Genomic DNA, 57,671 nt, shown 5'->3' with positions numbered 1-57,671 from the left:
TACGGCTGGAGGAGACCGGTCAGCAGCGGGCCACCGATCTCGCCGTCTATTTCGGCGTCGGCAAGGCGACGATGAGCCGTCAGCTGCACGCGCTGGAAGCACTCGGACTGGTCACACGCGAGCCCGATCCCGCCGACGGGCGCGCCTCGCTGGTCCGGCTCACCGGCGAAGGGGTCGCGCGCTTCCGCATGGTGCGGGACGCACGGCGCGAGCGGTACGTGCGCAAGCTCGCGGACTGGGACCGGTCGGAGGTCGCCGAACTGGCGCGGCTGCTGCACCACTTGAACGCCCGCGCGGAGAGCTGAGCGAGCCCGCCGCCACCTGCGGGGAGGGGCCGGGCCGCGGGCACGACGCCCCCTACGGCTCCACGTAGACGACCGTCGCGTCGTCGTACGCCTTGCCCCGGCGGAAGGCCACCCCGTCCGGGTCCGCGGACTCCGCCGCCCTTACGCGGTCGATCAGTTCCTGCGGGCCGCTCTTCCTGACGAGCGTCAGGCAGTCCGCCCAGTCGCCCTCCCGGAACACCTCGACCCAGCGCGCCGCGCCGTCCGTGAGGCCCACGACGGCCCGTACCTCCGAGGCGGGCGTCCGCCCCGCCACGGCCCTCGACGCCACGTCAGGGTCGACGGCCGCCGTGAAGAAGCCGCCCTCCGCGTTGCGCAGCGCGTCCGTCGCGGAGGCCCGGCGGCGGACCTCGCGCGGGACCCGGTCCAGCCGGTCGTCCACGACGGCCCGCACCTCGCCGTCCGGCGACTCCAGCAGGAGGGTGGAGTCCGAGAGGACGAGATGCTCGATCGTGTCCGCGTCCCACCGCACCATGACGACGGTCGCCTGGGGCGTACGCGGGTGAGAAAGGTCACACGTGGAGCGGTGGGCGTCGGCGGTCCGCCGGATCGACTCCGCGAGGGCGTCGGTGAGGGTCATCTCCCGCCGTGAAGCGGACAGTTCGGTCAGCGCCCCGCCCAGTCGCGCGACGAACCACGGCACTCCGTGCACACAACCGTCACCGTCCGGCGGAGGCGTCACACCGTCCAGCACGACGAGCGTGCCGCCGCTGCCCGCGGAAGGCGCGGCAACGGCGGTCCAGTCCTCGTTCGGGCGGGGGTGACTGCCGGGGGCGGTGGCGATGTCGATGCGCATGAGGCCCAGTCTGCCCGAGGGGCCGCCCGATTCCCGTCCGGTGCCTTCACGGTGCCCGCACACCTCGATCACGCCTCGGCCATATCTCAGGCATGCTTCGGTACGCCTTCGCGCATCCGTCGGCCCGCCTCCACGCACCGCGGCGTACTCGGCGTAGCCTCCTGCTCGCGGTGCGTCGGCGCCGCGCCCCCGGATGGCGGGAATGACCCGTTCCGCGAGGGTGCGGCCGGGCATCCTGCCAAAGCTCACGCCCAAGTTCCAACCGCCCCACCGCGCACATCCGTGACGTGCGCCCGCGCGAGTTGTTCGTCAACTCCTCCTTGATGTTCACTCGTTCAGGTGGCGGAGCGGCCGATACGGGCCCCCTCCGAAAAACGCTGGAATGGTCGGAAGCCGTGCCAGGGGTGGAGGGGTTATCCGGGTGTGACCGGACGTCATCTCCGCTCCATGGGCGGACGAGTCGAGAATGCGAGCACCGGTGCAGAAGAAGCGGCCTCGGGGCAAGGGCGGCACGCGCGGCGGGTCCCAGAGTTCGGCGGAGCCCCGTAAGGCGGGTAAGGCCCGTCCCGCGGCCGATTCCGCCGATGTGGCGGCGGCTCCCGCCGGGAAGCCCGTACGCGTACGCAGCCGGCTGGTCGTCGCGGTCGCCGTCGTCGGCGCCACCGTCGTGGCGGCGGGCATGCCCGCGGTCCTGGGCGCCTCGGCAGAACTGACCGACGCCCAGCGCCTGGTCACCCTCGCCGAGCTCAACCGGCAGACGGCAGTCCTCGCCCACTCCCTGGCCGACGAGCGGGACGAAGTCGTCGTCCACATCGCCCGGGGCCGCGAGGAGCCCGAGAGCGACGAGGCGTCCGAGGACGAGGGCGGTACCCCCGCCACCCGCGTCGACCGGCAGATCGAGGAGATCGAGCCCGCCGCCTCCCCCGGACTGCGCAGGGACCTCTCCACCGTCCCGTCCATCCGCCGCACGGCCCTCACCGGCAAGGGCACCGCCCTCGAGGCGTACCACGCGTACACGGACGTCATCGCCAAACTGCACGCCGTCGGCGACGAGGTCGCCGACAAGACGCCCCCGGACGCCGCCGACGGCACCCGCGCCCCCGCCGCGCTCGGCCGCGCCGTCGAGCAGGCGTCGGCCACCCGCGGCCTGCTGCTGGCCGCGCTCGCCGTTCCGGAGCCCGCGAAAACCGCACCGCGGTACGACCCCGCCACCGGCCTCCCCCTCCCGGCCACGGACGGCGCGAACGGCGACGCCGCCGAGAACGAACGCACCCGCGACGCGCTCAGCGCCGCCGCCCAGCAGTCCCGCGTCCAGGAACTCGCCTCCCTCACCGACTTCGACCAGTCCGCGGGCGCCGAGGCGCGGGACTCCCTCGCCACGACCGTCACGGGGCCCGAGGTCACCACGGCGGAGAAGTACCTGTCCCGCCTCGCCGACAGTCCCGAACTCTCCGACAGCGACCGCGACGCCGACCGGGAGAAGGTCGAGGCGTCGCTCTCCAGCCGTGTCGAGCAGATGCGCGGCCTCGAGTCCGGCATCGGCTCCGCCCAGCTCAAGCGGCTGGAGCAGCTGCGGGACGACGGAGTCACCTCGCTGGAGGTGAGCATCGCGCTCCTCGGCGGTCTGCTGATCGTCGCCGTCGGCGTGTCGACCGCCGTCGCGCGTACGCTCACCCGGCCGCTCGCCGTCGTCCGTATCGGCGCGGCCCGGCTCGCCTCCGAGCCCGCGACCGGGGAACCGGTCCGCTTCACCGGCCGCAACGACGAGTTCGGCCAGGTCGTACGGTCGATCAACACCCTGCACGGCAAGCTCGTCGAGGTGTCCGCGCGCGCCGAGAAGCTCAAGAGCGAGCGCACCGGACTGATCGGCGCCCGGCAGGCCATGGCCGACCGGCGCACCGAACTCCAGCAGCAGACGGCCGACATCACCGCGCAGCTGGAGGCGCTGCGGCACACCGTCCACCACGGCTTCGTCAATCTCTCGCTGCGCACGCTCGGCCTGGTGGAGCGCCAACTCGGCGTCATCGAGAGCCTGGAGGAGCGCGAGCAGGACCCCGACCGGCTCGGCGTCCTCTTCAAGATCGACCACCTGGCGACGGTCATGCGCCGGCACAGCGAGAACCTGCTGATGCTCGCCGGGCACGAGTACGGGGGGAGTTACCCGGGCCCCGTACCGCTCGTCGACGTCCTGCGCGCGGCCGTCAGCGAGATCGAGAAGTACGAGCGGATCACGATCCAGTCGCTGCCGCCGCACGCCCAGCTGGCCGGCTTCGCGGCGGACGACATCAGCCATCTCGTCGCCGAACTCCTGGAGAACGCCACGTCGTTCTCGCCGCCCGACGCCCAGGTCGAGCTGTCCGGCTGGCTGCTGGAGAGCGGTGACGTGATGCTCTCCGTGCAGGACAAGGGCATCGGTGTGCCGGAGGAGCGGATCGCGGAACTCAACGAGCGGCTCGCCGATCCGGAGGCGTACGAGCCGGAGCCGAACACGTCCGGGAAGCCGGTGAAGCAGGGGAAGACCGGCACGGACAGCGACGGGGACGGGCTGGGTCTGCGCGTCGTGTCGCTGCTCGCCACGCGCCACGGCGTCGAGGTCACGCTGCGCGAACACCAGCACGGCGGGCTCGCCGCCGTCGTCGTACTGCCGCAGGCCCTGCTGCCGGCCGTCCCGCCGTTCGCGGCCCCGCTCCGGACGACGGCGGTGGCGGGCGAGGCGCCGACGCCTCATCTGCCGGGGTCGGAGGCGGAGGCCAACTCCAATGTGCTGCAAGGCCGTTCGGAGCGGGACCCGGTGGCGGCGGACGAGGACGGGGCGCCCGCCGACGACCCGTACGCCATCGGCCCGGACGCGCACGAGCGCGCCGCGGACGACACGGACGACGTCGCGGACCCCACGGACGACGTCGCGTCCGCCGCCGACGGCAGCGCGGACGACGTCGCGGACGCCGCCGACGAGACGGGCGGTACGGAGCCTGCCACGGAGCCAGCCCCGGAGCCCGTCGCCGAGGCCTTCACCGACAAGGGACTGCCCAAGCGCACCCCCCAAGTCGTCAAGCCTGGCACCACGACGCCCGAACGGCCGGGTAGCGTCGACGCGGACGCGTTGCGCCGCAGGCTCGGTGGCTTTCACCGAGGGGCCAAGGACGGCAGACGCGACGCCGATGCCGAGCTCTTGGAGCAGACCGAAGTGCAGAAGCAGAACAGCAGTTCAGCGCAGAGCAGTTCAGTACCGCGGCAGCGGGACGCGGCGGAGGGGACCGACGCACGGACGGACGAGACGGGGGAGACTGTCGAGGAGGCACGCAGTTGACGGCGACCGGCACATTCGGACTCAGTAGCGAAGCGCGTAATCTCCACTGGCTGTTGACGAATCTCGTGGGGGAGGTGCGAGGAGCACGCTCCGTCGCGGTCGTCTCGTCCGACGGACTGCTGCTGCTCTCCTCGGACCCGGCGCAGCACGACGCCGCGGACAGCGCGGAAAGCGGCGAGAGCCCGCGCGGCTCCAGCGCCGACCTCGCCACCATCATCTCCGGCATCAGCAGCCTCACCCTCGGTGCGGCCGAACTGATGGACGGTGGGGGTGTGAAGCACACGATGGTCGCGATGGCGGAGGGCAGTGTCTTCGTCATGTCGATCAGCGACGGTTCACTGCTCGGTCTGCACGCCGGCCCCGACTGCGACATGCACGTCGTGGCGTACCACATGGCGATGTTCGTCGGCCGGGCCGGACACGTACTGACCCCCGAACTCCGCAGTGAGCTGCGCAAGTCGATGGAGAGCGCCCGATGACACCGGCTTCCGCGACCGGATCCGGCCGTGGAACGCCGGGCGGGGGCGGATCGCGTGCCCACGGCCTTCCCGCGCGCGGCCCCGTCCGCCGCGTCGCGCGTGTACGTCCGTACTCGCTGACCGGCGGCAGGACGCGCTTCGGCCATGTGCTGCTGGTCGAGACGTTCGTCGCCGCGCTGGAAGCCGGCGAGGAGCGCAAGGAACTGGTGAGCGGCGGCGGCAGCGCCGCGTCGCGCGTCATGCCGGAGATGCGCGCCATCGTCGAGCTGTGCCGACGGATGCGGACCGTCGCCGAGATCTCGGCGCTCCTCAAAATACCGCTGGGAGTCGTCCGGGTGCTGCTCAGCGACCTGGCCGACCAGGGGAAGATCCGCGTCTACGGGACCGGCCACGACAGCGGCCACCCGGACCGCGCGCTGCTGGAGAGGGTGTTGGGTGGACTCCGCCGGCTCTGAGGTGTCGGACGACGCCGAAGAAGGTCTGCGCGACTGGCAGTTGGACCGCACGAGGGCGCCCATAGCGACCAAGATAGTGGTCGCGGGCGGCTTCGGGGTCGGCAAGACGACCTTCGTCGGATCGGTCTCCGAGGTCAGGCCGCTGCGCACCGAGGCGGTGATGACGTGGGCCAGCGAGGGCACCGACGATCTCGCGGCCACCCCCGAGAAGACCAGCACCACCGTCGTGATGGACTTCGGCCGCCTGACGCTCGACGACGATCTGGTGCTGTACATCTTCGGCACCCCCGGCCAGCAGCGCTTCTGGTTCATGTGGGACGACCTGGTGCGTGGCGCGATCGGCGCCGTCGTCCTGGTCGACACCCGACGGCTCCCCGACTGCTTCCCGGCGCTCGACTACTTCGAGAGCTGCGGCGTCCCGTACGTCGTGGCCGTCAACCACTTCGAGGGCACCGAGTCGTTCGAGGTCCAGGACATACGGGAGGCGCTGACCGTACCGCCCCACATACCCGTGATGATCATGGACGCGCGCAGCCGGATCACCGTTGTCGAATCGCTGCTGGCCCTGGTGGGCCACGCCCTCGAAGCGGCACCCGGTCGGCCTCCCATAGCCTGACAGCAGGCAAGCAGGCAGCAACAAACGGAGAACCCGCCATGCGGAAGATACTCGTCGTCGGTGCCGGACAGTCCGGTCTTCAGCTCGCCCTCGGACTCCAGTCGTACGGGTACGAGGTCACCCTGCTGTCCAACCGCACGGCCGACGAGATCCGCTCCGGCCGCGTCATGTCCACCCAGTGCATGTTCCACACCGCGCTCCAGCACGAGCGCGATCTCCAGCTCAACTTCTGGGAGTCCCAGGCCCCGCGCGTCGAGGGCCTTGGCGTCTCCGTCGCCGCGCCCGACTCCTCCCGCGCCGTCGACTGGGTGGGCAGACTGGACGGCATCGCCCAGTCCGTGGACCAGCGGGTCAAGATGGCGGGCTGGATGGAGACGTTCGCCCAGCGGGGCGGTCAACTCGTCATCCACGGTGCAGCCGTGTCCGACCTCGACTACTTCTCGCGCGCGTACGACCTCGTCCTCGTCTCGGCCGGCAAGGGCGAACTGGTCGCGATGTTCGGCAGGGACGCGACCCGCTCGCCGTACGTCGCGCCGCAGCGGGCGCTCTCCGTCGTGTACGTCCACGGGCTGGGCCCGCGCCCCGAGCACCCCGATTTCGACGCCGTCCGCTGCAACCTGGTGCCCGGCGTGGGCGAGTTCTTCGTGATGCCGACGCTGACCGTCACCGGCCGCGCGGACATCCTCTTCTGGGAGGGCGTGCCGGGCGGGCCGCTCGACGTCTTCCAGGGCGTCAGGGAACCGGCCGACCATCTCTCGCTGACGCTGGAGCTGATGGAGCGCTACACGCCCTGGGAGTACGCCCGCGCCATGAAGGTCGAGCTGACCGACGCGAACGCCACACTGGTCGGCCGCTACACGCCCACCGTCCGCCACCCGGTCGGACGGCTGCCGGGCGGCGGACTCGTCCTCGGTGTCGCCGACGTCGTCGTGGCGAACGACCCCATCACCGGCCAGGGCTCCAACTCGGCCTCCAAGTGCGCCGCTTCGTATCTGGACTCGATCCTGTCGCACGGCGACCGGGAGTTCGACGAGGCGTGGATGCGGGCGACGTTCGACCGGCACTGGGAGAGCGCGCGGCACACCACCAGGTGGACGAACGCGATGCTCGCCCCGCCGCCGGAGCACGTGATGGACATGTTCGGCGCCGGGGGCCGACTCCAGCCGGTCGCCGACCGGTTCGCGAACGGCTTCGACGACCCGTCGGACTTCGAGGACTTCTTCTACGACCAGCACAAGACGCGGGCGTATCTCGCGGCCGTCGCCGAGGGCGCGCCCCGCTGACCGCCGTGGCCGCAGGAGGCGTCAATCCCCCTGTCCGGTCTGCGCGTTGTAGCCGGTGTCGGCGCCGTCGGTGGCCCCCGGCGGCAGCCGCGGCGGCACGTACGACTCCACGTCGAGCGGCTCGGAGTCAGGATCGGGCCGCACGGCGCCGAGCAGCGGATTCGACGCGAGGGGGGAGACCTTCACCCGCGCCCCCGGACGGGGTGCGTGGACCACCTGCCCGTCGCCGAGATACATCGCCACATGGGTGGCCTTCGGGAAGTACACCACCAGGTCACCGGGGCGCAGCTCGCTCAGCTTCACCCTCGGCAGCTCGGCCCACTGCTCCTGGCTGGTACGGGGCACGCTCACCCCGGCGCGCGTCCACGCCCGCGAGGTCAGCCCCGAGCAGTCGTACGACTCCGGCCCCTCCGCGCCCCACCGATACGGCTTGCCGATCTGCTCGACGGCGTACGCCAGCGCCTCGCCGCCCTTCGCCGACGGCGCCCGGAGGCTGCTGCCGAGGCCCGTCGTCCCGTCGGCGGCCTCGCCGAGCGCGCCGGAGGTGATCAGCTTCTTCTGGGCGTTGGCCGTGTCGGCGTCCTCGCGCTCGGCGATCGCCGCGATCTGCTCGGTACTGAGCGAGGCGAGCATCTTCTCGACGTCCGTCAGCTTCGTCCGGACCGTGTCGCGCTGCTTTTTCTGCTTCGCGGCGAGCGCCCTCTGCTCGGCGAGCGCCTTCTGGGACTGGGCGGCGAGGGCGTCGGCGCGCCTCTCGCCGTTGGTGAGCCGTGCGACGGTCGACAGCCGGTCGCTCTGCGCACGGTCCATCAGATGTTTCTGATCCAGGGCGTGTTGCGGGTCGTCGGAGAGCAACAACTGGACGTAGGCGGAGAGTTCGGAGGTGCCCTGGTACTGCTGACGGGCCAGCCGGCCGGCCTGGGCGCGGCTGCGGACCAGCGCCTTGCGGGCGTCGGTCAGACCAGCGCCGACTCTCTTCGCCTTGGCCTGCTGATCGGTGAGCTTGACCTCGGTGGCGTTGTAGGCCTCGGTGGCCTCCTCGGCCCGCTGGTACAACGTCCGCATCTCGGTGAGCAGGTCGGAGACGCCGCGCGTCCTGCCGTCCTCGCGAGGGGTGGGTTCGGCACCGGCCGGCGCCGCGCACGGTACGGCCACCAGGACGGCGAGTGCCGCCGTACAGACCGACCGCAGAAGTCTGCCTGACATGCCATCACCTCCGGTCGCGGGACGGGCTGTCCGACCCCAAGGTGATGATGCGGCGTCGAATGTCCGGCGCTCGTGTGCTTACCGCACAATTGGGCGACTTGGCGGCACGCCGTCACCCCGGCCGGGCCGATGTGACGGCGCCCGGCGTGGTGGCTTGCCGGGTGCGGTGCGTCGGCGGGTGCTCAGTCGACCGGCAGAGCGTAGAAGGTGCCCGCGCGCCGGATCACCACGGTCCTCCCGGCGATCAGCGGCTGATACGCGGGTGTGGGCACGGCCGCCCCGTCGGCGGAGGCGGAGGGGGAGGGCGCGGGCCCGCCGGCGTTCTGGAACTTCCAGAGCCGCTTGCCGTCCCTCGCCCCGAACGCCGTCACCTGGAGCCCGTCCGCCGACAGCACCGTCCGGCCGCTCGTGCTGATCGTGATCCGGGGGACCCCGGCCCAGGCCGGGCCCTCGGTCGTACCCTTCCAGCGCTGCACGCCGGACTCGGGGTCCACCGCGTGCACCTCCTGGAAGCGGTTGGCGATGTAGAGCGTGGAGCCGGCGAGTGTCCCGGTGCCGTAGGCGTACGAGTTCTCGTCCGGCACCCCGGCCGCGCCCGACCTGCGCCACAGCTGCTTGGCGTCGGCGGTGTCGTACGCGTACAACTGGTTCTCCGCCGCGGCGAACAGCCGGCCCTTCGCGTCGCCGACCGAGCCACCGGTGGGCGGCACCGCGCCGAACGACTTCGACCAGGTCCGCCTGCCGTCGACACGGCCGAAGCAGTGGTAGACCGACTTGCCCTTGCCCGCCTTCACCTGCGCGGGCGACAGCGACTTGGCGTCCTGGCGCACCACGATGTCCGCCTCCCGTACGGCGATCAGCTGGTACGCGGGGGTCAACGGCGCGCGGCCGTTGGAGATCGCGGAGCGCCACAGCTCCTTACGGGTCGTCAGATCGAAGGCGAAGAGGAAGGTGCGGACCGTTGCCGCCTTTCCCGTGCCGGTCGTGTGCGATCCGGTGAACCAGACCTGGCCGTCACCGCTCCCGGCGACCCCGCCGACCGTCAGGCCGGGCGCTTCCGCGATGCCGTCCGCGTACTCCACCCGGTGCCTGACCTCGCCGGACGCGGTCGAGATCCAGAGCAGCCCCGTCGTACCGGCGACGAACGTGAGTCCGCCCGGGGCGGGCAGCGGCTGGTGGAGGGCGGCGGCCTCGGCGTTTCGCCAGAGCCGCTTGCCGGTGCGTACGTCCACGCCGGTGGCGCCCGACTCCGCTGTCAGGACGAGGGTCCGGCCGCCGATGACGGCGGCGTTCAGGACCTCGTCGTCGGCCACCTTGTGCTCGTACGCCCACAGGGCCTCGGGCGGCAGTCCGGTCAGGCCCTTGGGGGCGTCGTTGCCCGGCTTGCTGTCGGTGTCGTCGGACGGCTCGTCGTCGGCCAGCGCGAGTACGCCCCCGCCGCCGACCACCAGACCGGCGGCGCCGGCGACGATCGCGGTGATGAGCGCACGCCGCCCGAGGGGCTGCCCGTGAGGCTGCCGGAGGGGTCGCCGGAGCGCGGCGAACCGGCCGGAGCCGGCGCCGGTGGGGGCGGCCTGCGCGGGCGCCGGGGCGGGCGGTCCGGGCGGTCCCGGTAGCGCGGGCGGCGCCGTCCCTCCCGGCGGGAGGGGCTGGGCCTGCTGCGGCACCGGGGCGGTGGCCGGGGGCAGGGGGAGAGCCGTCGGCTCGGGCCGGGCGCGGGGCAGCGACAGGGCGGCGGTCGGCCGGTCGACGACACCGCTCTCACCGCCGGACGCGGTCCGTGGCCGGCCGATACGAGTGGTACGGGTGTCGGGAGCGGACTCGGGAGCGGACTCGGGAGCGGGGCCGGGAACGGCGTCCTGCGGCTCCTCCGCCGCCCCCTCACGCGGAGCGTGGAGGGCGTCAACTCGGGCGGCCTGTTCGGCGATCGAGGCCGCCAGGGCGTCGGGCAGCCAGCCGTCGGGCACGGCGGCGGTCGCCCCGTCCGACGCGCGCTCCCAGGCCAGCTCCGCCGCCACGTCCCCGGCCGTCGGCCGCCCGCCCGCGTCCTTCGCCAGGCAGCGCGCGACGATCGGGCGCAACTCCTCCGGCACACCGTCGAGTTCGGCCGTCCCGTGCGCGATGCGCTCGGCCGCCGCGTCGGGCGGCCCTTCGGCGAGCGGCGTCGTACCGGTGGCCGCGTACGCGAGCAGCAGCCCCAGCACGAAGATGTCGGACGGCGGCCCCGGCATCTCGCCGTCGAGCTGCTCCGGGGTGAGATACCCGAGCCGTACGGACAGCCGCCCGCCCTCCGCGGCCTCGGCCGACGCCGCCGCGCCCAGCGCCCCGAAGGCGGTGAGGCGCGGCCCGTCGGCGGCGAGGGCCACGGTGTCGGGAGCGAGCCCGTGCAGGACGGCCCCGGTGGCGTGGACCCGCGCCAGCGTCCCGGCGAGCGCCGCGCCCAGGATGCGCACGGCGCGCGCGGGCAGCGGACCGGCGACGGCGATGGCCTCGCCGAGGGTGAGCGCGGGGACGTAGGCGCTCGCGGTCCAGAGCGTCCGGAGCGTGTCCTCCTCGGACACGTCCGTACGGGAGTCGAGCAGCGGCTGCACCCAGCCACCGGCCAGCTGCCCGGCGGTCCGCGCCTCGGCCCGGAAGCGCCGCTGGAAGGCGGGCAGCGCGGCGAGGGCGGGGCGGGCGACGGACACGACGGCGGTGGCGCCGTTCACGCCGTACGCCAGATACTGCACGGCGCTCGCAGACTCCCGGTACCGCGCCAGCACGGTGTAAGGGCCGACGAGCCGTGGGTCGTCGTGCCGCAGCGGTTCCATCACGCGTATGCCCCCTGGTGGCTCTGCCGGGAAGTCGTCTCCGGCCCGGTCGATCCTAGATCGTGTCGTCGGGATCCCGCCGGGCTCGCGGGCCCGGCACACGCGCTCGCCGCGTTGCCGCCGGTCGGCCCGATCCCTGAGACACCTCCTAGATGGTGCCCGACAAATCCCGCCCGCCGCACCATATGTGACCGTGTGTGGCCAGGGAGTTCGCGATGGGGACGTCTCCGGCGGCGCCCGGTCAGCCCCGGTCGGGTTTGGACCAGGGCCACTTGAGCGTCCGTCGCTCGCGGCCCTCGGGGACGTACTCGTACTTCCAGCCGCGCTGCAGCCCGAGCCGCTTGGTGTACCCGGCGGGCGCGCGCCGGTACGCGAACACGGTGGGCGGCCCGCCGGCGGCGTCCGGCACGGGGACCTCGTACCACTTCGGCGGCTGCCCGGTCGGGCCGGTCAGCACGGGCAGTACGCGACCGTCGAGCGGCCCGCCGACAAAGACGGTCTCTTCGCTTCTCACGCCGCCAGTGTCGCGCAGCGCCCCGCCGGCGCGGACGCGGGTCACCCCCGCGGCGTACGGACCCACTCCGCCGCTCCGCCCCCGCCCCACCCCCGCCACCAGCGGTTTAGCGCTCGGCGCTGAGCCGTTCGACGGAAGCCGGTGTCAACTCTCGGCGCGCCGCTTGACGGTGCGTCTGCCTTTTATGAAGGCCACGGCTCGGTCCCCGAGCGGGCGGCAGACGCCCGCACCGCGCCAAGAAGCGGAGATCCCCATCATGCGCGCTGCTCGCATCCTCGCAACCGCCGCCCTGTCCTCCCTGGCCCTGGCCCTGGGCGCGGGTGCGACGACGGCCCATGCCGCCGCCCAGCCGACCCTCACGGTCAGCCCGAGCCCGGCGCGGCCCGGCTCCCCGGTCACGATCACGCTCAACGGCGGCTGCGAAGCCAGCACGGTATCCGCCTCGTCCGGTGCCTTCACGGGCTCGGTCACGCTGACCGAAGGCTCGACGGACGACACCTTCCGGGGCACGGCCACCATCCGCCGCGACGCCCGTGCGGGCTCCCACAGGATCAACATCTCCTGCCCGAACGGCAGCCCGTCCACCTTCACCTTCACGGTCGGCTCGACGACTCCGTCGGGAGGCGCCCAGGGCGGGCTGGGCGGCAGCATCACGGACATGGACGCGACGAAGGTCGCGACCGGAGCGGTGCTGGTGACGCTGGCTGCGGCCGGGGGCACGTTCGCGGTGCGCCGCAGGGTGAAGAACTGACGCCGGGTACCGGGTCCCCTCAGGCCAGCAGCCCCGACGCCTTCCAGAGCCCCCGTCCCGTCCCCCGCAGCACCCCGATGTCGTCCAGGAAGTCAGTCAGGCGCTTGGCGCCCGACCGCATCACCTCTCGACGGTGCCCGCTCGCGCGGACCTGGGTGAGGGCTTCGCGGCGGTTCAGGCCCACGTTGTCGTACACCTGCGGGTTCACGAAGCAGACCGAGAAGACGCGTGCCGCCTCACCTGCGGTGAGGCGGGTCAACTCCCTCTCCCAGCGCACTTGCTGACCCGACGTCCAACAGCGTGTGAACCTCGCCTAGTCCGAGCCCGGCGCGAAGGTCTGCCGCAGGGTGAACGCGGGCGCCGTCGGGCCGTGCTCCCGCAGGCGCAGCAGCCGCAGTTCCGCGTCGCGCGGCGTCGGCCGGACGCCCGCCTCCACCCACCACAGCGCCGTCATCGCCTCCTCCACACGCTCGAACCAGTCGAAGCGGCGAGCCAGCAACTCGCGGTGCCGACCTTGGTACATGAAAGCCGTCAGCGCGTCCACGTCCCGCCACACCGTCAGATTCATGATCAGCCACTCGTCGCCGAAGACCGGGACGTCCGTGGCGTTGCCCGCGTCGCTCTGGAGCCGCCAGACGAAACCGTCGGACGCGTCCGCCACCGCGTTCACCGGATCCAGCGCGTCCACGAAGTCCTTCAACTCGACCGAGTCCAAGGGGTGTTTGAGGCGGGCGATGTTCACCTGGGCGAGTTCGTGACCGGGGCCGATGCCCCCGATGGGGCCGGGTGCGGGCGAGGGTGTCGTCATGGGCACACGATAGGCAGGGCCTCCTCCGCGGCACGCGCGATTCCGAGGAGCGAGACGTCCGCCCCGCGCCCCGCCACCAGTTGCAGTCCCACCGGGCAGCCGTCCGGCGTGAACCCCGCGGGCAGGCTCGCCGCCGGATGGCCGCTCAGGTTGAACGCCCAGGTCAGCGCCGTCGAGTAGACGTCGGGTCCCGGACCCTCGTGACCGTGCGGGCGGTTCGGCGTCACCGGGGTGAGCAGCAGCGGCGTACGCGCGAAATACGCGTCGAGCCGCCGGTCGTTCTCCGCCCGCACACTCGCCGCCGCTTCGGCGGGCCGGTCCCCGCCCCGTACCGCCAGCCACGCCTCGCACGGGTCGAGCAGCGAGAGACGCGCGTCGGCGGCCCCGTCGAGCCGTACGACCCCGGCCGCCGCCAGCCGGTCCACCGCCGCCCGCACCACCGCCTCCACCGCCGGATCGGTCCGCGCGAAACCGAGATCCGGCGAGTACGTGGCGGCCACCGGCACCCGCGCACCGGCCACCTCCTCGTGCCCGTCCAGCACGCACCGCAGATAGGCCTCCGCCTCCGCCACCCGGCGCGTGAGCACCCCCGCCGTCGCCAGCCCCGTGCGGTCCGGCGAGGGCAGCAGCCCGTTCGTCGTCTTCAGGCCGAACACTCCGCACCACGCCGCCGGGATCCGCACCGACCCCGCCCCGTCGCTGCCCGTCGCCAGCGGCACCATGCCGGCCGCGACCGCCACCGCCGAGCCCGCCGACGAACCACCGGGCGTGCGGTCGGCGCGGTAGGGATTGACCGTACGGCCGTGGGCACCCCGGCCCCAGGTCTGCCAGTACGTCCCCGGCCCCGGCACCGCCGTCGAGCCGACCGGCACCGCCCCCGCCGCGATCAGCCGCCGCGCCGCGTACGAGCGGATGCCCGTCGGTCCCTTCACCGCGAACGGCAGCCCCGCCAGGGGCAGCCGACCGTCCACCGCGCGTGACCGCGCCCGCGCCCGTGTGTGCCACACCTCGATGAACGCGCACAACTCCGGGTCGAGGCGGTCGATCCGCTCCAGCGCCTCGCCCACCGACCACCACGTTCCCACTGTCACTCCGATGCCTTTCTCCGGCTGCCTACTCCCGCAGCGCCGCCTCCATCACCGCCCGTGCGATCGGCGCCGCGTCCCCGCCCCCGCTGATGTCGTCCCGCACCGCCTCCGCGTCCTCCACCACCACGGCCACCGCCACCGCCGGCCGCCCCGCGCCCTTGGCCTGCGCCCAGGAGATGAACCAGGCATACGGCGTACCGGAGTTGCCCACCCCGTGCTGCGCCGTCCCCGTCTTGCCGCCGACCGTCGCACCGTCGATCCCGGCGCCCCTGCCCGTACCGGTGTCCACCACCTCCGCCATCAACTGCCGCAAACGGTAGGCGGTCGACGGGCTCATCGCGCGCTGGTACGAGTGCCCACCGGTGCGGGAGACGACATCACCGTCGGCGGCGAGCCTCCGCTCCACCAGATACGGGTACTTGAGATCCCCGCCGTTCGCGACGGCCGCCGAGACCATCGCCATCTGGAGCGGAGTGGCCGTCGTGTCGAACTGGCCGATCGAGGAGAGCGCGAGCTGGTCGTCGCTCATCCTCCGGTCGAAGTTGGACACCGCGACACCGGACGGGATCCTCAACCGCCGGTCGTTGAAGCCGAATCGGCCCACCGCGTCCACCATCCCCTCAAGCCCGACCCGCACGCCCAGACCGGCCATCACCGAGTTGCAGGACCACTTGATGGCGTACGCCAGCGACTCCTGGTCGCAGCCGCGCGCGTCGTTCGGGAGCGTGGTGCGCGTGCCCGGCAGGACGTACGGCTCGGGGACGCCCGTCGGCTCGTCGACGTCATCGACCACCCTCGCGTCCAGCGCGGCGGCCGCCGTCACGATCTTGAAGGCCGAACCGGGCGGATACGTCTGCCGGATGGCCCGGTTGAGCATCGGCTGGGTGTCCGTGCCGTTGTAGCTCCGCCACGCGTCTTCCACGTCGCCCCCGTTGCCCGACAGCGCTCCGGGGTCGTACGACGGGCTGCTGACCAGTGCGAGGATCCGGCCCGACGTCGGCTCGATCGCGGCGACCGCGCCGCGCCTGCCGTCGAGTCCGGTGTAAGCGGCCCGCTGCAACGCCGACTTGATGGTCGTGACGACCTTGCCGCCGGGCTGGTGGGCACGGGTGATGTCGTTCCAGAACGGCAGCGGGGCCAGCACCGGGTCGGTGCCGGACAGGATGCCGTCCTCGGCGTTCTCCAGGAGTGTGGTGCCGTACGTCTGGGAGGAGTACCCGGTCACCGGTGCGTACAACGGGCCCTGGCTGTAGGTGCGTTCGTAGCGCAGCTGCTGGCCGGTGTCCTTGGATCCGGTGACGGGCCTGCCGTCGACGAGGATCTGGCCGCGCGGCTGCTCGTAACGGTCAATGGTCTTACGGCGGTTGGCGGGGTTGTTGTCGAGGGAGTCGGCCTGGATGACCTGGATCCGGGCGGAGTTGACGAGCAGGGCGACGAGCAGCAGCAGGCAGAACGTGGCGGCGAGACGGATATGGCTGATCATCGCTCGCCACCCGTCGTCGCCCCCGCCTCCGGCGGTGGCACCGCCGCCACGGCCGGCGCGATCACGCCCGTCTCCACCGTCTCCGGACGCGGCCTGCGCGCCGAGTCGCTGAGCCGGATCAGCAGCGCCACCATGACCCAGTTCGTGACGACCGACGAACCGCCCTGCGCCAGGAACGGCATCGCCATGCCGGTGAGCGGGATCAGCCCCGTCACCCCGCCCGCGATCACGAACACCTGAAGCGCCACGATCGACGCCAGACCGACCGCGAGCAGCCGCCCGAACGGGTCGCGCAGAGCCAGCCCTGTGCGATAGCCGCGGGCGACGAGCAGCGCGTACAGCATGAAGACCGCCGTGAGCCCGATCAGGCCCAGCTCCTCACCCGCCGTGGCCAGGATGAAGTCGGACTTGGCGGCGAAGCCGATGAGGGCGGACCTGCCGAGCCCCAGCCCCGTACCGAACATGCCGCCTGCCGCGAACGCGAAGAGGGACTGGGCGAGTTGGCCGGGGCCGCGGCCGGCGTCGATGGAGGCGAACGGGTCGAGCCAGTCCTCGACCCGGCTGTGCACATGCGGTTCGAGCCAGCCGACGGCGAACGCGCCGACCCCGGCCAGCAGCAGCCCGACGGCGATCCAGCCGGTGCGGCCGGTCGCCACGTACAGCAGGATCACGAAGAGTCCGAAGAAGAGCAGCGAGGTGCCGAGGTCGCGTTCCAGGACCAGCACGAGGACGCTGAGCAGCCAGATCGCGACGATGGGGCCCAGAGCCCGGCCGGTGGGCAGCTGGAGCCGCCAGATCCGGCGGCCGGTGTACGCGAGGGCGCTGTGGTTGGCCGCGAGGTAGGCAGCGAAGAAGACGGCGAGCAGGATCTTCGCGAACTCGCCCGGCTGGAAGGAGAGTTCATCGATCCGGATCCAGATCCGGGCGCCGTTCACGGCGGGGAAGAAGATCGGCACGGTCATCAGCAGCAGCGCGGCGACCACCGACAGATACGCGTACCGCTGGAGCACCCGGTGGTCGCGCAGGAGCACGACGACGGCGATGAACAGCGCGACCCCGAGGGTGGACCAGATGAGCTGCGCGGGCGCGTCCCGCTCGCCGGGCGTCGACAGGTCAAGACGGTGGAGGAGCACCAGCCCGATGCCGTTGAGCAGGACCGCGATCGGGAGCAGCAGCGGGTCCGCGTACGGGGCGCGGAAGCGGACCGCGAGATGCGCGACGAGGGCGAGCAGACCCAGCCCGGCGCTGCGGGCGAGCGCGTCGGGCGGGGCGGCGTCGTCGCGGGCGAGGCCGACGGCGACGTAACCGAAGACGGAGATCAGGACGGCGCACACGAGGAGCGAGAGCTCGGCCCCGCGCCGCTTGCGGAGGCGTAGTTCGGGCGGGGGAGAGTCCGCCGTCGTTGCGGTCATGGAGCGCAACGTAGCAACCCGACATGCTTTATGTCCGCTTATGTAAAGACATAAGGCATGTCGAGACAGCTCGGTTCAGCGCCAGCGGGGCGTCCCCGCCTCGTCAGTGCTGGTACGGATTGCCGCCCTGGCTGAACGGGTTCCCGCCGCCCGGCTGGCCGCCCTGACCGCCCTGCGCGAACGGGTTGGCGCCGTGCTGCTGGCCGACCCCCTGCTGGGCCTGCGTCGCGCTCTGCGCGAGCAGCTGCTCCGCCTGCTCGTTCGGCACCTGGTGCTCCACGCCGCAGAACGTGCACTGCGTGTAGTGCTTCGTCGAGTACGGGAACAGCGGCACGAAGAACAGCGTGAACTTGGAGACGCGCTTGCGCAGCGTGTGGGCCGACGGATTGCCGCACTGGCCGCACACGAGCGTCAGTATCGCCAGCTGGTAGATGTAACCCTTGGTGCCGAAGATGATCATGCGTGGTTCCTTGTCTGCTCATGACGCTCATGACTGGCGTGTCTCCATGGTGCCTGCCGGTGGCGGCGGCTGTCAGGGCAGGCGTCCCGCCCGGTTGAGATTGATGAGCGGGCCGAGGAGATCCCCGTACCGTTCCAGCCGCCCCGCGATGTCGCCGACGCGGAAGACCAGTTCCTCCGGCTCCGCGCAGTTCTCCACCTCTTCCCAGGACACCGGGGTGGAGACGGTCGGTTCCGTGCGCGCGCGCACCGTGTACGGCGCCGCCGTCGTCTTCGCCGCCGAGTTCTGGCTGTGGTCGACGAAGACCTTGCCGGGGCGCAGCTTGCGGGCCATCCGGTGGACCACGAGACGGGGCAGCTCCGCCTGGGCCTCGACGGCGAGCGACTTGGCGTACGCGGAGACCTCGGGCGACGGTGTCGGCTCCAGCGGTACGAGCAGATGCAGGCCCTTCGAGCCGGACGTCTTGGCGTACGCGTTCAGCCCGTCGGCCGCCAGCCGTTCGCGCAGCCAGAGCGCCGCCTCGCAGCACTCCACCACGGTCGCGGGCTCACCGGGGTCCAGGTCGAAGACGATGCGGTCGGCGCGGGCCGGGCTGTCGACCTGCCACTGCGGGGTGTGGAACTCCACGACCAGGTTGGCCGCCCACATCAGCGTCGCGAGGTCCTCCACCAGCACCTGCTCGGCGATCTGGTCCGCCGAGCGCGGCACCCTCGCCGTACGCACCCAGGAGGGTGTGCCCGGCGGCGGATTCTTGGTGAAGAAGCGCTGGCCGGCGGGGCCGTCCGGGTAGCGGAGGAAGGAGACGGGGCGGCCCGCCAGATGGGCCAGCAGGGCGCCGGCGGACGTGGCGCAGTAGTGCAGCAGCTCGCCCTTGGTGGTGCCGGTGGCCGGGTAGAGGACCTTCTCCAGATTGCTCAGGGCGATCCTTCGCCCCTCCACCTCCGCGATTGGCGTCATACGATGAGAATCCCACGAATTCGGATGTAAGGGATTAACCGTGCGATCCATTTGGAACGGCGCAATCTCCTTCGGTCTGGTCAGCATCCCGATCAAGCTCGTGAACGCCACCGAGAGCCGCTCGATCTCCTTCCGGCAGATCCATTTGGCGGACGGCGGCCGAATTCGTTACCGGAAGGTCTGCGAGCTGGACGAGGAGGAGGTCACCTCCGCCGAGATCGGCAAGGCGTACGAGGACGCCGACGGCTCGATGATCCCGATCACGGACGACGATCTGGCCCAGCTCCCGCTGCCGACGGCGAAGACGATCGAGATCGTGGGGTTCGTGCCCGAGTCCTCGATCGACCCGCTCCAGGTGGGCTCGGCGTACTACATCGCGGCGAACGGCGTGCCCGCAGCCAAGCCCTACACGCTGCTGCGTGAGGCACTGAAGCGGAGCGAGAAGGTCGCGATCGCTAAATTCGCCCTCCGGGGGCGCGAGCGACTGGGCATGGTGCGGGTGCTCGGCGACGTCATCGCCCTGCACAGCCTGCTCTGGCCGGACGAGATCCGCCAGCCGGAGGGGGTGGCACCGGAGACCGAGGTCAGCATCCGGGACGCCGAACTGGACCTGGCCGACGCCCTGATGGACACGCTCGGCGAGGTCGAACTGGAGTCGCTGCACGACGACTACCGGGAAGCCGTCGAGGAGCTGATCGCCTCCAAGGCGGCCGGCGGCGAACTGAAGGTGCCCGAGGGGGCGGGGGAGCGGCGCGGGGGCAAGGTCCTGGACCTGATGGCGGCGCTGGAGAGCAGCGTGCGGGCGGCGAAGGAGTCGCGGGGCGAGGGCGAGGCGGAGCACGCCGAGGTGACGCGACTGCCGACCCGCAAGAAGCCGGCCGCCAAGAAGTCCACGGCGAAGAAGACCGCCGCGAAGGGCACGGAGAAAACGGCCGCCGCGAAGAAGACGACGGCGAGCAAGACCGCGGCGAAGAAGACCGCCGCCAAGAAGACGGCGGCCAAGAAGACAACGGCGAAAAAGGCTCCGGCGCGCAAGCGCACCGCGTCCTAGGGCCCGTTTGAAGACTCGCCATGACGGCCGGCGGCGTCCTGAGACGTGCCGATGCCGCGCATCGTATCCGCGCTATGGATTCTGTTGGATTCTGTGCGACAGACCCTGGCGGTTCCGGGGAATTCCGGTGGACAATCCGGGGCGCGGGCGCCCCTTCAGGCTCAGCCCTGTCCTCACCAACTCGCGCCCCGTGTTTGCCCGTTGAGCCCGGCTCCGAGTGAGAGGGACATGCGATGACGAACAGCAGACCGAGATCAGCGAATCGATGGCGTGCTGCCTGTGCGACCGCGCTGGCGGGGGTGCTCTGCCTGGGGACCCCGGCGGCGGCCGAGGGCGACGCGAGCGGCCCCCGGCCCGGCGGCTCCGACTGGACCGTGTCCCGTGGCGGGCCGACCGCCACCGTACGGCTCGACCCGGCCGACGGCTCCGTCACCTTCGCCGTACGCGACGGCAGCCGCACCCTCGTGGAACCCTCACCCGTCGGCATCGTCACCGAGGACGCCGACCTGACGCGCGGGCTGCGGCTGGTGGACCGTGAGGACCGCCGTGTCGCGGAGCGGTACACCACCGTCGTCGGCAAGGAGCGCCGGCGCACCGTCGACATGGCGGAGTCGCGCTTCACCCTGGAGGGCGCGGGCGGCGCACGGGTCGACCTGGTCGTACGCGCGGCCGACGACGGAGTCGCGTACCGCTACGTGCTCCCGGGCGGCGGCGACGGCGCCGTGCTGCGCGAGGCGTCCGGCTTCGTGCTGCCCGGCGACGCGCCCGCCCGGCTCAGCGACTACTCGGTCAACTACGAGCAGCCGTACGACGGTTCGACCGCCGCGGGTGCTCCGAGCGGCCAGTACGCGTACCCCGCGCTCTTCCAGGTGGGCGACGACCACGTACTGCTCTCCGAGGCGGACGTCGACGGCCGCTACCCCGCGAGCCGTCTCACGCACACGGCGGGCAGCGGACGCTACGACGTGACGCTGGCCGACCCCGCCGTGCCCGTACCCGCCGACGGGCCGCTCGCGACCCCCTGGCGGACCGTGATCGCGGGCGACCTGGCGACCGTGACCGAGTCCACGCTCGTGGACGACCTGGCCCCGCCCTCCCGCGTCGCGGACCCCTCCTGGATCCGCCCCGGCACCGTCGCGTGGTCCTGGCTCGCCGGATTCGGGGCGGCGCAGCGCAGCCTGGAGACCCAGCAGCGGTTCGTGGACTACGCGGGGGCGCACGGCTGGGAGTACTCCCTGGTCGACGACGGCTGGAACACCACCGACTGGATGCCGCAGCTCATGGAGTACGCGCAACGGCGCGGCGTGGGCGTCCTGTTGTGGATGCACTGGACCGATCTCGACACGGCCGCCGAGCGCACGGCCCAACTGGACAAGGTCAAGAAGTGGGGCGCCGCCGGGCTGAAGATCGACTTCATGGACTCCGACTCCCGCGAACGCATGGAGTGGTACGACGAGATCCTGGAGGCGACCGCCGAGCGCGAGCTGATGGTCAACTTCCACGGCTCGACGCTCCCGCACGGCATCCAGCGCACCTGGCCGCACGTCATGACGATGGAGGGCGTGCACGGCGCCGAGCAGGGCGACGTCCAGGCCGACGACATGGCGACGCTGCCCTACACCCGCAATGTGGTGGGCTCCATGGACTTCACCCCCATGGGCTTCCAGTTCGGGCAGCGCAACAACACGGAGGCCGCCGAGCTGGCGCTGTCCGTCGTGTACGAGTCCGGGTTCCAGAACTACGCGGGCAGCGTGGAGGCGTACCGCTCCCGGCCCGAAGTGGCCCGGTTCCTCGAACAGGTCCCGACCGTCTGGGACGAGAGCCGGCTCGTCGCGGGCACGCCCGGTGAGGGGGCGACCTTCGCGCGCAGGAACGGCGACCGGTGGTTCCTCGGCTCCGTCAGGGCGGGCGACGGCGGTACGGAACAGGTGCCGCTGACGTTCCTGGGATCCGGCTCGTGGCGGGTCGACGTCGTACGGGACGGGGCGGCCGGGCTGGTCCGGCAGAGTCAGGTGATGGACCGTCAAGACACGATCACGGTACCCGTGTTGGCGGACGGCGGCTTCGTCGCGCAGATCTGCCGCGCGGTGCCGGGCCGCGAGAGTTGCGACCGGCCGGTGGACGCCGTACCGGTCGGCACGCTGTCCGTCACCCCGGCGAGGGCCGACGCCCGGCCGGGCACGACGCTGGACGTCGACGCGAGCTTCGTGCTGGACGAGGCGGGCCCCGCCGAGGACGTGACACTCGCCGCCCGAACCCCCGAGGGCTGGACGGTCGACGGCGAGGGCGCGACGGCGGACGAACTGGCCGACGGCGCCGAACTGAAGGCGTCCTGGCGGGTCACGGTCCCCGCCGACCCCGCGTACGGGGCGACGGAGATCCCCGTCACGGTGACCTACCGCGACCCGGAGGCCCGGCGCGGCGCGCCGCCGCTGACGGTGGAGCGCACGGTACGTGTCTTCGTGGCGCGCGAAGGCGTCGTGTACGTCAGCTCGTTGCCGTTCGCCGCCGAGGAGAACGGCTGGGGCCCGGTCGAACGCGACACCTCCAACGGCGAGAACGGCGCGGGCGACGGCGGCCCGCTGCGGCTCGGCGACACGACGTACGACAAGGGGCTCGGGGTGCACGCGCGGTCCGAGGTGACCGTGGACCTGAACGGCGCGTACGACCGCTTCGCGGCCCTGGCCGGGATCGACGAGGAGAAGCCGGACAAGGGCTCGGTGCTCTTCGAGGTGATCGGCGACGGCGAGGTGCTGGCACGCAGCGGCGTACTGGGCCCGACGGACGCGGCGCACGCGTTCGACGTCGACGTCAGCGGCGTACGGCAGCTGACGCTGCGCGTCACGGACGGCGGCGACGGCATCGACTCGGACCACGCCGACTGGGCGGACGCGCGACTGCGGGAGACCGCGTAGCCGTGCCGTGACCGGTGCCGGTCGACCGGGTCCGTCCGCCGCGCGGTGTTCTCAACCGCCGGACGGGCCCGGTCGGCGCGGCCACGCCGTGGGTGCGGCGCGGTGATTCCGATGGCCGGCTTCGAGGACCGCGGTCAGATCCGCGACATGCCCGGTACCGGCCGGCAGGTCCAGCCGCCGCAGCAGTACGAGCGCGGCCCCGGGCTCCAAGTCGCCGTACACGTCGTGGTAACCGGCGAGAAGGGCGCGCAACAGCGCACCGTGCAACGCGGGGACCGTCGCCGCCGCCTCGTACACGCGGTGTTTCACCGGCCACGGCACCGGCCCCGACACACCCAGCACCCACTGGGCCCGCAACAGCAGGGGCCGCTCGCCACGGGGCAGCACGGCCGCGTCGTTCCCCAGCACCTCGGAGAAGGCCGTCCGCACCGTCGTACGGTCCTCGAACCAGTCGGCCCACAGGGCGTACGTGAGCGCCCTCGGCTCCTCGACGGACTCAAGGCGCCGACGGCAGCCCGCCCAGAACGCGTCGGCGGGGAGCGGGTCGTCGCTGTCGGCGAGGGCGAAGCCGATCTCGCAGAGCACCCAGTACTCGCCGAGGAGGTCCAGCAACCCGAAGCCGAGGCCCAGGCGTTGGGCGGCGTCGAGATCGGGGTCGGTGAGCGCGGCTCGCGTCCAGGTGTGGGCGATGTCGTTCGCGGACAGCACGGTGCCGGGCGCCCCGTCGCCCCCGGCCGGCGCCTCCTCGGTCCAGCCGGCCCCGTTGCCGGCTTCGGTCACTCCCCGCTCCGCCAGCCAGCGCCGGGCCCACGCCACGTCTTCCCCCTCACCCGTCGGCATCACCGGCGAAGTCCCGCCGCGCCGTCCTGGACGAAGACGCTCAGCCGGTACGTCGTCGGCAGCCGCGTCCGGCCGCAGAACGTGTCGAGCCGGAACATCGACGGGTCTTTCACCTCGTGTTCGGCGATACGGCGCCGCACCTCGGTCCGCCACCGCGCCTCGTCGGCGGTCTCGAACACCACGGTCCAGCGCCCCGGCCCCCACTCGGCCTCCGAGGAGCCCCGTCGCCGCTCCCGGCCCCGCTCGCGCTTCCGTTGTCCTGGCACGTGTCAAGGATCGCAATCCCGTGCACCGCCGACAATCGCGGGCCCATGCCACTCGAATAGGATTCCACCCCAGCGTCACCACCACCATCAGGACCATGAGCACCAACACCATCGACTGAGTGGAGAGCCAGGTATGCGTGGAGGCAGCGTCGCCGTCGTCGGCGGCAGCATCGCGGGGTGTGCCACAGCCCTGGCCGTGTCCCGCGGCGGAGCCGGGAAGGTCACCGTCTTCGAGCGGGCCGACGCCGAACTCCGCGACAGGGGAGTCGGGATCGCCCTCCACAACGACCGGTACACCGAGCTTGAGAGCGCCGGATACGTGGCCGCCGAGATGCCGTGGGCGCCGCTGACCCGGCGCGTGTGGACCGTGCGGGACGGCGAGGCGGAGCACGGACGGGCCGTCGGCGAGCAGCCGTTCCCGTTCCGCGCGTACAACTGGGGTTCGCTGTGGAGCGAGTTGCGGCGCCGGGTTCCCGAGGACGTCACCTACCGGTCCGGTGCGCTCGTGAGCGCCGTGGAGCCCGATTCCGACGGCGTCACCCTTCAACTCGGCGACGGGCGGCGCGAACGCTTCGACGCAGTCGTCGGTGCCGACGGCTACCGCTCCGTCGTGCGCGACGCCATGTTCCCCGGCCTCAGCGCGACGTACGCCGGCTACATCGGCTGGCGCGGCACCTCCGCCGACGTCGCCGACCTCCCCTCCGACGGCAACGACGCCCACAACGTGGTCTTCCCCGGCGGCCACTGCATGATCTACCGCATCCCGGACGGCTCCGGCGGCCACCGCCTGAACTGGGTGCTCTACACCGCCCCGCCCGAGGGCCTCCACGCGGACCTGAAGACGCCGACCTCGCTGCCGCCCGGCCGGCTCAACGAACAGCTCACCGCCTACCTCCGGGCCCTCGTCGCGGACAACTTCCCGCCCTACTGGGCCGCCAGGGTGCTGCGTACGCCCGCCGAGACCACGTTCATCCAGCCCATCTACGACCTTGAGGTGCCCCACTACACCTCCGAGCGCATGCTCCTCGTCGGTGACGCCGCCAGCGTCGCCCGGCCGCACATCGGCGGCGGCAGCGTGAAGGCGCTCCAGGACGCCACCGCCCTGGAGGCCGCCGCGGTGGCCGGGGGCAGCTGGAAGGAGATCACGGAGGCGTACGACACGAACCGCGGCGCCGTCGGCGCCTCGCTGGTCGCGCTGGCCCGCAGGATGGGCAGCGCCCAGGTCGAGAACACCCCGGACTGGAGTGCGATGCGTCAGCCGGAGTTCGACGCGTGGTGGCAGGACCAGAACAGTGGCTCCGACCGCAACAGCGGCTTCGGCGGGCACCAGTTGAAGCGTCCGTAGCCGCTTCGGGGCGAGTGGCGGGCCGCTCGGCGCCTGGGATTCAGCGCGCGGCGGCGGCCCGCACCGGAGCCAGCTCCAGTGCCTCGTGCAGCGCCGTCGGGTCGGTACGGGCGTCCGCGCCGTCCATCCGCAGCGTCATCCGGCCCGACGTGAGGACCGTGATCGTACGGGCACACTCGGCTGCCTGCGCCGGGCTCGGAGACACCAGCAGCACGGCGATTCCTTCCTGCGCCAGCGTGCCGACCAACTCGTAGATCTGCTTGGCCAGTCCGGGCGCCAGACCCTCCGTGGGCTCGTCCAGCAGCAGTACGCTCGGCGAGCCGAGCAGCGCGCGGGCCAGGGCGAGCATCTGCTGTTCGCCACCGGACAGGTCCGTGCCCCGGTTGCCCCGGCGCTCACCCAGCCGGGGCAGCAGCTCCAGGACCCGCGCGGGGGTCCACTCGCTGGGCCGGGTCGCGTCGCCGCGCCCCGGCGGACGGTGGGAGAGCCGCAGATGCTCCGCGACGGTCAGCCCGGCGAAGACCCGGCGGCCCTGCGGTACGAGACCGATCCCGGCGCGCGCCACCTTGTGGGCGGGCTGCCCGGTCATGTCCTGGCCGTTCAGCCGTACCGAGCCGGCGGAGGGACGGATGAACCCCGCCACGGTGTGGACGAGCGTGGTCTTGCCGGCCCCGTTGTGGCCCACGATCGCGTGGACGGAACCGGCGGGGACGGTCAGGTCGAGGTCGTGCAGGACGGTGCCGCCGTGGTAGCCCGCCGTCAGGCCGGTGATTTCCAGCATCGGTGCTCGGTCACCTTCTCGCGTCTGCGGTGTCACGTACGGCGTCGGCGGCGGCGTCGGTCTCGCTGCCGCTGGTGGCGCTGGTGCTGTTGGTGGCGTGGTAGGCGTCGCGGACCTCCGGATGAGCGAGCGCGTCCGCCGTGGGCCCGGTGATCAGGACCCGTCCGGCCGCCAACACGGTCACCGTTTCCGCGAGTTCGGCGACGACCTCGACATGGTGCTCCACCAGGATGATGGCCACGCTGTCCGGAAGGCCGCCCAGGATCGAGAGCAGGCGGCCGATGTCGCCGTCGGTCAGACCGGCCGCCGGCTCGTCGAGCAGCAGCAGGCGCGGGTCGCCCGCGAGCGCCGCCGCGAGGTCGAGCATGCGGCGCTGGCCGTGGGACAGGTCGGCGGCCGGCCGGTGGGCGGAGTCGGCGAGGCCCACGGCCTCCAGATGGCGGGCGGCGGACTCGGCGTGCTGCCGGTAGCGGGACGGCCGCCGCCAGGCGCCCCGGCGCAGCGGATGGTGCCGCCAGCCGGCCAGCACGATATTGTCCAGCACCGACAACTCGGCGATGACGGACGGTTGTTGGAAGCTGCGGGCGATACCGAGACGGCTGCGCTTGGCGGTGGCCGTACGGGTGATGTCGGCGCCGCCCAGGGTGATGGTGCCGTGGTCGGGGCGGTCGGTACCGGCGATCAGGTTCAGCAGGGTGGTCTTGCCCGCGCCGTTGGGCCCGATGACGGCGTGCCGTGCTCCGGCCGGGAGTTGGAGGCTGACGTCGTCGACGGCGGTCAGGCTCCCGTAACGGCGGGTGAGGTTCTTGAGGTCCAGTACAGCTGTCATGGGGTGACCTTCCCGGCCGGAACGCTGTCGTGGCCGGGCGGAGGTCCGCCGGCCTTCGAGGCTCCCCGCCCACCGGCACTGGAGCCACCGGAGTCGGACCCACCGGAACGGCTCCCGACGCGCAGCCCGGCCAGCCCGCGCGGGAGCAGATAGACGGCGGCGACGAACAGCACGCCGAGCAGCAGATGTCCATGACCGGGCCACGAACCGGCAAGCCAGTCACGGGTGCTGACGATGAGTCCGGCGCCGATCAGGGCACCGATCACCGAGGTGCTGCCGCCGATGACGGCCGCCAGCAGCGCGAACGCCGCGATCTCGAAACCGACGTCGGCGGGGGAGAGGTACTGCTGCACGGTGACCATCAGCGAACCGCCGACCCCGGCCAGCGCACCGGCGCCGATGTGCGCCATCAGCAGATAGCGCCCCACCGGGTGGCCGGACGCGCGCATCCGCGCCTCGGCGTTGCGGGTACCGGTCAGCAGCTTGCCCGCCGGCGAACGCAGCACGATCAGCGTCACGACGACGGCGACGACCGCCACGGCGAGCGCGTAGTTGTAGACCTCGCTCTCGTCGACCATCCCCTCCTCGCCCCACAGCGCCTGCGTGGGCGGGAAGCCGACGAGGCCGTCGGCACCGCCGGTGACGGACTTGAGCTGGTTGATGGCGGCGCTGGCCAACTCGCCGATGGCGAGCGTGATCATCAGCACCGTGGTGCCACGGGCCCGGATCACCGCCGGCCCCGTCACCAGGGAGAACAGCGCGGCGGCGATCGCCGAGAGGACGATCTGGACCGGGCCCACCGTCCACCCCGCGTCGGCGAGATTCGCGGTGGCGTACGCGCCGACGGCGAACGGCGCGGTCTGGCCCAGGGTCGGCAGCCCGGCGTAGCCGGTCAGGACGGTGACGCTGACCGCGAGCAGTCCGAGCGCCAGCGCGGAGCCGGCCAGCGAGATGGTGTATGCGTCGAGCAGCGCCGGCAGCGAGATGAGCACGACGAGCAGCACGAGCAGCGGAGCGGCCTGGCGTACCCGAGAGGCGAGGCCGTCGTCGGCGCCGCCCCCGCGGAGCAGCCACGGCAACGGCCCGCCGCTCCCGGACCGTACCGGCTGCTCCCGCTTCCCGGTCACAGCGCCGTCCGCCGCAGTGCCGTCCGCGACGCCGCCGTCCGCACCCGAAGGGGCCCCGGCGCCCGCGCCCTTGCCCCGCCCGACCGACGCGGAGAGCCGTCGACGCAGCCACTGAACCGGGTCCGAGCCGCCGTCACCGCCCCCGTGCCCCGCCGTCGCCGGCTCGGTGAACTGTGCCCGCAGGATCAGTACGGCGGCCATGGCCGCGAACAGCAGGTACGGCGCCCAGTCAGGCGCCAGCGAGACACCGAGCGTCTGCACCTCGCCGACGGCGATCGCCGCGAAGAACGTTGTCCACAGCGACCGCAGCCCGCCGAGCACGACCACCACGAGGGACAGCATCAGCACCGTGTCGGCGGTGCCGGCCCCCGGCCCGATGATGGGCGCGCCGAGCACTCCGGCGGCCCCGGCCAGCGCACCGGCGGCGACCAGCACACCGGTGTGCACGGCGCGCGGGCTGTGCCCGGTGGTGGCCAGCATCTGCGGGTCGTCGGCGGAGGCCCGTACCGCCGCTCCCACGCGGGTGCGGGTGAGCACCCACGTACCGAACGCCGCGAGCAGCACGGCCATCAGGATGAAGCAGAGCCGGTACGCGGGGTACCGGTGGCCCAGCAGCGTCACCGAGGAGTCCAGCGCCTCGGGTACGCGTACCGGTAGCTCGTCGGCCCCGAAGAACTCGATGAGCAGATTGCCACCGATCAGGGCCAGTCCGAACGTCAGCAGTGCTTGTGAGAGATGCCCACGACGGGCCAGGGGGATCGTCGCCGCGGACAGACCGGCACCGGCGGCGGCTGCCGCGAGGGTGCCGGCCACGAGTCCGACGGCGAGACCGCCCCAGGTCCCGTCGCTCAACTCGGCACCGGTGTAGGCACCGATCGCGTACAGCGTGCCGTGTGACAGGTTCAGCACGCCCGCGGTGCCGAAGGCGAGACTCAGGCCGGCGGCGACCACGAACAGCAGGAGCCCGTAGGCCACTCCGTCCACCGCCGGCACGAGGTGGGCATCAAGGAGATTCATTCTCAGCTCTCAGCTACTTGGGCTCTCAGCTACTTCGGCCCTCAGCTGCCGAGCGTCGCCAGGTCCTGGACCATCACGTTGGCCAGCTGGTCACCGTCCTTGCGCACCTGGCGCAGGTACCACTGCTGCACCGGCGAGTGCGCCTTGTCGCCGAACTCCCAGGCGCCGCGCGGGCTGTCGATCTGGCCGAGACCGCCGATCGCGGTGTTGATGGTCTCGCGCGTGACCTCGCCCTTCTCGGCGGCGTCGGCGATCGCCTGGTCCAGCACGGCCGCCGCGTCGTACGAGGCCATCGCGTAGGTCGTCGGCTGGGTGTCGTGCTTGGCGGTCCAGTCGGCGGCGAACTTGCGGTTGGCCTCGTTGTCGAGGTCGGCCGCGTAGTTCAGGACCGAGTAGACGTCCTTCGCCGCGTCGCCCTGCGCCTGGAGCACACTGCCCTCGGTCACGAAGGCGGTGTACAGCGGCAGATCGGCGATGTCGGACTGCGCGTACTGCTTGGCGAAGTCGATGGCGGCCTTGCCGGCGTAGAAGCAGTACACGGCCTTGGCGTCCGTCTTGGCGATGTCCGCGAAGTACGGCATGAAGTTCGTGGTCTTCGGGAACGGCGTCCACTTGGTCTTGCCGTCGGGGTTGGCGAGCTTGCCGCCGACCTCCTTGAACTTGTCGGTGAAACCGCGCAGTTCGTCGTAGCCACCCTGGTAGTCGGGGCCGATCGCGTAGACCGGGCCGTCCACCTTCTCCTTGACGTACGGGGCGATGGCCGCGCCCGGCTCGTCGGAGAGGAAGCTCGTCGTCCAGATGTACTTCATGTCCTTGACCGGCGGACGGCCGTTGGACCCGAGCAGTGGGATCTTGGCCTGGTTGACCAGCGGCATCACCGCGTTGACCGAACCACCGCTGACGAGGCCGGTCAGCGCGTCGACCTTGTCCTTCTTGACCAGCTTGGTGGCCGCGGGAACCGCGGTCGGCGGACCGTCGCCCTCGTCCGCCACGATCAGCTCGACCTCTCGGCCGCCCAGCTTGTTGTCGTGGGTCGCCAGATACAGCTCGAAGCCCTTCCGCAGCTCCGTGCCGACCGGCTCGTACGTGCCTGACAGCGAGGCCACCAGACCGACCTTCACCTTGTCGTCGCCGGCGCCGCTGTCGCCGCTGCACCCGGTGACGGCTGCCAGACCGAGTGCGAGGGCGGCTGCGCCGACCGGCCGGACTCTGCGGCGGCCTCGCGGTATGGATATGTCGAAGAACATGAGGGCTCTCATCGGGAGGAATTGAAAAACGGACGGGACGAGCGGGAACAGCACGAGCAGGAACAGCACGAACGGCGAACGAGCCGAACGGTGGAGCTGAACGACCCGGACGTCAGCGGGAGGGCTGCGCGTTCGCGTCGCGGACCTGGGGAGTCAGGGAGTCACCGACCTGGTTGATCAGTTCGGACATCATGTAGCTGACCTCGCCGATGTCCGCGTCCCTGGTGGTCGTCACCAGCAGGGACGCGCCGCTGGAGACGGCCATCGAGAACATGTAGCCGCCCTCCATCGCGGTCAGGCTGTGCTCGACAGGGTCGGTGTTGGTCAACTGGGCAGCGGCGGAGAGCAGGTTGACGACACCCGATGCGATGGCGGCCAGCCGGTCGGCGTCGTCGCGCTCCACCCCGGTGTAGGCCAGTGCGAGACCGTCCACGGACACGGCTATGGCCTGGGTGACCTCTGGAATGCGTCCGGCGAAGCCGCTCAGGATCCAGCTGAGGTCGGTGGGTGAGGTCGTCATTTCTTGCTCCGTTGGGTGTCGTCGTCGGTGGCGGAGCGCCCGCGGTGGCTCGTGCTCCTGTTGATCCCCTGGGCGTAGGCTGCCAGGACGTCAGAAACCTGCCGGGAGTCCCGGCGGCGGGGCGACGGTTTGGGGGCGGTGCCGGAGCGCTGCTCGGCGCCGTCGCGCTTGCCCAAGGTGGGCCACTGCTTCGGCGTGTTGCGCTGCCGCAGTGGCAGGCCCGAGGAGCTGACTCCGGCGATACGGGAGACCGGCTCCGCGTGGACGGGGTGCTGGGAGGGCTTGCTGGCGCTCCCGCGGCCGTCACTGTCGGAGCCGCCCTGAGAGCCTCGCGGGTCCATGGACCCATTGGACCCGTTGGACCGGGACCCGCCGTTCCCGGAGGCCGCGGCGATGGCGCCGGCCCCGCCCGGGTTGTAGTCGCCCGCGTCCGCGTCGCCGCCGTTCCTGCCGATGCCGCTCCGGCCGGGCGCAGCGCCCGCCCCGGCGGTCTGCCGGCGGCCGGACTGGCCGGGCGCGGTGATCGGGCGCGGTGCCTCGTACGTCACACCGGGACGCTCGCCGAGCGAGCCCTGCGCGGGCGGCGCGGTCTCCTGCGGAGCCGCGGCCAGTACGTTCGCCGGCAGGGTGACCTCGGCGATGGTGCCCGGCCCCGAGGAGTCCCGCAGCTCGACCACGATGCCGTGCCGGGCGGCGAGCCGCGCCACCACGTGCAGACCCATGGAACGGACGTCGCCGATACCGGACTTCGGCTCCAGCAGACCCTTGTTGAGGTTGGCGCGCCGCTCGGCGGTGATGCCCACCCCCTCGTCGACTATCTGCACGACAGCGCGGTCCCACAGCCGCCAGACCGCGACTCCGACCTGCTTGTCCGGGGGCGAGAAACGCGTCGCGTTGTCGAGCAGTTCGGCGAGGATGTGCGCCACGTCGTGGACCACACGGGCGGCGATGCCGATGCCGGACTCGATGACACCGAGGGACACCCGGTCGAAGCGCTCGATCTGCTGCGCGGCGGCCACGATCACCGTCGAGCAGGAGATGTCCGCGGACCGCACCCGGCCGTGCCCGTAACCGCCCAGCACCAGCAGGTTGTTGGTGTTGCGCTCCATGCGGATCGCGAGGTGGTCGAGCGCGAACAGGGTCTTCATACGCTCGGGGTCGGCCTCGTCGCGCTGCACCGTGTCCAGCTCGGACACCATGACGGTGGTCAACTGGGCGCCCCTGCGGGCGACACCGACCAGCGTCTCGGCGAACTGCTCGTGGATGTGGGCCTGTTGCGCGGCCAGTCGTACGGCTTCGTGGTGGACGGCGTTGAACGCCTCACCGACCTCGCCGATCTCGTCCAGACCGGTGGTCTTCACCGGGTTGCCCGACCGCTCGGCGACCTGCTCGGGGGTGGCACCGCTGAGCGCGCCGGGCTGGGACAGCTCCGCCATCACCCGCGGCAGTCCCGTGTGCGCCACCTCGTGCGCGGCGTTGCGCAGATCCCGCAGCCGGCGGATCATCACGCGGCCGAGCCGGATGGCGACGACGACCGCGCCGACGAGGGTGAGCAGCACCAGCGCCACCTCGGCGCCGGCCAGCCAGGCGAGCGAGGTGCGCGTGTCGTTGACGGTCTTGTGTACCGAGTTGTCGATCCGGCTCTCGACCGAGCGCAGCAGGGCGATCCGGTCGGACGACGCCTTCTGCCACTCCTGCGGCTCGACAGTGAGCTTCTCGTCCGGCGCGGTGCGGCTGACCTGGTCCTCAAGCTGGCGCGCGGCCAGGGCCTTCGGGCCGGAGAGCGTGCGCTCCAACCAGGTCCGCCACTGCTGCGGCCCGAGGTCGAACAGGACGCCCGTCGCCTCGGTGTAGCCGAGCCGTGTGGCGTCGAAGGTCCGCTTGGACGCCTGGGTGAAGCCACCCGTGGCCTGGGCCTTCATCACCGCGACCTGCTGCTGCCCCATGTGCTCGGCGGCCCGCGACAGTGCGGCGGAGGCGCGGATCCGGTCGGCGACGTCCGCGTCGACTCCGTCGGCCTGTGCGATGCCGTCGCGGTAGTCGATCAGGTCGGCGATCACGATCCGGTAGCCGAACGTCAGCGCCGTGACGGTGCTGCCTCCGGAACGCACCTGGGCGCGCAGGGAGGGCATTTCCTCGGCGAAACGGTCGATCCGGTCCAGCGCGCGCCGCGCGTTGTCCGGAACGGATGACAACTCACTGACCTGTGAACGGAATTGAGCGAGGCTCTTGTCCGTGGCCCTGGACGATTCGCCGAATGCCTCGGGATCTCCCTGGGTGGAGACGAGCGCGGTCGCTGCCGCCCGCTCACGCTGTAGAAGGTGGGTCAATTCGCTTGCGGACGAAGCGGCATCGACCATGCCCGTGAGCCGGTTGGCCTGCAGCGCCTGGGTGGTCGCGGGGGCGAGAGCCAGTACCGCGAAGGTGACGGCCACGACGAGGGGCACGGTGACCAGCAGGACGAGGCGACGATTGATTTTCACTGCGCGGCTCCATCGCCGGAACCGGTGCTGAGTATCGGTGACACGCAGATACCTATTAACGGGTTGGGGGGTGTCGGTGGGGATCGCGAGTAGATCGTGTGCACAGTTACGGAAGGGACTGGCGAGGCCCCCGTGGCGCGGCTTGATCCTATGCTGTAGCACCTCGTTACGGATGCGTACATCCTCGAAAAATACGGGTGTCCAACTGGCCACGATCGATCCAACTCGGCCGAAAGTGACGGCAGAAGCCCCTCTCGACCCCCTAAGCGGAATCACCGAATCGTTTCGGCCACACCATATCTGACCAGCCATCCAACGCCTCGGGCACCTCCCGCCGCGATACCACCGGAATGTCTGGCCGACGCTCCGGCGTGGCGACTTGACGGGAGAGTCAACTCCCTGAATGTCGTTGCCGAAGGGTTAGATCGCGAGCCCGAACAGACATGCCAGGGGCGGCATTTCGGTCATAGGCCTCAGTCGCGTGGGTGAGGTGCGACGGCGCCCGTGTGGGCCATGTGTACGACATATGGGGAGAGTTGGCGGATGAGTTGGCGAAGGTGCCGGGCGGGGGCCTACTCGTGCGCCAAGGCCCTGAGCTGCCGCCGGTGGCTCTCCGCAGCCGCACGCTCCGTCGCGTCGGCGTCGGGATTCCCGGCCAGCCATGTCTCCCAGTGACGCATCGCGCGCTCCGCCATATCCGCGGTCGCCCCGTCCGCAGCCGCCTCGGGGCGGGGCCCGGCCGCCTTGGCACCGTAGCGCCGCAGTCCGCGAGTCACCTCTTCCAGCAGGGGAAGGACCAGTTGGTGGCCGGGCCAGGCATCGAGCCAGTCGAGGGATGTGCGCCACGCGTTCTCGAACCCGCTCCCGCCGTCGGGTCCGCCGGAGAGGTCGCCGTGCCGCAGAAGGTCGAGGAGGAGCCATCCGCTGCCTCGTCGGCCCGCCGATTCCGCGTTCAGGAGCCGGCAGGCGGCCACCGAGGTGCCGCGCCGCGCGGCCGGAGAGATCGGGCGGCTCGTGAGAACCGTACGGATGAGGAGGACGGCGTCCGCCGAGAACAGGGGCCGGGTGTCGCACCAGGCGGAACAGGTGGCGTAGAGATCGTCCAGCGTCAACAGGTCGAGCCGGTCGGTGCCCTTGAGCATGCGGTTCAGTACCGGCAGGGCGTACTCGGGAAGGCCGGCGTCGGCCAGCACGCGACAGGCGCGGGCCACGAAGCGGTTCCACTCGGGGACGATCTCGTCCCGGTGTCCGAGGAGGCACTGGGTGAGTTTGTGCCGCGCGTCGGTGGACAGCAGCTCGACCGAGAGCACCTCGATGAGGCGCCCGGCCAGCCTGCCGCGGTCGGCCGCCCCGGCCAGCGGGCTGTTGAGCGCGCGGGCCAGGAGCACGAACGCGCTGTCATCTCTGGGGTGGGCGTCGATCCACCCGAGCGTCGCGGTCATGGCGTCCCGGAACTGCCGCTCGTCGAGGTCGGTACGCGTGACGAGCCCTGTCAGCGGGTGGCTCGTGTGCACGTTCCTGGGATGGCGCTTGAGGTAGTCGAAGGCCGCGTCGAGCACCAGGCCCTTGTTCTTGGCGCGGAGCGATCTCTTCGACAGGAGGGGCACGAGCAGGCTGCGAGCCACCGTGGGGTCGGGCGAGCCGTTGTAAAGCCGCAGCGCCGTGTCGGCGAGGCGGTGCAGTACGTCCTCGTCGCCGTCGAGCAGCCGGGCACGGAGCAGCGTGCCGAGGAGGCTGATCTGACTGTGGTGTTCCGCACCCGGCCCGTCCAGCCAGGCCACCGCGTGGTCGGCGAGTTCCACGCACTCGTCGTCGGTGAGCATCGCCTCCGCACGTGCGTCGGGCTTCCGGGCCTTGGTGAGCAAGGGGCTGAGCACCCGCCAGGCGTCCGGATGGGTCGCCGCAGCGTCCAGCCAGCGCAGTCCGCACTGCGCGGCGCGAGGGGTGTCGTCGCGGCCCGGAAGGTCCCGGCGCAGCAGTTCCCCGAGTACGTACGCGGCCTCGGGGCGCTGTCCCAGCCGCTCGTCCTCCAGCCAGGCCAGCGAGTCCTTCACCGCCTGTTTGAAGAGGGGGCGGGGCAGATCCTTGTGCAGCCGCTGCCTCTTGAGAAGCGGCTCCAGGGAGTAGCTGGCGCTTCTGAGGTCTCGGGGGACCACCGTGTCGAGCAGTAACCGGGCCGTGTCGGCCAGCGGCCTGCCCTTCAGTTCGGGCCGCAGCAGCAACTGCGGTGCGAAGAAGCCCGCCTCGGACCGCTGGGGGTGGTTCCGTAACCAGGCCAGCGCCCAGTCCACCACCTGCGCCACGCGCCGGTCGCCGGGGCGCAGAGCCAGTCCCTTGGCGTCGTCGAACAGCCGGTCGTAGACGCGCGAGGCCTCGATACGGTGCCAGTTCTGGGTGAGGTACTCGTACATGCCGTCCACGGTCCACTCGCTGAACGCCGAGTCCGCGTCGGCGCCGGGCAGCGCGCGATGGAAGACAAAGGCGGCCTGCGGGAGGACGGCGTTCTTGTCGATCCAGCCCATGAGATAGGCCAGGCCGTGGGAGGCGTCGAGGTACGACCTGACGGCCATCAGGGCATGACGGGCGACCGGTTGGGTGTAGTTCGTACGGAGCCACGGCTCGGCGATCCGCTCCGGGAAGCGCTGGACCAGGGGCTGCCAGGAGTTTCCGCGCAGCAGGGTGAGAAGGGCCCGGCCGCGTGGGTCCGCGGCGATCAGCTGCCCCGCCGTCGCGGCGTTCGATCCCTCTTTCTCCTCGAACCACCGCACGACGGCGTCGACGAGGCCTTGGCTCTCCGCCTCGCCCAGCGCCTCGTGGAGCCGGTCCACCGCCCTCAGCACGTTTCCGAGCACGTGAGGGCTGGTCAGACCGCAGTTCAGCACTTTCCACAGGACGTCGTCCCGTGGGGTCCTCTCGTCGCGCATCAGCAGGAAGCGCGCCAGTATCTGGTCGGTGTAGAGGTCGTGCACCATACGCACCTCGCCACTGTGTGCTTCCACCAGGCTCTTGTGCTCAAGGGACTTGATGAGCTCCTCGGCATGGGCCAGTGCCGTCTCGGTGATGTCCCCTTCGGTGATGATCAGCTTCAGCACGTCGCGCTGGCAGGGGGTGGCGGCGGCGATTCTCGTGGCGGCGATCCGGTCAGGTGGCACCGCCTCTTCCTTCTCCACCAGGCCCCTCTGCACGAACTCCGGTGCGGAGAGTTTCTCCGCATCCAGCACAGCGATCAGCCACCCGGTCATGTCCTCGGTGTTGAGCGGGACGGCACGTGCGAGGTTCTCGCCACGATCGGCCTGCCGGCCGCGCTGAAGAGCCAGATGGAGCGCGAACGCGGGCGGCCCGCCGCACAGCCGCATCGTGCGCCGTTCACCGATCTGCTCCACGGCCGTTCGGGCCAGGACACGTACGGCCTTGCGGCGTACCGCTTCGTAGTGCGCCCGGTCGGCGGGCGCCGCGATCGCGCGGAAGTCGGACGGTTTCCTCCTGCGTGCCCAGGCGCTTGTCCGGGCGGCGATCAGCACGGCGAGTTTGATGCCCTTGGCCTTGGCCGACCGGAGCAACTCGTCGATCTGCGCCGTGACCAGCTCGGCGAGCGAGCCGATGTCGGGGACGACGAGCAGGATTCTGCGGCCGTACGGATGCACGCACGACCACGCGGTTTGCAGCGAGACCTCGTCGTCCAGGTGGACGACGAGCCATCCCTCCAGGTCGGCGAGCCGGGCCGTCTCCAGGCACAGCCGGGTCTTGCCCGTCCCCGGTGGACCGGTGAGCACGGCGCCGATCTTGGGCGGGATCTCGTCCGCGAGGCCGACGAGCGTGTCCAGGATGTTCCGCGGCGAGGCGGGATGCTCCGGTCCGGGGTCCACGAAGGGCAACGCGTGCTGGGTGAACACCGATCCCTTGTCGGCCAGCTTTCTCTCGTGCCGGTGATGGAGGGTCAGATGGTTGTCGGAGGTGTCCCAGCCGTCGTGCGGCGCCGGGCGGAAGTCGGGGCGGACACCTTCCTCGCGCAGCAGTCGGTCCCACTCCGGGTCGTCTATGGCCGCCAGCTCGGCCACCGCGTGCGTACTGACGCCGCTCGCGGGGAGATGGTCACGGAAGACCCCCAGCACCAGCCCGCTCTCGCGCGCGACGAGGGCCGCGCCCGACATGCCCTTCCACGGGCTGTCACCGTCGGCGGCGGGGGCCGGTGTGCTGTCGAGTTCCATGCTCAGAACCCCGGGACGCTCGCGTGAGGCGGTGAGGACCCGACCGGAGACCTGCTGCATCTCCCGGTGCTCGATCCCGGTGAATTCGTCCATGACACGGGCGTGGACGGGGTGCCCCAGCGAGTCGGCGGTCACTTTCCCCACTCGCGTACGGTCCACCCTGCCCAGGCCCACGGGCGCCACTGTGCTGGTCGGCGGATCCACATACCGGAGCAGTGCCACGTCCGTACGGCAGTCCTGCCACACCCGCTCCACGGCGTGGCGGTCACCACTGTCACCGTCGAAGTCCACGAGGAGCGCCCCGTCGCCCGCGACCACATGGTTGGCGGTCAGCACCAGCCGGTCGGATATGCGGTACCCGGAGCCCAGGGTGATGTCCGCACGGTCGGCCGCGAAATTGGACGGCGACATGAAGACGCGCGCGACACGTGAGGGCACGAGGGCGAGAAGCGGCGCCCCCGTCATCGTGGCAGCTGACCCAGCCGGTCCCCGGTCCGCACCGGAGCGCCCGACGCGGTACGGGCGTCGAGTTGGATCCGTACGGTCTGTACCGCGCTGTCGCTCTGGGAGCGCTTGGCCCCGGCGGAGATCACATGGACCTTGATCCCGCCGTCGAGATCGGTGCCTCGGGTGAGGGTGGTCTGCAACTCCAGTTCGAGCGAGGAGACGCTCAGCCGGACCGGCCCGTCCTCGGCGTCGGCCTCCGTCATGGCGGCGGCCAACTCGCGGCGGATCGCGCCCAGAGCGGCCGACAGGCCGATGTCCTGAGGCTCGTCCCGTGAGGTCATCGATGTCCCCCCAACAATTCGATCCCCTGACGGGTCCCGGGCGCCCGACGGCAACCAATCGAAGTGATTCTATTCCTTCTGCCTTGAACTGGGCAGGAGTTGGGAGACCCGAGCCACCCGCCGCGCGGCGACCGGCACATGAAAAAGACCCCCTGGATCAGTGTTTCCACTGGACCAGAAGGTCTGTCCGGAAGTGCCCCCGGCAGGATTCGAACCTGCGCACCCGGCTCCGGAGGCCGATGCTCTATCCCCTGAGCTACGGGGGCGAATCGCCGTGAATCTTGGCGACGGGTGAAACCTTACCAGCCCCGGCGGGGTCGTCGTGAACAGGTATTTGGCGAGCGACCCGCGCCCGGCCTCCCCTCGGCAGGTCCCTCCGCGCGGGGGGAGAAGTGGGGAAAACCCGGACGCGGCCCGTGAGGCAGCCCTACCCTCAAGTTGTGTCAGGCGCGTCAGGCCGTGTGCTCGTTGTCGACGACAACAGGGTGATCCGGCAGTTGATCAGGGTCAACCTGGAGCTGGAGGGCTTCGAGGTCGTGACCGCGGCCGATGGTGCCGAGTGTCTGGACGTCGTCCACCGGGTCAGGCCCGATGTGATCACGCTCGACGTCGTCATGCCGCGCCTCGACGGCATCCGCACCGCCGTCCATCTGCGGGCCGACCCGATGACCGCCCACCTCCCCCTCGCGATCATCAGCGCCTGCACGCGATACGAGGTGGAGACCGGGATAGCCGCCGGGGTGGACGCCTTCCTCGCCAAGCCCTTCGAGCCGTCCGAGCTGGTCAGGGTCGTACGCCAGCTGATGCGCCGGGAGGGTCCGCCGTCCTTGGACGGCCGGCACGGAGCCGGGCGTGCGGGTAGCACGCCCGGAGGCGCACGCGGCTGATCGAGGCCCTGGAGACCCCGGCCGCCGCCCACATCGCGAAACGGGTTCGCGAAGACGCCCCCCTCCTCCCATACGCTTGACCCGTGACCCCGGCCGACCTCTCCCGAACCGTGCTGCACGCCGTGCGCCGCGCGGTCGACGAGGGTGTGCTGGCCGGGCCCGTACCGGAAAGCGTCCAGGTCGGGCGCCCCGGTCCCGGCGGCAGCGGCGACTACGCGACCTCCGTGGCGCTACGGCTCGCGGGCCCCGCCCGGCGCAGCCCGCACGATGTCGCGCACATCCTGCGCACCGAGATCCTGCGTGCCGCCCCGGACCTCACCCGCGTCGACATCACCGGACCGGGCTTCCTGAACTTCACGCTCGCCCCCGCCGGCCGCGCCGGTCTCGTACACACCGTCCTCGCCGCCGGGATCCGGTACGGGCACGGGGACGCCCTCGCCGGCACCACCGTGGTTCTCGCCCCCGCCGACGAGCCGCGCGCCGCCGCCCTGACCGAGGCCGTCCTGCGGCTGCTGCGTGCGCAGGGCGCCGCCGCCCGTACAGCCGCCGCCCGCACCGGCGACGACGCCACGGAGCGGCTGTCCGCGCGCCCGGTGCCCGCCGCCCTCGCCGCGGACCTCTTCGCCCGCCTCGGGCCCGACGCCGCCCGCTGGGGACTGCTCCGGCCCGCCGCCCACGACCGGCCCGCGACAGGCGACGACCTCCTCGTACAGCACGAGAGCAACCCCCTGTTCACGGTGCGTTACGCCCACGCCCGTACCCGCGCCCTGCTCCGCAACGCCGCCGACCTCGGTATCTCCGTGGACGCCGGCGAGACGTACGAACAGCAGGCCCACGCGCTTCTCGACACCATCGGCGACCACCCCGGCGTACTCGCCGCCGCCGCCCGCCATCGCGCCCCCGACCGGGTCGCCCGCCATCTCGAACGCACCGCGGAGGCGTTCCTGCACTTCCAGGAGACCTGCCGCCCGCTGCCCGTCGGCGACGAGAAACCCTCGGCCGCCCACCGTTCCCGGCTCGCACTCGCCGAAGCCGCCGGGACGGTGCTGGCCGGTGGCCTCACCCTCCTCGGCGTCGACGCGCCCGAACACCTCTGATGCCGTCCGCCGAGTCGGACGCATCCGACGCACCTGAAAGAGCAACCAGACGATGAGCCGTTCCGCCCACCCCGCCGGGCCCCGCTACGCCGACGTGCACACCGAGGGCCACTACTCCCCGCCGCCCGCCGACCTCAACGCGCTGGACGAGAAGATCTGGTCGCGCACGGTCCGCCGGGACGAGGACGGTGTCGCCACCGTCGCCGGACTGCCGGTCACCCGGCTCGCCGAGGAGTTCGGCACCCCCGCGTACTTCCTGGACGAGGCCGATTTCCGGGCCCGCTGCCGCGCCTGGACCGACGCCTTCGGCAAGGACGCCGACGTCTTCTACGCGGGCAAGGCGTTCCTGTCCCGCGCCGTCGTCCACTGGCTCAAGGAGGAAGGCCTCAACCTCGACGTCTGCTCCGGCGGCGAGCTGGCCACCGCGCTCGACGCGGGCATGCCCCCCGAGCGCATCGCGCTGCACGGCAACAACAAGTCGGTGCACGAGATCGAGCGTGCCGTCTCCGCGGGCGTCGGACGTATCGTCCTCGACTCGTTCCAGGAGATGGTGCGCGTCGCGCACATCGCGCAGAGCCTCGGCCGGGTCCAGCCCGTGCAGATCCGCGTGACGGTCGGCGTCGAGGCGCACACCCACGAGTTCATCGCCACCGCCCACGAGGACCAGAAGTTCGGCATCGCGCTGGCCGACGGCCAGGCCGCGGAGGCCGTCCGCCGGGCGCTGCGGCTCGACGGCATCGAACTCGTCGGCATCCACTCGCACATCGGCTCGCAGATCTTCGACATGGCGGGCTTCGAGGTCTCCGCGCGCCGGGTCGTCCAGCTGCTGGCCGAGGTCCGGGACGAACACGGCGTCGAACTCCCGGAGATCGACCTGGGCGGCGGTCTCGGCATCGCGTACACCCCCGAGGACGACCCGCGCGAGCCGCACGAGATCGCCAAGTCCCTGACCGCGATCGTCACCCGCGAGTGCGAGTCCGCCGGCCTGCGCACCCCCCGTATCTCCGTCGAGCCCGGCCGCGCGATCGTCGGCCCGACCGCCTTCACGCTGTACGAGGTCGGCACCGTCAAGCCCCTGGAGGGGCTGCGGACCTATGTGAGCGTCGACGGCGGCATGTCGGACAACATCCGTACGGCGCTGTACGACGCCGAGTACAGCGTCGCGCTCGTCTCCCGCCGCTCCGACGCCGAACCGATGCTGTCGCGCGTCGTCGGCAAGCACTGCGAGAGCGGCGACATCGTCGTACGCGACGCGTTCCTGCCCGCCGACCTGGCACCGGGGGACCTGATCGCGGTCCCCGCCACCGGCGCGTACTGCCGCTCCATGGCGAGCAACTACAACCACGCGCTCCGCCCGCCGGTCGTCGCCGTCAAGGACGGCGGGGCGCGGGTGATCGTCCGGCGTGAGACGGAGGAAGATCTCCTGCGGCTGGATGTCGGCTAGACGAGATTGACGTCTCGTATGACGGACGGAGGGTAGAAACTTCCGTCCGGTGCGTGAGACTGGTCCACATCGTTGAGAGAGGGAATCGAGGTCGCATGATGCGTACGCGTCCGCTGAAGGTGGCGCTGCTGGGCTGTGGAGTCGTCGGCTCAGAGGTGGCGCGCATGATGGCGACGCACGCCGACGACCTGGCCGCGCGGATCGGCGCCCCCCTGGAACTCGCCGGGGTCGCCGTCCGCCGTCCCTCCAAGGTCCGCGAGGGCATCGACCCGGCGCTGATCACCACGGACGCGACGGCGCTGGTCAAACGCGGCGACATCGACGTCGTCGTGGAGGTGATCGGCGGCATCGAGCCCGCCCGTACGCTGATCACGACCGCCTTCGAGCACGGCGCGTCCGTCGTCTCGGCCAACAAGGCGCTGCTCGCCGAGGACGGCGCGACGCTCTTCGCGGCGGCCGAGAAGCACGGCAAGGACCTCTACTACGAGGCCGCCGTCGCCGGCGCCATCCCGCTGCTGCGACCGCTGCGGGAATCCCTCGCGGGCGACAAGGTCAACCGTGTGCTCGGCATCGTCAACGGCACCACGAACTTCATCCTCGACCGGATGGACTCCTCCGGCGCCGGCTACTCGGAGGCGCTGGACGAGGCGACGGCCCTCGGTTACGCGGAGGCCGACCCGACCGCCGACGTCGAGGGCTTCGACGCCGCCGCGAAGGCCGCGATCCTCGCCGGGATCGCCTTCCACACCCGCGTACGCCTGGACGACGTCCACCGCGAGGGACTGACCGAGGTCACCTCCGCCGACATCGCCTCCGCGCGGCGCATGGGCTGCACCGTCAAACTCCTCGCCATCTGCGAGCGCGCCGCCGACGGGAAATCGGTCACCGCGCGCGTCCACCCCGCGATGATCCCGTTCAGCCACCCGCTCGCCTCCGTGCGCGAGGCCTACAACGCGGTCTTCGTGGAGGCCGAGGCGGCCGGCCAGCTGATGTTCTACGGCCCCGGAGCGGGCGGCGCGCCCACCGCGTCCGCCGTGCTCGGCGACCTCGTCGCGGTGTGCCGCAACCGGCTCGGGGAATCGACCGGGCCCGGCGAGTCCGCGTACACGCGGCTGCCCGTCAGTTCGATGGCCGAGGTCGTGACCCGCTACCACATCAGCCTCGACGTGGCCGACAAACCTGGTGTACTGGCCCAGGTCGCGACGGTCTTCGCCGAGCACGACGTGTCGATCGACACCGTGCGCCAGCAGGGCAGGCTGGACAGTGAAGGACTCGGCGGCGAGGCATCACTCGTCGTCGTCACCCACCGCGCGCCCGACGCCGCCCTCTCCGGGACCGTCGAAGCGCTGCGCAAGCTCGACACCGTGCGCGGTGTCGCCAGCATCATGCGTGTTGAAGGGGAGTAAGGGACCCATGACGAGCATCGGCACCCACCAGTGGCGCGGCATCATCGAGGAGTACCGGGACCGGCTGCCGGTCACGGACAAGACGGCGGTGGTCACGCTCCGCGAGGGCGGTACGCCGCTCGTCCCCGCCCAGGTCCTCTCCGAGCTGACGGGCTGCGAGGTGCACCTGAAGGTCGAGGGCGCCAACCCGACCGGGTCGTTCAAGGACCGCGGCATGACGCTGGCCATCACGCACGCCAAGGAGGCGGGCGCGCAGGCGGTCATCTGCGCCTCCACCGGCAACACCTCGGCGTCGGCCGCCGCGTACGCGGTACGGGCCGGCATGGTCTGCGCTGTCCTGGTACCGCAGGGCAAGATCGCGCTGGGCAAGATGGGCCAGGCGCTGGTGCACGGCGCGAAGATCCTCCAGGTCGACGGGAACTTCGACGACTGTCTGACGCTGGCGCGCGGACTGTCCGACAACTACCCGGTGGCGCTGGTCAATTCGGTGAATCCGTCCCGTATCGAAGGCCAGAAGACCGCGGCCTTCGAGATCGTGGACGCGCTCGGCGACGCCCCCGACATCCATGTGCTGCCCGTCGGCAACGCCGGAAACATCACGGCGTACTGGAAGGGTTACACCGAGTACGCGGCCGACGGCCCCGCGACCCGTACGCCGCGCATGTGGGGCTTCCAGGCGTCGGGTTCGGCGCCGATCGTACGCGGCGAGGTCGTCAAGGACCCGCACACCGTGGCCACCGCGATCCGGATCGGGAACCCGGCGTCCTGGCAGCAGGCGCTCGCCGCCAGGGACGAGTCGGGCGGTTTCATCGACGAGGTGACGGACCGACAGATCCTGCGCGCCTACCGGCTGTTGGCCGCCCAGGAGGGTGTCTTCGTCGAGCCGGCGTCGGCCGCGTCCGTGGCCGGTCTGCTCAAGGCGGCCGAGGAGGGCAAGGTCGATCCCGGGCAGCGGATCGTCTGCACCGTGACCGGCAACGGGCTCAAGGACCCGGACTGGGCGGTCGCGGGAGCGCCCCAGCCGGTGACGGTGCCGGTGGACGCGGTCACCGCCGCCGAGCGGCTCGGACTCACGTAACCCGCGGTACGGGCCCGCGTCCGGGTGGTTCGGGCCCGCATCCGGACCGTACGGGCAGCCGCACAGAGCGCACCAAGATCCTGCATCGGCGCACACGAAGGCACGCGACACGCATCGTGCGCCTCCTGTGCGCCCTATGTCGCCACAGAACCTTCCTTCGATAGGCTGTACCCGACCCGCCCCGCCGCATATGCCGCGGTGTTGTTGCCCTCGTGGCCGTCGGGTGTTTCCATACCTCGCCGAACCCCGCAGTCTCGCAGCCTCGTCTCCGTTCAGCCTTCCTCGCAGTCACACAAGGAGAGTCGTCTAAGCGATGGCCGGTCCAGCTTTCCGCGCCGCCGCCGTACGGGTGCGCGTCCCCGCCACCAGCGCCAACCTCGGGCCGGGATTCGACGCCCTCGGCCTGTCGTTGGGGCTCTACGACGACGTGGTGGTGCGCGTCGCCGACTCCGGGCTGCACGTCGACATCGCCGGCGAGGGCGCCGAGACGCTGCCCCGCGACGAGAACCACCTCCTCGTACGGTCCCTGCGCACCGCGTTCGACCTGCTCGGCGGCCAGCCGCGCGGCCTTGAGGTCGTCTGCGCCAACCGCATCCCGCACGGCCGCGGCCTCGGGTCCTCGTCCGCCGCCATCTGCGCCGGGATCGTCGCCGCGCGCGCGGTGACGATAGGCGGCGACGCCAGGCTCGACGAGACGGCGCTGCTGGAGCTGGCCACCGAGATCGAGGGCCATCCGGACAATGTGGCGGCCTGTCTGCTCGGCGGATTCACCCTCGCCTGGACCGACGGGGGAGCGGCGCGCGCCATCCGCATGGAAGCCGCCGATTCCGTGGTCCCCGTGGTGTTCGTGCCCGACCGGCCCGTCCTGACCGAGACCGCCCGCGGGCTGCTCCCGCGCGCCGTCCCCCATGTGGACGCGAGCTTCAACGCGGGCCGGGCGGCCCTGCTCGTCGAGGCTCTGACCAGGCGTCCCGAGCTGCTGCTCGCCGCCACCGAGGACCGGCTCCACCAGGAATACCGCGCTCCGGCGATGCCGCAGAGTGTGGAACTGGTCAACCGACTGCGGGCCGACGGCGTGCCCGCGGTCATCTCCGGCGCGGGCCCCACGGTCCTGGCGCTGACCGAGGACAGTGCGGCCGACAAGGTCGCACGGCTGGCCGGCGAGGGCTGGGCGGCGAACAGGCTCGGCCTCGACGGCACGGGCGCGAGCGTTCTGCCGCTCGGTTCTCAGTGACGGTGGATTGCCGGTGAGTGAGAGGGGGAATGTTTGTTGGAGCCGGTAGTGTTAACCTCAAGTCTGCACCCGAAGTCTTTGTGGCTCGGTGCTTCGCGTCCCGATTCGGGACCACCATTCTTCCGGGAGCCTCCCCGACTGCCTGAGCAGCCTGCCTGAGCAGTCTTGAGCACGCCCCGGAACCGGCACGACACCCCTCGCTATGTCCAGGAGTGGGCCGAGCAGGGGGACCTCGGGCCGGACCCATTGCACGTACGCACGTCTTCCGCCGTACCCGGCGGGACCATCGCCCCGACTTCGGCCGGTGATCGACACGATCACAACCCGCGGTCGGACAGCACAACCGGTCGCCGAGCCAGAAGGCCGACGTCCGCTCCAGGGAAGGACCCTTCGTGAGCGACACCACCGATCTGATGGGCGTGAGCGCCGACAACAGCGTCGACACCACCGCGCCCGCCGAAGGTGCTGCCACTGGCACCACCGCACGGCGCCGCCGCTCCGGCACCGGCCTCGACGGCATGGTCCTGGCCGAGCTGCAGCAGGTCGCGTCCGGCCTCGGCATCAGGGGCACCGCGCGGATGCGCAAGAGCCAGTTGATCGAGGTCATCAAGGAGGCGCAGGGCGGTTCGTCCGCGCCGAAGAGCGACGGGACGGCCGGCGGCGACGCCGAGGCCAAGCCCAAGCGGCGCGCCACCTCCAAGGCCCGTACGGACGCCGCGCCGGCCGCCGACGCCCCCGCCGACAAGGCGGCGGAGAAGTCCGCCGACCAGGCTCCGGCGAAGGCGGAGAAGGCCGACAAGGCCGACTCCCAGATCGACATTCCGGGTCAGCCGGCCAGTGACGACCAGCCCGTGGGCGAGCGTCGCCGGCGCAGGGCCACCGCGCAGGCGGGCAGCCCGGACACCAGGACCGAGAGCCGCGAGTCGGGCACCGACACCGTGGTGGAGGAGCGGCCCGACACCAAGGCCGAGGCCGCCGTCTCCGCGTCCGACCGCGCCGACGCCGACGGACGCCGGGGCGACCGCCAGGAGCGCGGCCAGCGGGGCGAGCGCGGGGAGCGCGGCGACCGGCAGGGCCGCCAGCGTGACCGCCGCGGCAAGGGCGACGACCAGCAGGGCGGTGGCGGCCAGCAGACCGGCGGCCAGCGCCAGCAGCGCCAGGGCGGTCAGAACCAGGGCAACGGGCCGCAGGACGACTTCGACGACGAGGCGGGCGGCCGGCGCGGCAGGCGTGGCCGGTACCGCGACCGCCGTGGCCGTCGTGGCCGCGAGGAGTTCGGTGGCGGCGGCGAGCCGCAGGTCGCCGACGACGACGTGCTGATCCCCGTCGCGGGCATCCTCGACATCCTCGACAACTACGCCTTCATCCGGACCTCCGGCTATCTGCCGGGCCCCAACGACGTGTACGTGTCGCTCGCCCAGGTCCGCAAGAACGGCCTGCGCAAGGGTGACCACGTCACCGGCGCGGTGCGCCAGCCCAAGGACGGCGAGCGCCGCGAGAAGTTCAACGCGCTGGTGCGCCTGGACTCGGCGAACGGCATGGCGGCCGAATCGGGCCGCGGGCGGCCGGAGTTCCAGAAGCTCACCCCGCTCTACCCGCAGGACCGGCTCCGGCTGGAGACCGATCCCGGTGTGCTGACGACGCGGATCATCGACCTCGTCGCACCGATCGGCAAGGGCCAGCGCGGTCTGATCGTGGCCCCGCCGAAGACCGGCAAGACCATGATCCTCCAGGCCATCGCCAACGCGATCACGGTCAACAGCCCCGAGTGCCACCTGATGGTCGTCCTCGTCGACGAGCGTCCGGAAGAGGTCACCGACATGCAGCGGTCGGTGAAGGGCGAGGTCATCTCCTCAACCTTCGACCGCCCCGCCGAGGACCACACCACCGTCGCCGAGCTGGCCATCGAGCGCGCCAAGCGCCTCGTGGAGCTGGGTCACGACGTGGTCGTCCTGCTGGACTCCATCACCCGTCTGGGCCGCGCCTACAACCTCGCGGCACCGGCCTCCGGACGCATCCTGTCCGGTGGTGTCGACTCGACCGCGCTCTACCCGCCGAAGCGCTTCTTCGGCGCGGCGCGCAACATCGAGGACGGCGGCTCGCTGACCATCCTGGCCACCGCGCTCGTCGAGACCGGCTCGCGCATGGACGAGGTGATCTTCGAGGAGTTCAAGGGCACCGGCAACATGGAGCTGAAGCTCGACCGGAAGCTCTCGGACAAGCGCATCTTCCCGGCGGTGGACGTCGACGCGTCCTCCACCCGTAAGGAAGAGATCCTGCTCGGCAGCGACGAGCTGGCCGTCGTCTGGAAGCTGCGCCGGGTGCTGCACGCGCTCGACCAGCAGCAGGCGATCGAACTGCTCCTGGACAAGATGAAGAAGACGAAGTCCAACGCGGAGTTCCTGCTTCAGATCCAGAAGACGACTCCGTCCCCCGGAAACGGCAACGACTGACGTCTGTTTGCTCAACTTCCGTATGGATCCGCCCCGTTACTCCGGTGACGGGGCGGATTTCTGCTGTAATGTTCGATGAGCCGTTCCATCCCCCCACACGGCGCCAAACCAATTCCCTTGATCAGTGGGAGATTTGCGTGCGTGTGTCGCGTCATGGCAGACCTGTCTCGAAAATGCGAAGACTGATAGCCGCTGGTACGGCGGCACTTGCCGTCCTCGCCGGCGGACTGGTCGCCACCGCCCAGGCCGACGACGGCGGAGTCGAGAAGTTCCTGCCGCCCAAGGACTCCAAGGTCGTCAGCTCCAAAGAGGTCTCGCCGCGAATCATCGGCGGAACGAACACGTCGATCAGCAGCGCCCCCTGGATGGTGCAGCTGCTTTTCGAGTTCGACAACGACGGATACTTCTACTTCACCTGCGGCGGAACGCTCGTCGCGCCCAACAAGGTTCTTACGGCGGCGCACTGCGTCACCGACGAGAACGGCAAAGCGCTCGACATGGTCGGCCGCGGCATGATCCTGGCCAACACGGCCAAGCTCGCCGGCGGTCCGAACGACGAGGGCACCGCGGTCGGCATCAGCCGCTCGTACTTCGCGGGGTCGTACAACGCGGCCGAGATCGACAACGACATCGCGCTGCTGACGCTCGCCAAGCCCCTGACGGGCACCCCGGCCCAGCCCGCCTCGTACGGTGACACCGCCAGGTACGCGGCGGGTACCACCGCCACCACCTACGGCTGGGGCATGACCGGCTCGGACCCGGACTTCGACACGCTCTCCGACACCCTCCAGCGGGTGACGCAGCCGCTGCGCTCGGACGCCGAGTGCACCGAGAACCTGGACACCGCGCTCGGCATGCCCGGTGCCTACAAGGCGGGTCACATGATCTGCGCGGGCGTCGGAGGCACGGGCGACAACAGCACGGGCAAGGCGACCTGCCCGGGTGACTCCGGCAGCCCGATGATGGTGAGCGGCCGGATCGTCGGCGTCACCTCGTGGGGTGTGGCCACCCCGTCCGAGCTGTGCAACCTCAACGGCCTGTACGACGTGTACACCAAGGTCTCGACGTACATGCCGGCCCTCCAGCCGCGTATCGACGACACCAACTTCAGCCGTGACCACCGGGCGGACCCGTTCGCCCGCACCACGGGCAGCACCGGCTACACCTTCACGTCGAGCGGTGAGAAGGTCACCCGCAAGGCGTTCGCCGGGTCGTACAGCAGCTACAACTACATCGTGCAGACCGACCTCAACAGGGACGGTTACGAGGACCTCGTCGCCCGCCAGGGATCGACCGGCGACGTGTACTGGCTGCACCGCTCCGTGAGCAGCTCGACCTATGTGAAGACCAAGCTGTTCTCCAACTGGAAGACGGTCCGCGCGATCGTCGCTCCCGGCGACGTGAACGGTGACGGCAAGGGAGACATCGTCTCCGTGACCTCCGACGGCAGCCTGATGGTGTACCCGAGCTACGGCAACGGCAAGTTCAACACCGCGGTCAAGGTCGGCACCGGCTACCAGGCCTACAACCAGGTCCGCGGCCACGGCGACTTCACCAACGACGGCAAGGCCGACCTGCTGGTCCGCCGAGGTGGCACGAACGCGCTCTACCTCGTGAAGGGCACCGGCAAGTCCACCGCCCCGTTCGAGACGCCCACCCTGGTCCGCAGCGACTGGTCGGCGTACAACCTCATCGTCACCCCCGGCGATGTGAACGGCGACGGCAAGGCCGACGTCCTCGCCCGTACGAACGGGGGGACCCTGTCCCTTCTCAAGGGCACGGGCAAGGCCACGTCCGAGATCTTCGCCACACCCGTGAGCCTCGGCACCGGCTGGAACAGCTACTACACGATCGCATGAACCCCCAGGTGAGGACCGGCTGAGGACCTGCTGAACGGTTCACTCACCCGTACGTCACTGTGGCCCCCGCCCCGGCGGGGGCCACAGCTTGTTGTGCGACTCTGCCAGCTTGCCGACGAGAGCTGAGGAGCAGATGTCCGATCAGAGCAGGGGCGGCCGAATACGCGCGACCGGGTCGCGCCGTAAGAAGCCCGGCGCGCGCCGCCGCGCCATGACCGTGGTCGCGTGGTCGGCCGCCGCCCTGGTCCTCGTCGGCGGACTCGGTCTCGGATACGCGTACTTCACCCTCAACGGCAACATCCAGGGCGTCGACATCAACGCCAGACTCGGCACCGACCGCCCCGTGAACGTCGACAACGGCTCGATGGACATCCTCGTCCTCGGCTCCGACTCACGCTCCGGCTCCAACTCCTCGTACGGCGCCGACCAGGGCGGAGCCCGTTCGGACACCGCGATGATCGTGCACGTCAACGAGGGTCACAAGAGCGCGAGTGTCGTCTCCGTACCGCGCGACACGATCGTCGAACGCCCCGACTGCGAGGACGCCGACGGCGCCACCGCCGCCGGCGCGCAGCGGGTCATGTTCAACACGGCGTACGAGGTCGGCGGCCCGGCCTGCGCGGTGAAGACCGTCGAGAAGATGTCCGGCATCCGCATGGACCACTACATCGAGGTCGACTTCACCGGGTTCAAGCAGCTCGTCGACGACCTCGGCGGCGTGAAGATCACCACCAGAGAGGCAATCGACGACTCCAAGAGTCATCTGAACCTCGAACCCGGCACCCACACCCTCGACGGCGAGCAGGCGCTCGGCCTCGTCCGGACGCGCAAGAGCGTCGGCGACGGCAGCGACCTGGGCCGGATCCAGCTCCAGCAGGCCTTCATCAAGGCGCTGATCACCCAGGTCAAGGAGATCGGCCTGCTCAGCAGCCCCAAGAAGCTGTACGACATCGCCGATACCGCGACCCGCGCGATCACCCCCGACTCCGAGCTGGACTCGGTCAGGGAACTCGCGAGCTTCGCCGGCGGTCTCAAGAGCCTCGGGGCCGAGGACGTCAACATGATCACGCTTCCCGTCGAGTACGACCCGTTGGACCCGAACCGCGTCGTACCGCTGGAGAAGGCGTCCGAGCAGGTCTGGACCGCGCTCCGCGCCGACAAGCCGATCCCCGCGTCGGCGACGGAGCAGTCCGCGGGCGACAAAGGGGACGCCGCCGACGTGGTCAGCGGCGGCTGACGGCACCCCCCAGGGGGGTGCGGCGGGGGAATAGATCCCGGGCCACCCCGGTTTTGGAGATACGGCTGGTCCTGGCAGACTGGTCCGTCGGCCCCGGTTCACGTACGAGCATCCGCGCGTGCGACCCGGCGCCTTCCTCGCCTGGCGAGGATGTTCCTGAGGAGACACCTTGAAGCGCGACATCCACCCCACGTACGTCGAGACCCAGGTCAGCTGTACCTGCGGTGCGTCGTTCACCACTCGCAGCACGATCGAATCGGGCTCCGTCCGTGCCGAGATCTGCTCCGAGTGCCACCCGTTCTACACGGGCAAGCAGAAGATCCTCGACACCGGTGGCCGCGTGGCCCGCTTCGAGGCCCGCTTCGGCAAGGCTGCCGCCGGCTCCGCCAACAAGTAGCGAGCCACCTGCGCCGGTTCTCGGCGCCCCTGCCCTGGGGCGTCGGGACCGGCGCTTTGCCGTCCCGCAGCACCTACGTACGCGAACCCAGGAGCCCCCGAATGTTCGAGGCGGTCGAGGAACTGGTCGGCGAGCACGCCGATCTGGAGAAGAAGCTCGCCGACCCGTCGGTCCACGCGGACCAGGCGCATGCCCGCAAGCTCAACAAGCGGTACGCCGAACTGACCCCGATCATCGGGACGTACCGCTCCTGGAAGCGGACCGGGGACGACATCGAGACGGCCCGCGAGTTCGCGGCAGACCCCACCGACGCGTCGGCCGGCGACTTCGCCGCCGAGGTCAAGGTGCTGGAGAAGCAGCGCGATGAGCTGACCGAGAAGCTCCGCCTGCTGCTCGTCCCGCGCGACCCCAGCGACGACAAGGACGTCATCCTGGAGATCAAGGCGGGCGCGGGCGGCGACGAGTCGGCGCTGTTCGCCGGTGACCTCCTGCGGATGTATCTGCGGTACGCCGAGCGCGTCGGCTGGAAGACCGAGATCATCGACGCCACCGAGTCCGAGCTGGGCGGCTACAAGGACGTCCAGGTCGCCGTGAAGACCAAGGGCGGCAACGGGGCCACCGAGCCGGGACAGGGCGTCTGGGCACGGCTCAAGTACGAGGGCGGGGTGCACCGCGTGCAGCGGGTGCCCTCCACCGAGTCACAGGGCCGGATCCACACGTCGGCGGCCGGTGTCCTCGTGACGCCGGAGGCGGAGGAGGTCGATGTGGAGATCCACGCCAACGACCTGCGTATCGACGTCTACCGCTCGTCGGGCCCCGGCGGCCAGTCCGTCAACACGACGGACTCCGCCGTCCGGATCACGCATCTGCCCACCGGCGTCGTCGCTTCCTGCCAGAACGAGAAGAGTCAGCTCCAGAACAAGGAGCAGGCCATGCGTATCCTGCGCTCGCGGCTGCTCGCCGCGGCACAGGAGGAGGCGGAGAAGAACGCGGCCGACGTCCGGCGCAGCCAGGTGCGTACCGTCGACCGGTCCGAGAAGATCCGTACGTACAACTTTCCGGAAAACCGGATCTCGGACCACCGCGTCGGCTTCAAGGCGTACAACTTGGACCAAGTGCTCGACGGTGAACTGGCGGCAGTGATCCAGGCCTGCGTCGACGCCGACTCGGCGGCGAAGCTCGCCGCCGCCTGAGCAGCCCCGCGCAGCACCGACACGTCCGTACCGATCACGTTGCCTTCCCGTCCACATCCACGTCCACGTCTGAAGGAGGAACCAGCGTGCAGCCACCTTCTGGGGGGCCCAGCGACCCCCAGCGGCTCCGCCGCGGGCCTGCCCCACGCAGTCTGCTGCTCGCCGAGGTGGCCCAGGCCACCCAGCGACTGGCCGACGCGGGCGTGCCGTCGCCGCGGTTCGACGCGGAGGAACTCGCCGCGTTCGTGCACGGCGTCAAGCGCGGAGAGCTGCACAGCGTCGTGGACGAGGAGTTCGACGCCCGCTACTGGGAGACCGTCGCACGCCGCGAGGCCCGTGAACCGCTCCAGCACATCACCGGGCGGGTCTTCTTCCGGTACCTGGAACTCCAGGTGGGGCCAGGGGTGTTCGTCCCCCGGCCGGAGACCGAGTCCGTCGTCGGCTGGGCCATAGACGCGGTCCGCGCGATGGACGTCGTCGAGCCGCTGATCGTCGATCTCTGCTCGGGATCCGGCGCGATCGCGCTCGCGATGGCACAGGAGGTCCCGCGCTCGCGTGTGCACGCCGTGGAGCTGTCCGAGGACGCCCTCACCTGGACGCGGAGGAACGCCGAGGGGTCCAGGGTCACCGTGCACCGCGGAGACGCTCTGACGGCCCTCCCGGACTTCGACGGCCAGGTCGACCTGGTCATCTCCAACCCGCCGTACATCCCGCTCACCGAGTGGGAGTACGTGGCGCCCGAGGCCCGCGACCACGACCCGGAGATGGCGCTCTTCTCCGGCGAGGACGGCCTGGACACGATCCGGGGCATCGAACGCACCGCGCACCGGCTGCTGCGCCCCGGCGGCCTGGTCGTCGTGGAGCACGCGGACACGCAGGGCGGACAGGTCCCGTGGATCTTCAGCGAGGAGTCCGGCTGGGCGGACGCGGCGGACCACCCGGACCTGAACAAACGCCCCCGCTTCGCGACGGCCCGCAAGGCCATGCCGTGAGGGCGAGAGCAGGGACAAGGCTCTCTGCGAGTGAGCCGAAGGGGCGCGCCGCTGTCGAAAGGGAGAGCGCGCGGAGGTCCGTGAGGAACGAGCGGACCGAGCACGGTCGACCGTCGACAGGGGCACAGAGCGCCCCGGAGGCGAACCGAGCACTAAAAACAACAAGAGGGGACCGTTAGATATGGCACGGCGATACGACTGCAACGACGCGACCGACCGCATCACCGGTCTGCGTGAAGCCGCGTCCGCCGTCCGTCGCGGCGAGTTGGTCGTCCTGCCCACCGACACCGTGTACGGGCTCGGCGCCGACGCGTTCAGCTCCGAGGCCGTCGCCGATCTCCTCGACGCCAAGGGCCGGGGCCGCAACATGCCCACACCCGTGCTCATCGGCTCCCCGAACACCCTGCACGGCCTGGTCACGGACTTCTCGGAGCAGGCCTGGGAGCTGGTCGACGCCTTCTGGCCCGGCGCGCTCACCCTGGTCGCCAAGCACCAGCCGTCGCTCCAGTGGGACCTCGGTGACACCCGTGGCACCGTCGCGATCCGGATGCCGCTGCACCCCGTCGCGATCGAACTGCTGACCGAGGTCGGCCCGATGGCCGTCTCCAGCGCCAACCTGACCGGACACCCGGCGCCGGAGGACTGCGACGCGGCGCAGGAGATGCTGGCCGACGCGGTGTCGGTCTACCTCGACGGCGGGAAGACCCCCGGCATCGTGCCGTCCTCGATCGTGGACGTCACCGGCAAGGTCCCGCTGCTGCTGCGCGCGGGCGCCGTCGACGCCGACGAGCTGCGCAAGGTCGTACCCGACCTTGAGGTGGCCAATTGACCGCCCCTGAGGGGCGTGGCATAGCGGGACTCCCCGACACCTTCCGCATCCTCCACGTCAGTACCGGCAACGTGTGCCGCTCGCCCATCACCGAGCGGCTGAACCGCCATGCCCTGAGCGACCGCCTCGGCGAGCGGCTGACCGGCGGGCTCATCGTGGAGAGCGCGGGCACCTGGGGGCACGAGGGGGCCTCGATGGAGGCCAACGCCGAGGCCGTCCTGGCGGATTTCGGCGCCGACCCGTCCGGCTTCGTCGGGCGGGAGCTGCTGGACGAGCACGTCATCCGCGCGGACCTGGTGCTCACGGCGACGCGTGACCACCGGGCGCAGGTCATCTCGATGGGGCACTCGGCGGGCCTGCGGACCTTCACGCTGAAGGAGTTCACGCGTCTCGTACGGGCCATAGACCCGGCGACGCTGCCCGACCCGCTCGACGAGGGAGTGGTCGAGCGCGCCCGTGCGCTGGTGCGTGCCGCCGCCGCGCTGCGCGGATGGCTGCTGGCCCCGAACGCGGAGGCGGACGAGGTCTACGACCCGTACGGTGCGCCCATCACCTTCTTCCGCTCCATCGGCGACGAGATCCACCAGGCGCTGGACCCGGTGGTGACGGCGCTCACGGGCGTACCGACCCCGCACTAGTATTTCGTCGCTCGCACAGCGTTGAACTGCGGCGACGTACGGTGAGAAAAACGGCGGCACACAGGGTGGGACGAATTTGTGCAACCAACGCGCCGCCGTGTATGTCCTTCACCATGTGGCTACTCGCGTTCCAACAGTCGTCCTGTCGCGAGCTAGTGTGTGTGGCTCAGACGGTCGGCGATTCCTGTGGGGCAGCCTGTGCGTGATTACCTGCTGACGCTCTGCGTGACGGCCGCGGTGACTTATCTGCTGACCGGTCCGGTGCGGAAGTTCGCCATCGCGATCGGCGCGATGCCCGCGATCCGCGCCCGCGACGTCCACCGCGAACCGACACCGCGTCTCGGCGGTATCGCCATGTTCTTCGGCCTGTGCGCCGGACTTCTGGTCGCCAGCAACCTGCAGAATCTCAGCGGGGTCTTCGAGCAGTCGAACGAGCCCCGCGCGCTGCTCTCCGGTGCCGCGCTGATCTGGCTGATCGGTGTCCTGGACGACAAGTTCGAGATCGACGCCCTGATCAAGCTGGGCGGCCAGATGATCGCCGCCGGTGTGATGGTGATGCAGGGGCTGACGATCCTGTGGATCCCGGTGCCCGGTGTCGGCACCGTCGCGCTGACCTCGTGGCAGGGCACGCTCCTCACGGTCGCCCTCGTCGTGATCACGATCAACGCGGTCAACTTCGTCGACGGGCTCGACGGTCTCGCCTCCGGCATGGTCTGCATCGCGGCGGCGGCGTTCTTCCTCTACGCCTACCGCATCTGGTACGGGTACGGCATCGAGGCCGCCGCCCCGGCCACCCTGTTCGCCGCGATCCTCATGGGCATGGGCATCGGCTTCCTGCCGCACAACATGCATCCGGCCCGGATCTTCATGGGTGACTCGGGCTCGATGCTGATCGGTCTGGTCCTCGCGACGGGCGCCATCTCCGTGACGGGGCAGGTCGATCCGGACGCCCTGAAGATCTACGCGGACGGCTCGACCCGTGAGGCGACGCACGCCGCGCTGCCGGTCTTCATCCCGCTGTTGCTGCCGCTGACGATCATCGCGATCCCGGTGGCCGACCTCGTGCTCGCGATCGTGCGCCGCACCTGGAACGGCCAGTCGCCGTTCGCCGCCGACCGCGGTCATCTCCACCACCGGCTGCTGGAGATCGGGCACTCGCACAGCAGGGCCGTACTGATCATGTACTTCTGGTCGGCGCTGATCGCCTTCGGCGTGGTGCTGTACTCGGTCCACTCCTCGTCCACGATGTCCACGATGTGGATCGTTCTCGCGGTCGTCGCACTGAGCGCGCTCGGGCTGCTGCTCCTGCTGCTGCCGCGCTTCACACCGCGTGCCCCGCGCTGGGCCGAGGCCGTCGTGCCGCCCCGCTACCGGCGCCGCGGACGGGCGGTCCAGGGGGAGTTGGCACAAGCCGCCCAGGAGGCGGCGGAGCCGCGGGAGAGCCGGCCGGGCACCGGATCACAGGTGCCTCACGATTCCCGCCCGGCCGGGGACGTGGCGGCCGACGAACTGGCCCCGGTGCCGGCGGGCGTCAACGGGGCGACCGCGATCGGACCGCGATCTCGTTTTCCCGACCGACGCAAAGCGGATTCCGCGTACTGAGAATTGCCTCAAGGGGCCCCATTACCAGACAAGACGTGCCGGTGTCAGACTCGGACGCGTGAATTGGTCCTCATGTGTGACGGTAAGCACACGTTCATGGTAAAGACCTCATCAAATAGTTTGTGATACCGTTCACGAGACCCGGCGCCAGAGCCGAAGGACCGTAGTGCGACGGTCCGTTGGCCCGAGAATCCAACTCTCGGACCGGGCCTACGCTCGTCCATGACGACACCATCTGCCCCACCCAGCAAGCGGAGCTGCCGCCATGCCGACCAACGACGTCCGGATCCTGCTCAATTCCGCCGTACCCACCGCCGCCGCCGGCGTCGTCGCCGCGGTGATCAGTGGTGTGGTCAGTGGTGGCAAGGGCGCTCTGGGAGCCGCTGTCGGTGTGGTGGTGGTCATTCTCTTCATGGGTGTCGGTCTCACCGTCCTCCAGCGCACCGCGAAGTCGCTCCCGCATCTCTTCCAGGCGATGGGGCTGATGCTCTACACCGCCCAGTTGCTGCTGCTGCTCGTCTTCCTGGCGGTCTTCAAGGACACCACGCTGTTCAACCCCAAGGCCTTCGGCTTCACGCTCCTCGCGGCGACCCTCGTCTGGATCGCCGCACAGGCCCGCGCGTACATGAAGGCCAAGATCCTCTACGTCGAACCCGAGTCCTCCACGGCCACGAAGGCCGAGAAGACGGGGTCCTCGGCGTGAAGGGTAGGGGCGGGATAAGTGCCTGTTCGGCATCCTGCTATCGTCCGGTTCCAACTGCGGCATTGCGGGCGCGGGCATCCGAGCTGACGCCTGTTCCATCGCGAGGCTCCATGCCTGAGAGCCGCCCCCATATCTGTCACACCAGTCCAGTGCCGAACCGCGGCTTCGCGCCGCGCCGACACAACGAGGTTGCCGTACCTATGCGCCACGCTGAAGGAGCCCGCGGTGAGTGCTGATCCCCAGACCCTCGCCTTCGACGCGAGCTGCCACATCTTTTCCGGCTGCGGGTTCCCGGCTCCGGGCCTCCATACGTTCATGTACAAGCCCATTTTCGAGGTGGGCGGATACGAATTCAACAAGCCGATGCTGCTGGCTCTGCTGAGCTCCATCGTGGTTGTCGGATTCTTCTGGGCGGCGTTCAACAAGCCGAAGA

General features: G+C 71.0%; 47 protein-coding genes, 1 tRNA gene and 1 pseudogene (2 of these 49 only partly in view). 27 read left to right on the top strand and 22 right to left on the bottom strand.

Annotation, left to right across the window (positions count from 1 at the left end; all coding sequences use genetic code 11):
* Nucleotides 1-305: the 3' portion of a MarR family winged helix-turn-helix transcriptional regulator gene (locus ACIBLA_RS29290; protein ID WP_399200358.1), read on the top strand. The gene continues 190 nt to the left of window position 1, outside the view; only the last 305 of its 495 coding nucleotides appear in the window; its start codon lies off the left edge, out of view; the stop codon is at nucleotides 303-305.
* 52 nt (nucleotides 306-357) lie between these two features.
* Here the strand turns inward: ACIBLA_RS29290 and ACIBLA_RS29285 are convergent, their stop codons facing one another.
* Nucleotides 358-1,140, bottom strand: coding sequence for a protein phosphatase 2C domain-containing protein (locus tag ACIBLA_RS29285; protein WP_399200357.1), 783 nt, complete (start codon nucleotides 1,138-1,140; stop codon nucleotides 358-360).
* Between the two features lie 478 nt (nucleotides 1,141-1,618).
* Between ACIBLA_RS29285 and ACIBLA_RS29280 the strand changes: the two genes are divergently transcribed.
* From ACIBLA_RS29280 to ACIBLA_RS29260, 5 genes are read left to right on the top strand one after another with little or no spacing between them, the layout of a single operon-like run.
* Nucleotides 1,619-4,450, top strand: a complete 2,832-nt coding sequence (locus tag ACIBLA_RS29280) for a nitrate- and nitrite sensing domain-containing protein (protein ID WP_399200364.1) — start codon at nucleotides 1,619-1,621, stop codon at nucleotides 4,448-4,450.
* Nucleotides 4,447-4,929 (top strand): roadblock/LC7 domain-containing protein, encoded by a 483-nt coding sequence (locus ACIBLA_RS29275; protein ID WP_363241255.1) that lies wholly within the window; start codon nucleotides 4,447-4,449, stop codon nucleotides 4,927-4,929. Before ACIBLA_RS29280 ends, ACIBLA_RS29275 begins: the two co-directional genes overlap by 4 nt.
* A complete protein-coding gene (locus tag ACIBLA_RS29270) occupies nucleotides 4,926-5,384 on the top strand; it encodes a DUF742 domain-containing protein (protein ID WP_399200356.1) in 459 nt (152 codons plus the stop codon). Before ACIBLA_RS29275 ends, ACIBLA_RS29270 begins: the two co-directional genes overlap by 4 nt.
* Nucleotides 5,365-6,000, top strand: a complete 636-nt coding sequence (locus ACIBLA_RS29265; protein WP_399200355.1) for a GTP-binding protein — start codon at nucleotides 5,365-5,367, stop codon at nucleotides 5,998-6,000. The genes ACIBLA_RS29270 and ACIBLA_RS29265 overlap by 20 nt, the downstream gene beginning before the upstream one ends.
* A gap of 38 nt (nucleotides 6,001-6,038) precedes the next feature.
* On the top strand, nucleotides 6,039-7,283 hold the full coding sequence (locus ACIBLA_RS29260) for a styrene monooxygenase/indole monooxygenase family protein (protein ID WP_399200354.1): 1,245 nt from the start codon (nucleotides 6,039-6,041) through the stop codon (nucleotides 7,281-7,283).
* Between the two features lie 21 nt (nucleotides 7,284-7,304).
* Here the strand turns inward: ACIBLA_RS29260 and ACIBLA_RS29255 are convergent, their stop codons facing one another.
* The 3 genes from ACIBLA_RS29255 to ACIBLA_RS29245 all read right to left on the bottom strand — a co-directional run bounded on the left by ACIBLA_RS29255 (nucleotide 7,305) and on the right by ACIBLA_RS29245 (nucleotide 11,813).
* On the bottom strand, nucleotides 7,305-8,489 hold the full coding sequence (locus ACIBLA_RS29255) for an NlpC/P60 family protein (protein WP_399200353.1): 1,185 nt from the start codon (nucleotides 8,487-8,489) through the stop codon (nucleotides 7,305-7,307).
* A 182-nt stretch (nucleotides 8,490-8,671) separates the two neighbouring features.
* On the bottom strand, nucleotides 8,672-11,299 hold the full coding sequence (locus ACIBLA_RS29250) for a PQQ-binding-like beta-propeller repeat protein (protein ID WP_399200363.1): 2,628 nt from the start codon (nucleotides 11,297-11,299) through the stop codon (nucleotides 8,672-8,674).
* A 241-nt stretch (nucleotides 11,300-11,540) separates the two neighbouring features.
* Nucleotides 11,541-11,813: a hypothetical protein gene (locus tag ACIBLA_RS29245; protein WP_363241260.1), complete on the bottom strand. Its 273-nt coding sequence runs from the start codon at nucleotides 11,811-11,813 to the stop codon at nucleotides 11,541-11,543.
* Between the two features lie 256 nt (nucleotides 11,814-12,069).
* Between ACIBLA_RS29245 and ACIBLA_RS29240 the strand changes: the two genes are divergently transcribed.
* Nucleotides 12,070-12,564: a hypothetical protein gene (locus tag ACIBLA_RS29240; protein ID WP_363241261.1), complete on the top strand. Its 495-nt coding sequence runs from the start codon at nucleotides 12,070-12,072 to the stop codon at nucleotides 12,562-12,564.
* 19 nt (nucleotides 12,565-12,583) lie between these two features.
* Here the strand turns inward: ACIBLA_RS29240 and ACIBLA_RS29235 are convergent.
* The 7 genes and pseudogenes from ACIBLA_RS29235 to ligD form a co-directional block, all read right to left on the bottom strand.
* Nucleotides 12,584-12,838: pseudogene (locus ACIBLA_RS29235) on the bottom strand (diiron oxygenase); the annotation flags it as partial.
* Between the two features lie 39 nt (nucleotides 12,839-12,877).
* Complete coding sequence (locus tag ACIBLA_RS29230) at nucleotides 12,878-13,372, bottom strand: DUF3291 domain-containing protein (protein ID WP_399200352.1); 495 nt, start codon at nucleotides 13,370-13,372, stop codon at nucleotides 12,878-12,880.
* Nucleotides 13,369-14,439 carry an amidase family protein gene (locus ACIBLA_RS29225; protein ID WP_399200362.1) on the bottom strand — a complete coding sequence of 357 codons (1,071 nt, stop codon included), beginning with the start codon at nucleotides 14,437-14,439 and terminating at the stop codon, nucleotides 13,369-13,371. Before ACIBLA_RS29225 ends, ACIBLA_RS29230 begins: the two co-directional genes overlap by 4 nt.
* A gap of 46 nt (nucleotides 14,440-14,485) precedes the next feature.
* Complete coding sequence (locus ACIBLA_RS29220; RefSeq protein WP_363241263.1) at nucleotides 14,486-15,943, bottom strand: penicillin-binding transpeptidase domain-containing protein; 1,458 nt, start codon at nucleotides 15,941-15,943, stop codon at nucleotides 14,486-14,488.
* On the bottom strand, nucleotides 15,940-17,355 hold the full coding sequence (locus ACIBLA_RS29215; RefSeq protein WP_363241264.1) for an FtsW/RodA/SpoVE family cell cycle protein: 1,416 nt from the start codon (nucleotides 17,353-17,355) through the stop codon (nucleotides 15,940-15,942). Before ACIBLA_RS29215 ends, ACIBLA_RS29220 begins: the two co-directional genes overlap by 4 nt.
* A gap of 103 nt (nucleotides 17,356-17,458) precedes the next feature.
* Nucleotides 17,459-17,815, bottom strand: a complete 357-nt coding sequence (locus ACIBLA_RS29210) for a zinc-ribbon domain-containing protein (protein ID WP_399200351.1) — start codon at nucleotides 17,813-17,815, stop codon at nucleotides 17,459-17,461.
* A gap of 72 nt (nucleotides 17,816-17,887) precedes the next feature.
* On the bottom strand, nucleotides 17,888-18,772 hold the full coding sequence (gene ligD / locus ACIBLA_RS29205; protein WP_363241266.1) for a non-homologous end-joining DNA ligase: 885 nt from the start codon (nucleotides 18,770-18,772) through the stop codon (nucleotides 17,888-17,890).
* A gap of 40 nt (nucleotides 18,773-18,812) precedes the next feature.
* Between ligD and ACIBLA_RS29200 the strand changes: the two genes are divergently transcribed.
* Together ACIBLA_RS29200 and ACIBLA_RS29195 are read left to right on the top strand one after the other, a co-directional pair.
* The gene (locus tag ACIBLA_RS29200) at nucleotides 18,813-19,823 is read left to right on the top strand and encodes a Ku protein (RefSeq protein WP_363241267.1); all 1,011 of its coding nucleotides are present in this window, start codon (nucleotides 18,813-18,815) and stop codon (nucleotides 19,821-19,823) included.
* Between the two features lie 233 nt (nucleotides 19,824-20,056).
* Entirely contained in the window at nucleotides 20,057-22,738 is a 2,682-nt protein-coding gene (locus ACIBLA_RS29195; RefSeq protein WP_399200350.1) for a glycoside hydrolase family 97 catalytic domain-containing protein, read from the top strand.
* Between the two features lie 51 nt (nucleotides 22,739-22,789).
* On the opposite strand, the gene ACIBLA_RS29190 is transcribed toward ACIBLA_RS29195, so the two are convergent.
* Both ACIBLA_RS29190 and ACIBLA_RS29185 read right to left on the bottom strand, forming a co-directional pair.
* Nucleotides 22,790-23,578 carry a hypothetical protein gene (locus tag ACIBLA_RS29190; protein WP_399200349.1) on the bottom strand — a complete coding sequence of 263 codons (789 nt, stop codon included), beginning with the start codon at nucleotides 23,576-23,578 and terminating at the stop codon, nucleotides 22,790-22,792.
* Complete coding sequence (locus ACIBLA_RS29185) at nucleotides 23,578-23,844, bottom strand: hypothetical protein (protein ID WP_363241271.1); 267 nt, start codon at nucleotides 23,842-23,844, stop codon at nucleotides 23,578-23,580. The genes ACIBLA_RS29190 and ACIBLA_RS29185 overlap by 1 nt, the downstream gene beginning before the upstream one ends.
* A 133-nt stretch (nucleotides 23,845-23,977) precedes the next feature.
* Here ACIBLA_RS29185 and ACIBLA_RS29180 point away from each other — a divergent pair, with 133 nt between their 5' ends.
* Nucleotides 23,978-25,189, top strand: coding sequence for an FAD-dependent monooxygenase (locus ACIBLA_RS29180; protein WP_363241272.1), 1,212 nt, complete (start codon nucleotides 23,978-23,980; stop codon nucleotides 25,187-25,189).
* Nucleotides 25,190-25,229: 40 nt separating this feature from the next.
* Here ACIBLA_RS29180 and ACIBLA_RS29175 read toward each other — a convergent pair whose 3' ends face one another.
* The 9 genes from ACIBLA_RS29175 to ACIBLA_RS29135 all read right to left on the bottom strand — a co-directional run bounded on the left by ACIBLA_RS29175 (nucleotide 25,230) and on the right by ACIBLA_RS29135 (nucleotide 38,455).
* Entirely contained in the window at nucleotides 25,230-25,970 is a 741-nt protein-coding gene (locus ACIBLA_RS29175; RefSeq protein WP_399200348.1) for an ABC transporter ATP-binding protein, read from the bottom strand.
* Nucleotides 25,971-25,980: 10 nt separating this feature from the next.
* Nucleotides 25,981-26,799: an ABC transporter ATP-binding protein gene (locus ACIBLA_RS29170; RefSeq protein ID WP_363241274.1), complete on the bottom strand. Its 819-nt coding sequence runs from the start codon at nucleotides 26,797-26,799 to the stop codon at nucleotides 25,981-25,983.
* Complete coding sequence (locus tag ACIBLA_RS29165) at nucleotides 26,796-28,943, bottom strand: branched-chain amino acid ABC transporter permease (RefSeq protein WP_399200347.1); 2,148 nt, start codon at nucleotides 28,941-28,943, stop codon at nucleotides 26,796-26,798. Before ACIBLA_RS29165 ends, ACIBLA_RS29170 begins: the two co-directional genes overlap by 4 nt.
* A 41-nt stretch (nucleotides 28,944-28,984) precedes the next feature.
* Nucleotides 28,985-30,190: an ABC transporter substrate-binding protein gene (locus ACIBLA_RS29160; RefSeq protein WP_363241276.1), complete on the bottom strand. Its 1,206-nt coding sequence runs from the start codon at nucleotides 30,188-30,190 to the stop codon at nucleotides 28,985-28,987.
* Between the two features lie 112 nt (nucleotides 30,191-30,302).
* Nucleotides 30,303-30,710, bottom strand: coding sequence for a roadblock/LC7 domain-containing protein (locus ACIBLA_RS29155; RefSeq protein ID WP_330173625.1), 408 nt, complete (start codon nucleotides 30,708-30,710; stop codon nucleotides 30,303-30,305).
* Nucleotides 30,707-33,193, bottom strand: coding sequence for a nitrate- and nitrite sensing domain-containing protein (locus ACIBLA_RS29150; RefSeq protein ID WP_399200346.1), 2,487 nt, complete (start codon nucleotides 33,191-33,193; stop codon nucleotides 30,707-30,709). The genes ACIBLA_RS29155 and ACIBLA_RS29150 overlap by 4 nt, the downstream gene beginning before the upstream one ends.
* A gap of 572 nt (nucleotides 33,194-33,765) precedes the next feature.
* Nucleotides 33,766-37,866, bottom strand: a complete 4,101-nt coding sequence (locus ACIBLA_RS29145; protein ID WP_399200345.1) for a trypsin-like peptidase domain-containing protein — start codon at nucleotides 37,864-37,866, stop codon at nucleotides 33,766-33,768.
* Nucleotides 37,863-38,189: a trypco2 family protein gene (locus ACIBLA_RS29140; RefSeq protein ID WP_363241279.1), complete on the bottom strand. Its 327-nt coding sequence runs from the start codon at nucleotides 38,187-38,189 to the stop codon at nucleotides 37,863-37,865. Before ACIBLA_RS29140 ends, ACIBLA_RS29145 begins: the two co-directional genes overlap by 4 nt.
* Nucleotides 38,190-38,383: 194 nt before the next feature.
* Nucleotides 38,384-38,455, bottom strand: a tRNA-Arg gene (locus ACIBLA_RS29135).
* A 126-nt stretch (nucleotides 38,456-38,581) separates the two neighbouring features.
* Here ACIBLA_RS29135 and ACIBLA_RS29130 point away from each other — a divergent pair.
* From ACIBLA_RS29130 to atpB, 17 genes are all read left to right on the top strand, one after another.
* Entirely contained in the window at nucleotides 38,582-39,076 is a 495-nt protein-coding gene (locus ACIBLA_RS29130) for a response regulator (RefSeq protein ID WP_363241280.1), read from the top strand.
* 83 nt (nucleotides 39,077-39,159) lie between these two features.
* Nucleotides 39,160-40,173, top strand: coding sequence for an ArgS-related anticodon-binding protein NrtL (gene nrtL, locus ACIBLA_RS29125; RefSeq protein WP_399200344.1), 1,014 nt, complete (start codon nucleotides 39,160-39,162; stop codon nucleotides 40,171-40,173).
* Nucleotides 40,174-40,225: 52 nt separating this feature from the next.
* A complete protein-coding gene (lysA, locus tag ACIBLA_RS29120; RefSeq protein ID WP_399200343.1) occupies nucleotides 40,226-41,617 on the top strand; it encodes a diaminopimelate decarboxylase in 1,392 nt (463 codons plus the stop codon).
* A 95-nt stretch (nucleotides 41,618-41,712) separates the two neighbouring features.
* Entirely contained in the window at nucleotides 41,713-43,023 is a 1,311-nt protein-coding gene (locus ACIBLA_RS29115) for a homoserine dehydrogenase (RefSeq protein ID WP_399200342.1), read from the top strand.
* A gap of 7 nt (nucleotides 43,024-43,030) precedes the next feature.
* Nucleotides 43,031-44,101, top strand: a complete 1,071-nt coding sequence (gene thrC / locus ACIBLA_RS29110; RefSeq protein ID WP_399200341.1) for a threonine synthase — start codon at nucleotides 43,031-43,033, stop codon at nucleotides 44,099-44,101.
* 313 nt (nucleotides 44,102-44,414) lie between these two features.
* On the top strand, nucleotides 44,415-45,335 hold the full coding sequence (gene thrB / locus ACIBLA_RS29105) for a homoserine kinase (protein WP_363241285.1): 921 nt from the start codon (nucleotides 44,415-44,417) through the stop codon (nucleotides 45,333-45,335).
* 392 nt (nucleotides 45,336-45,727) lie between these two features.
* Nucleotides 45,728-47,788 (top strand): transcription termination factor Rho, encoded by a 2,061-nt coding sequence (gene rho, locus ACIBLA_RS29100; RefSeq protein WP_399200340.1) that lies wholly within the window; start codon nucleotides 45,728-45,730, stop codon nucleotides 47,786-47,788.
* A gap of 173 nt (nucleotides 47,789-47,961) precedes the next feature.
* The gene (locus tag ACIBLA_RS29095) at nucleotides 47,962-49,647 is read left to right on the top strand and encodes a trypsin-like serine protease (RefSeq protein WP_399200339.1); all 1,686 of its coding nucleotides are present in this window, start codon (nucleotides 47,962-47,964) and stop codon (nucleotides 49,645-49,647) included.
* A gap of 133 nt (nucleotides 49,648-49,780) precedes the next feature.
* Nucleotides 49,781-50,884 (top strand): LCP family protein, encoded by a 1,104-nt coding sequence (locus ACIBLA_RS29090; RefSeq protein WP_399200338.1) that lies wholly within the window; start codon nucleotides 49,781-49,783, stop codon nucleotides 50,882-50,884.
* A 169-nt stretch (nucleotides 50,885-51,053) separates the two neighbouring features.
* Nucleotides 51,054-51,281, top strand: coding sequence for a 50S ribosomal protein L31 (gene rpmE / locus ACIBLA_RS29085; protein ID WP_023538649.1), 228 nt, complete (start codon nucleotides 51,054-51,056; stop codon nucleotides 51,279-51,281).
* Nucleotides 51,282-51,382: 101 nt separating this feature from the next.
* The gene (prfA, locus tag ACIBLA_RS29080) at nucleotides 51,383-52,474 is read left to right on the top strand and encodes a peptide chain release factor 1 (RefSeq protein WP_363241289.1); all 1,092 of its coding nucleotides are present in this window, start codon (nucleotides 51,383-51,385) and stop codon (nucleotides 52,472-52,474) included.
* A 152-nt stretch (nucleotides 52,475-52,626) separates the two neighbouring features.
* Entirely contained in the window at nucleotides 52,627-53,466 is an 840-nt protein-coding gene (gene prmC / locus ACIBLA_RS29075) for a peptide chain release factor N(5)-glutamine methyltransferase (protein WP_363241354.1), read from the top strand.
* 181 nt (nucleotides 53,467-53,647) lie between these two features.
* On the top strand, nucleotides 53,648-54,295 hold the full coding sequence (locus tag ACIBLA_RS29070; protein ID WP_363241290.1) for an L-threonylcarbamoyladenylate synthase: 648 nt from the start codon (nucleotides 53,648-53,650) through the stop codon (nucleotides 54,293-54,295).
* Complete coding sequence (locus ACIBLA_RS29065; protein WP_329381540.1) at nucleotides 54,292-54,933, top strand: protein-tyrosine-phosphatase; 642 nt, start codon at nucleotides 54,292-54,294, stop codon at nucleotides 54,931-54,933. Before ACIBLA_RS29070 ends, ACIBLA_RS29065 begins: the two co-directional genes overlap by 4 nt.
* Nucleotides 54,934-55,131: 198 nt before the next feature.
* Complete coding sequence (locus ACIBLA_RS29060; protein ID WP_363241291.1) at nucleotides 55,132-56,535, top strand: MraY family glycosyltransferase; 1,404 nt, start codon at nucleotides 55,132-55,134, stop codon at nucleotides 56,533-56,535.
* A 265-nt stretch (nucleotides 56,536-56,800) separates the two neighbouring features.
* Complete coding sequence (locus tag ACIBLA_RS29055) at nucleotides 56,801-57,238, top strand: hypothetical protein (protein ID WP_399200337.1); 438 nt, start codon at nucleotides 56,801-56,803, stop codon at nucleotides 57,236-57,238.
* A 225-nt stretch (nucleotides 57,239-57,463) separates the two neighbouring features.
* Nucleotides 57,464-57,671, top strand: partial view of a F0F1 ATP synthase subunit A gene (atpB, locus tag ACIBLA_RS29050; protein ID WP_363241293.1) — the 5' portion only. 605 nt of this gene lie beyond the right edge of the window; only the first 208 of its 813 coding nucleotides appear in the window; the start codon lies at nucleotides 57,464-57,466; its stop codon lies beyond the right edge, outside the window.

It is taken from the genome of Streptomyces sp. NPDC050433, assembly GCF_044458565.1.
Lineage (GTDB): Bacteria > Actinomycetota > Actinomycetes > Streptomycetales > Streptomycetaceae > Streptomyces.
The sequence above is the reverse complement of the archived record's forward strand: the minus strand, read 5'-3'. Positions and strand labels throughout refer to the sequence as shown.

What these genes read in the sequence shown, in the direction of transcription:
- ACIBLA_RS29160 (WP_363241276.1), bottom strand. Translation starts at nt 30,190, where the DNA reads ATGTTCTTCGACATATCCATACCGCGAGGCCGCCGCAGAGTCCGGCCG.
- ACIBLA_RS29140 (WP_363241279.1), bottom strand. Translation starts at nt 38,189, where the DNA reads ATGACCTCACGGGACGAGCCTCAGGACATCGGCCTGTCGGCCGCTCTG.
- ACIBLA_RS29095 (WP_399200339.1), top strand. Translation starts at nt 47,962, where the DNA reads ATGCGAAGACTGATAGCCGCTGGTACGGCGGCACTTGCCGTCCTCGCC.
- ligD (WP_363241266.1), bottom strand. Translation starts at nt 18,772, where the DNA reads ATGACGCCAATCGCGGAGGTGGAGGGGCGAAGGATCGCCCTGAGCAAT.
- ACIBLA_RS29260 (WP_399200354.1), top strand. Translation starts at nt 6,039, where the DNA reads ATGCGGAAGATACTCGTCGTCGGTGCCGGACAGTCCGGTCTTCAGCTC.
- ACIBLA_RS29285 (WP_399200357.1), bottom strand. Translation starts at nt 1,140, where the DNA reads ATGCGCATCGACATCGCCACCGCCCCCGGCAGTCACCCCCGCCCGAAC.
- ACIBLA_RS29240 (WP_363241261.1), top strand. Translation starts at nt 12,070, where the DNA reads ATGCGCGCTGCTCGCATCCTCGCAACCGCCGCCCTGTCCTCCCTGGCC.
- ACIBLA_RS29210 (WP_399200351.1), bottom strand. Translation starts at nt 17,815, where the DNA reads ATGATCATCTTCGGCACCAAGGGTTACATCTACCAGCTGGCGATACTG.
- ACIBLA_RS29090 (WP_399200338.1), top strand. Translation starts at nt 49,781, where the DNA reads ATGTCCGATCAGAGCAGGGGCGGCCGAATACGCGCGACCGGGTCGCGC.
- ACIBLA_RS29250 (WP_399200363.1), bottom strand. Translation starts at nt 11,299, where the DNA reads ATGGAACCGCTGCGGCACGACGACCCACGGCTCGTCGGCCCTTACACC.
- ACIBLA_RS29055 (WP_399200337.1), top strand. Translation starts at nt 56,801, where the DNA reads ATGCCGACCAACGACGTCCGGATCCTGCTCAATTCCGCCGTACCCACC.
- ACIBLA_RS29190 (WP_399200349.1), bottom strand. Translation starts at nt 23,578, where the DNA reads ATGCCGACGGGTGAGGGGGAAGACGTGGCGTGGGCCCGGCGCTGGCTG.
- ACIBLA_RS29215 (WP_363241264.1), bottom strand. Translation starts at nt 17,355, where the DNA reads ATGACCGCAACGACGGCGGACTCTCCCCCGCCCGAACTACGCCTCCGC.
- prfA (WP_363241289.1), top strand. Translation starts at nt 51,383, where the DNA reads ATGTTCGAGGCGGTCGAGGAACTGGTCGGCGAGCACGCCGATCTGGAG.
- ACIBLA_RS29220 (WP_363241263.1), bottom strand. Translation starts at nt 15,943, where the DNA reads ATGATCAGCCATATCCGTCTCGCCGCCACGTTCTGCCTGCTGCTGCTC.
- ACIBLA_RS29170 (WP_363241274.1), bottom strand. Translation starts at nt 26,799, where the DNA reads ATGACAGCTGTACTGGACCTCAAGAACCTCACCCGCCGTTACGGGAGC.
- ACIBLA_RS29145 (WP_399200345.1), bottom strand. Translation starts at nt 37,866, where the DNA reads ATGACGGGGGCGCCGCTTCTCGCCCTCGTGCCCTCACGTGTCGCGCGC.
- ACIBLA_RS29165 (WP_399200347.1), bottom strand. Translation starts at nt 28,943, where the DNA reads ATGAATCTCCTTGATGCCCACCTCGTGCCGGCGGTGGACGGAGTGGCC.
- ACIBLA_RS29115 (WP_399200342.1), top strand. Translation starts at nt 41,713, where the DNA reads ATGATGCGTACGCGTCCGCTGAAGGTGGCGCTGCTGGGCTGTGGAGTC.
- ACIBLA_RS29070 (WP_363241290.1), top strand. Translation starts at nt 53,648, where the DNA reads ATGGCACGGCGATACGACTGCAACGACGCGACCGACCGCATCACCGGT.
- ACIBLA_RS29230 (WP_399200352.1), bottom strand. Translation starts at nt 13,372, where the DNA reads ATGACGACACCCTCGCCCGCACCCGGCCCCATCGGGGGCATCGGCCCC.
- ACIBLA_RS29180 (WP_363241272.1), top strand. Translation starts at nt 23,978, where the DNA reads ATGCGTGGAGGCAGCGTCGCCGTCGTCGGCGGCAGCATCGCGGGGTGT.
- ACIBLA_RS29270 (WP_399200356.1), top strand. Translation starts at nt 4,926, where the DNA reads ATGACACCGGCTTCCGCGACCGGATCCGGCCGTGGAACGCCGGGCGGG.
- thrC (WP_399200341.1), top strand. Translation starts at nt 43,031, where the DNA reads ATGACGAGCATCGGCACCCACCAGTGGCGCGGCATCATCGAGGAGTAC.
- ACIBLA_RS29155 (WP_330173625.1), bottom strand. Translation starts at nt 30,710, where the DNA reads ATGACGACCTCACCCACCGACCTCAGCTGGATCCTGAGCGGCTTCGCC.
- ACIBLA_RS29175 (WP_399200348.1), bottom strand. Translation starts at nt 25,970, where the DNA reads ATGCTGGAAATCACCGGCCTGACGGCGGGCTACCACGGCGGCACCGTC.
- ACIBLA_RS29255 (WP_399200353.1), bottom strand. Translation starts at nt 8,489, where the DNA reads ATGTCAGGCAGACTTCTGCGGTCGGTCTGTACGGCGGCACTCGCCGTC.
- ACIBLA_RS29195 (WP_399200350.1), top strand. Translation starts at nt 20,057, where the DNA reads ATGACGAACAGCAGACCGAGATCAGCGAATCGATGGCGTGCTGCCTGT.
- lysA (WP_399200343.1), top strand. Translation starts at nt 40,226, where the DNA reads ATGAGCCGTTCCGCCCACCCCGCCGGGCCCCGCTACGCCGACGTGCAC.
- thrB (WP_363241285.1), top strand. Translation starts at nt 44,415, where the DNA reads ATGGCCGGTCCAGCTTTCCGCGCCGCCGCCGTACGGGTGCGCGTCCCC.